We start from the raw sequence: 44,349 nt of genomic DNA on the forward strand, positions 1-44,349 counted from the left end.
TGCGAACGGCGGCGATCCGGCCGCCTCTCTGCAGGCGGTGGAGCCGTCGCTGCGACAAGCGGCGCAACAACTCGCGGGACTGGTGCACAACGTGCAGCAACATGGCGCCACGCATATCGTCGTACAAAACGTACCCGACATCAGCAAGGCGCCAATCGCAAACATTGTCGAGCAGCAATTGCCGGGCTCCGCGAAAGTGCTTCGGCGTCTTGCGCAGGTATTCAACACCGCTCTGGATGAAGCGCTACCTTCCTCGCCATCCGTGCTGCGAGTCGATGCGTTCACGTTCATCGATGAAACATCGGAGAACTATCGCCAGCTTGGTTTTCGCTTCAACGGCAGCAGCGGCACCAACGTAGCGTGCAATCCGGCGAACCTTCCTTCGGAATTCCAGGCCGACGACACCAGCGCACTGTTCTGCTCGCGCTCGACCTACGTCTCCCCGGATGCCGACCGCATCTACATGTTCGCCGACGCTTATCATCCGACCACTCACCTGCAAAAACTCATAGCGGACTATGTCGTTGTCCGGATCGATAAATGGTTGCGCGATTAGGTCATCGCCTTAGCCCTTCGTTGCCCCGAACGTCAGCCCGGCAACGAAGTGCCGCTGCATCGCGAAGAACATCATCACCGAAGGCAATGCCGCGAGTATCGAACCTGCGGAGACGAGGTTCCATGCCGTCACCCACTGTCCCTTGAGCGCGGCGACACCCACGGTGATCGGCGCCGCCTCATCGCCTGTGGTGAGACATAACGCCCAAAAATAGTCGTTCCAGACGAACGTAAATACGAGAATCGCCAGCGCGGCCAACGCCGGACGGATCAACGGCAAGACGATTCGAAAGAACACCGTCCACTCATTCGCGCCTTCGATCCGCGCCGCCTCGACCAACTCGAACGGCAACTGCTTGATGAAATTGCGCAAGAACAGCGCGCAAAAACCGGTCTGAAACGAGACATGAAACAAGATGAGCGCGCCGACGGTGTTGAAGATGCCCATCTGCAAGGACAGGTCCCGCACCGGGATCATCAGGATCTGAATGGGCACGAAATTCCCCGCGACAAACGTCGCGAATAACGCCGAGTTGCCGCGGAACGAATAGATCGCCAAGGCGAAACCGGCCATCGAAGCCAGCACGATTGACCCGACTACAGCCGGCACAGTGATAAGCACGCTGTTCCACAAATAGTGGAGCATCGGCGAAGTCGTGAGCGCATCGCTGTAATTGGCAATCAGCGAGAAGTGCCTCGGCCAACCCCAGTAATTGCCTTCGACGAGTTCATCGGAGGAACGAATGGAGGTGACCATCACCGCGATCAACGGCAACAACCAGATCACCAGCGCGACCGGCAACGACAACTTGTAAAGCGCCCGGTTGACGGGCTTCCACTTGGCGACGGGCATTGGGAACATGGAGCGCTCCTGGCTATTGCTCGGTGCGCAACATTCTGCGCAAGTGATAAACGATGTACACCATCATGATCGCGAACAGCACCACGGCAATGGCGGCCGAATAACCGATGCGGTAATACTTGATCGCCTGGTCGTACATGTAGTAAGCCAGCACCGTCGAGCTTTCGAACGGACCGCCACCGCTCATCACGGCAATCAGATCGAAGCTTCGCAATGCACCGATGATTGTGACCACGATCGCCATGAAGGTGGTCGGCCGGAGCTGCGGCAAGACGACGTGCCACAACATGGTCCAGCCCTTCGCGCCTTCCATCCGGGCCGCTTCTATCTGCTCGGAATTAAGCGACGTCAATCCGGTCAGGTACAGGATCATGCAGTAGGCGGTCTGCGGCCAGAGCGCAGCGAAGATGATGCCGAAGGTCACGTAACGCGCGTCCCCCAGCACCGGCACCCCGTGTCCGAGAATCAGCTTCAGCAAACCGAAGGTCGGGTCGTAGAACCAGCTGAACATCAAACCGACTACCACGCCGGACAACACGAACGGCGCGAAGAACAGCGACTTCACCATGCGGATACCGCGCACCGCCTGGTTCAGGTACAACGCAACGGCGAGACCCATCGGCGGTGCGAGCAGGAACAGGATCAACCACAGCACGTTGTTCTTTAGCGCGGTGTAGAACGTGGGCGCATGGAACAGCTCTATGTAGTTATCGAAACCGGCGAAGGTTTTCTCCGTCATCCCGTCCCAGTTGTAAAAGCTGAGCCTGAGGCTGGAGACGATCGGCCAGATCACATAGATTGCCACCATGATGCAAGCGGGCGCAAGGAACAGGAACGCGGCCAGCCGCTGCTGCCGCGCAGTGGCCGACATTCTTCTGCGGCGCTTCGTTTTCATCGCCGGAACGCTGAGGGTTTCGGACATGCCGTGCTCTCCTGATCGCCAGGGCGGCTCGCGGTCGTCGCGAGCCGCCGTCCCGCGCTACTTCTTGTAGATACGCTTGCGCGTGGCTTCGAGCTGCGTCAGGATCGCGTCCAGCTGGCTCGGATCGGACACGAACTGCTGCATGCCCTTCATTCCTTCGTCAGCCATCTCCTTGGTCATGTCGCGGTCGTAGAACTGGGCAATGCCACCCTTCGTCTGCGAGAGGATCTGGAAGCCGATCTTCGAGACAGGATCGTCCGGTTCCGGCGACTTGCTATTGGCCGGCAGCGAGCCCAAGCCCTTCGCGAGTAGCGCGCTGATCTCAGGCGTTTCCACGAATGCCAGGAACGTGTGCGCGTCCGCCTTGTTCTTCGCCTTCGACGGAATATGCAGCGACTCCACCGGGCCGTCTTCGGCAGTCGGCACGTTGTTGTCGATGATCGGGAACTGGAAAAAGCCCATCTGCGGCTTGATGTTCTCCGGGAACCCGCCGGTAATGAACGTGCCCATCAGCATCATGGCGGCCTTACCCTGGAACAGGAACGGCTGCACGGCGTCGAGGTCGTAGGAAAGCGAGTTGTCGATGAACACCTTGTCGTCGATCAATCCCTTCCACGCGGTGTAGACCTTCTTCACGCGCGGATCGGTGTAGGCCACGTCCCCTGCCATCAGCTTCTGATGGAACGCGTTGCCGTTGATGCGCAGGTCGAGGTAGTCGAACCAGCCGGCAAGTGTCCACGCATCCCGGCCTGCTACCGCAACCGGCGCAATGCCGGCGGCTTTCAGCTTCTTGCAGGCATCGAGGAATTCTGTCCACGTCTTCGGCTCGGCCGTAATGCCGACCTTCTGGAACAAGTCCTTGCGGTAGAACATACCCCACGCGTAATACACGGTCGGCGCCGAATATTGCTTGCCGTTGTACGTGGACGATTCTTTCGTCGACGCGTACATCGCGTTCCAGCCATTCTTGTTCCAGTCGGGCGTCAGGTCTTCGAACAGGCCACGCTTTGCGTAGTACGCCATGCGCTCGCCGTTGTGCCAGTTGACAATATCGGGCGCGACGGTCGTGAGCCAACCCGGCAGTTGCACTTTGTAGGCCTCTTCATCGACGAAAGTCGCCTTCACGTCAATATCCGGATGCGCCTTCTTGAAGGCGTCGAAGGTCTGCTGCCAGACCGCGCGCTGGCTTGCACCCTTGAACGCGATGTTCGCGGTCAGGGTGCCCGCCTGCGCAATGCTGGCCGTAGCTAATGCGACCGCCAGTGCAGCGCCGGTCAGTCCGTGGCGAATCAAGGTTTTCATGCGTGTCTCCTCATCGATGGGTGTTGTGTGCTTCCCTATGCTTTATAAATCGCTACGCCCTGCGGTTCTACTTCCTCCTGCCCGACTACGAAATGGCCTGCTTTCGAAATCCTGTGCGGCGTCGCGTTGTAGTTGAAGACATAGGTCAACGCACCGCGCCGGCTGATCCGGATACCTTCTGGCAGCGGCCCCGCATCGAGACCGGCTGCCTTCGCCACGCTGAGAAAGATATCCTGCGTGAGGGTTTCGTCGAAGAGACTGGCGAGATAAAGCACCGACCCGCGACGCACGATAGCAGGATGACCATCGGCGAAAGCCGCTTCAATCTGCACGCCATCGCTCGTTTCGATAAGATCGCGCCAGTGACGCGCCTCACCGCGCTGATCCACCTTTTCGGTCACGTTCGGCCGCATCGATTCGACACGCCACACGCGGATGGGAATCAGTTTGGCGATGCCTTCGCCGGGCGGGAGCGCGGCGGGAATCGTCAGATTGATCGTCTTCGATCCGGTACGCGGCCCGAGGACCACTTGCGCGCCGCTCGCCGCGAGCCTGCCGGCGAACTCCGCCGAAACCACCGGCAGCGGCGGCACCACGATCATCTTGTAGCCATCCAGCGGCGCATCCACCGAAATCACATCGACATCCAGCCCGAGGCTACGCAACGCGCTGTAATACTCGAACGCAAAGCGTGGATAGTGGAAATCGGCGCCTTGCGGATGAATTTCGAACAACCATTTTGCTTCGTAATCCCAAACAAGTGCCACTTTGGTGGAGACCGGCGAATCACCGTCCGCTTTCAAGACCTGTTCAATCTCCTTCGCCACCGCCGACGCTTCCTCGCCGCCCATATCAAGCCGGTTGTCTGGCGTATTCAAACCCGCGTGCATCTGTTCCTGCGCGAACGGCGCTTGCCGCCAGCGAAAATACGATACACACCCTGCCCCATGCGCGAATGCTTCCCAGCTCCATAGGCGCACCATGCCCGGCAGCGGCGCGGGATTCCAGTGCGCCCAGTTCACCGGCCCCGGCTGCTGCTCCATCACCCAAAACGGCAGCTTCGACATTCCACGATATACATCGTGATTGAACGATGCGAAGTCGGGATGACCCGTGCGCAACCACTTCGCCTTGACCGAAGGATCGAACCATTGTTCTTCCAGCGCCCCGAGCGGATAGCTATCCCATGTCGCGATATCCAGATCCGCGGCCACCTTGTAGTGATCGAACTCGGTGAAGAGCTGCATGAAGTTGTGCGCAACCGGCCGCTGCGGCGAATGCGCGCGAATAATCTCGGCCTGCATGCGGTTGAAACGCACGACTTCGTCCGAGGCGAAACGCCGGTAGTCCAGCCGATGTGTCGGATGCGCTTCCGTCACGGTGCCGACGGGCAGATCGATTTCGTCGAAACTGCGGAATTCCATGCTCCAGAAGACCGTGCCCCATGCGGTGTTGAGCGCGTCAATCGTGCCGTAGCGATGCTTCAGCCATCGCCGAAAACGCTGCAACGCCGCAGGCGAATAACTCACCACGGTGTTGTGGCAGCCGAACTCGTTGTCTGTTTGCCAGAACGCCACGGCGGGATGCTTGCCATAACGCTCGGCTACCGCCGTGCAAATTTTCTGCGACGCTTCGAAGTACGAAGGCGACGAAAAATCGTAGTGCCGGCGCGATCCGAACGCGCGCGGACGACCATCGGCGCCAATGGGCAGGATGTCCGGATGACGATCGATCAACCACTTGGGCGGGGTCGCGGTCGGCGTACACATCACGACCTTGAGATCCGCATCGGCGAGCACATCGATAGCCCGGTCCAGCCAGTCCCACTGATAGTCACCCGGCGAGGGCTCGATCCGGCTCCATGCAAATTCCGCGATCCGGACGCGGTCGATGCCGAGCGTTTTCATGCGCGCCGCATCGTCTTTCCACATCGATTCGGGCCAGTGCTCCGGGTAATAACAGACGCCAAGACGCATACGGTGCGCTCCTACGCAAAATGGGGAATGGCAGCCGATGTGACGGCAAAGCCGTCCTCGGTGAAGAGATGACACGAAGCAGGCGGCACGTTGAACGCAACGTTCTCGCCTTGCCGGGGAGTCCGGTCACCGGGTGCCTTGGCGATCAGCACCGCGCCGCCGGGTTGATCGAGATGCAGATAGCTGTGCTCGCCGAGTTGTTCGACCAGTGACACGCTGCGAGTAATTTGCTGGATCGAACCGTTGCTCGCGGCCGGTTCAAGATGCTCGGGACGAATGCCAAGCGTGACGGCTTGATCGGGCCGCAATGCCTCACCGTTGGCGTGGATCTGAAGTCGCTCGTTCGTTCCATCGAGGACAATCGACACGCTTTCGGCGCTGCCCAATACCACTCGTGCAGGCAGAAAGTTCATCCGCGGCGAGCCGATAAACCCCGCGACAAAACGGCTTCGCGGCCGGTGATACAACTCGAGCGGCGCACCCACTTGCGCGATGCTGCCGTATTTCGCCGTGTCCGCACCCGCGTGCATCAGCACGATCTTGTCGGCGAGCGTCATTGCTTCTATCTGGTCGTGGGTCACGTAGACAACGCTGGCCGTATCGAACTGCTTGTGCAGGCGCGCGATCTCGACTCGCGTTTGTCCACGCAACGTAGCGTCAAGATTGGAGAGCGGTTCGTCGAAGAGAAACACGCTCGGACTGCGCACGATAGCCCTGCCGATCGCCACCCGTTGCCGCTGTCCGCCCGACAACTCCTTCGGCCTGCGTTCGAGCAGCGCTTCGAGTTGCAGCACGCGCGCGGCTTCCTTTACTTTCCGGTCGATCACGTCCTTCGGTGTCTTCGCGAGCGTCAGGCCGAACGCCATGTTCTGATACACGGTCATGTGGGGAAACAACGCGTAACTCTGGAACACCATCGCGACGCCGCGTTGCGCAGCCGGTACCTCATTGACGAGTTTTCCGTCGATGTAAAGATCGCCGTCCGTGATGTCTTCGAGGCCCGCGATCATGCGCAGCAAGGTGGATTTGCCGCATCCAGAAGGGCCAAGGAACACGCAGAACTCGTGCTCGCCGATCTCGAGATCGACATCGCGAATCACGGGCGCGTGGTCGCCGTAGGCTTTCTGAACCGATCTTAAAGAGATGCTCGCCATGCCGACGTCTCCGTGTTTAACCGGGGAGACAACGGAAGGTTAAGCGCTTAACCTTCTGCCTGCGAAAAGACGATCCGCGTTCGGGATCGCTTCGACTGGCTGTCTCCGTCCTGTGTTTTTTTAACTGCCTTGAGTCGCAAATTTAGCGATGTCGGCTGATTTATACAAATGCCGGGAAGCCATCCCAAAATATGGACACAAACGCGGATATTTGCACGAAGCCGCCAAGCTAGCCACAGTTAGCCGATGTTGTACCCGCGTTAACCCTGCTTCGAGATTCGATGACTACTTTGGCCGAAGTCGCTTTGCGCGCCGGCGTCACGCCGGCAACCGTTTCCAATGTGCTGCGCAAGCGCGGCAAGGTCGGCGCTGCGACACGTCAGCGTGTGCTCGATGCAGTGGAGTTTTTGGGCTACCGGCCGCACCTGACGGCCCGGGCGCTGGCCGAAGGGAGCGCACCGACCCTGGCGTTGATGGTGACGAGTATTGCGAACCCGTTTTACCCGGAATTTGCGTTGGCGGCAGAACGCGCGGCGCGGAAAAATGGGCGTTTCCTGATCGTATGTAATACGAACGAAGATCCGGTTATCAGCCGCGCTTACCTGGACCAGATTGCGGGGACTTTGTCGGAAGGCGTGCTTGTCATGAACTCCCGGATCGGTTTCGACGATCTTCACACCACGCGGGCACGCGGCACGCCCGTCGTGCTGTGCATGTGGGAACGGCCGGATGTATCGCCGGGATTGCCGTGCGTGGCCGTGGATTTTTTCGCAGCCGGCGCGCTGGCCGCGCAACATCTGCTAGACCTTGGGCATACGCGGATTGGCGCGATCATCGGGAGTCAGCCGGAGGGAGTGCAGGCAGCGCGATATGCCGGGTTTTGTCACACGCTGAACGCTGCCGGCGTGGCGCATCCGGCACAGGAAGCGCGTTTTACCCGCGACGCCGTGCAGGGCGGCTACGAGGCCGCGTGCGAGTTGCTGACGGAGCACGCGGACCTGACCGCGATCTTCGCCACCAACGACTTGCCTGCGTTGGGCGCGATGCATGCCGCAGCAGATCGGGGCATGCGCATTCCCGACGATCTGTCAGTAATTGGGATTACTGACATTCAGCTGGCGCGGGAGTCGCGGCCGGGGTTATCGACGGTTGCGGTTCCTACCGAAGCCGCCGCTACCATGGCCGTCGAGTTGCTGGAGGCATTGATCGAAAGCGGCGGCCACTGCGAAACGCCGATGCGCGTTGCACCCGCGCCCGTGCTGGTGCAAAGGGCATCGACGGGACGGGTGCGTAGCTGAACCTCCATCACGCTCTTTCAGGAATCTTCGCGAACAACATGTTCAGCCCTTCCGCGATGGTCGGATGCGAAACGATCGCGTCCCGGATCGCGGTGTAGGGAAGATTGCCCAGCATGGCCATCTGCACTGACGCAACCACTTCGCCCGCGTTCGAGCCGAGCATTGTGAAGCCGAGAATGCGATCCGATTCCGCGTCCACTATTGCCTTCATGAAACCTTGCATCTCGCCGGTTGTGCGGGCGCGGGGAATAGATGCCATCGGCAACTTGGCAACGCGCACTGCAATGCCTTGACGTTGTGCATCGCTTTCGTTGATGCCAATGCGCGCAAGCTCCGGTTCGATGAACATTGCATACGGAATAACGCGATCCCGCGTGGTCAGATTGCCGCCGGCGAGTTGCGACTTGAGCACGCGATAGTCATCGAACGATGCATGCGTGAACATCGGCGTCCCCGCGACTTCACCGATCGCCCATGTGTTCAGCGCGGTCGTCGCGAGACGCTCGTCCACCCTGATAAACCCGCGTTCATTGAGCGCAACGCCTGCTGCATCGAGTCCGATGCCTGCTGTACGCGGCACCCTGCCCGTTGCCACCAGCAGATGCGAGCCCGTTAGGCGCGTACCATCGCTCAGTTCGACAGTGACGGATTGCCCTGACCGGCCGCTGACTTTCAATGGCTTGACCGACACCTTCACGTCGATGCCTTCGTTCGCGAAGATCGATTCGATTGCGTCCGTGACGTCAGCGTCCTCGCGCATGGCAATACGCGGCGCCTCTTGCACGACGGTTACGTTGCTACCAAGACGCCGGAACGCCTGCGCCATTTCCAGGCCGATATAACCGCCGCCGATCACAATCAGATGCTCCGGCAGCGAGTCGAGTTCGAGTGCTTCAACGTGCGTCATGGGTTCAGCTTCGCGCAGGCCGGGAATATCCGGAATGGCCGCGAAGGTCCCCGTGTTGATGAACACATAATCGCCCTCGACCGTGCGTTCCCGGCCGTCGTTCATCGCGACATGAATTCGGCGCGGCCCGACAAAACGTCCGGTGCCGAGGATCAGATCGAAGCCCGATGCTTCGAACGCTTTGGCGTTGATATCGACCATGCCATACACGACCGCGCGCACGCGGCGATGCACCTGCGTCATATCGACTTTGGCCTCAGGAGCGGCGCCCTTCAATATGTCAGCGGATTGCACGGCGTGCATGATGCGCGCGGTTTGAATCAGCGCCTTGCTCGGAATACATGCCACATTGATACACGAGCCGCCGATCATTCCCTCTTCGACTACTGCCACGCGCTTGCCTGATTTGGCGAGTTCCATCGCCAGCGTCTTGCCGCCTTTTCCGCCGCCCAGAAACACATATTCGAACTGCTCGACCGTCGACATTTTCAGCTCCCTTTGAGGTGTTTGCGCAAGGCGAAACCGTGTTGGTATTGGACGTTTCGCTCCGTGCCGCGAGAGCAGGTTCCCTTCGATGCAACGCCGCCGCGCGATGACCTAAATTTAGGCTGGCGCGCGTCGAATCTCCATGCCGGAGCGGCTCGAATCGATGCTTGTTCGTCTCATTGCCCGGGTTTTATTGCACGCGAACCGTGGCAGGATGACCGTGTTCGAGCGAGTTCAAGCCAGGAATCTATCGCTGCGATCTCCGGTAAGATCGCTACGCCGCCGCTAATCGCGAGCCTCTCGCGTCTCTCAGCTCAACCATGGATACACTCGACCGACTGATCCAGTTATCTCGCCTGCAAGGCGCGCTCGACCTGCGCTGCCTTCTCAGCGGTCAGTGGGAACTGGACCATCCGCCGGCTCCGCCGAGCGAAGCGGTATACCACGTGGTGCTCGCCGGAAGCTGTCTTCTCAAGTTCCGCGGGCAGGAGGACGTGCTTCTGGAAACTGGCGATATCGTCATGTTGCCGCGCGGCGACGCCCATGTGCTACGGGGTCTTGAACCGGCTGACGGAAGCGAACAGGCCGAGATGGAGAGCCGCCATAACGGTGTGGTGACAGTCCGCACGAATTGTGGGCCGAACGCTGCGAGTCTCGATCTGCTATGCGGTCGCTTTAATTATGCGGCTAACGCATTGCTCATCGACGTGCTGCCGGATCTCGTGAAAATGACCTTTGCTCGCGGCGATGTGCCCGACCTCACGAGCATGGTCGGCATGATGCGCAAAGAGGCGAGTCAGGCAGCGCCGGGCGCGTTTTCGATCGTGTCGGCGCTCTCTACCGCGCTGTTTACCCTGTTGCTAAGGGCGCATCTTGAACAGCAACCATCCACGACCGATGTGCTCGCGCTGCTCGCGCATCCGCGGCTTGGGGCATCGGTGATCGCCATGCTTGAACGGCCGGCTGAGCGATGGACCATCGAGATGCTGGCACAACAATCGGCAATGTCACGCGCGACCTACATGCGGACGTTCAGCGCGCTGACGGAAGACTCGCCGATGACCCTGCTCACCCGCATTCGCATGCAGCTTGCAGGAACCTTGCTGACGCGCACATCGAAGAGCATTGCCGAGATTGCCGACGATGTCGGATATCAGTCGGAATCGGCGTTCAGCAAGAAGTTTAAAGACACGTATGGTGTTGGACCGGGCGGGTTCAGGCAGGCCCGGGATTCGTGATTGGGGCGGACTGCTTTAATCAGGCCGTGAAGTTGTCGAGCACCAGATTGTGCGAGTGGCCGATCCACACTGCCGCGTCGCGATGGTCTCGTAATGGATCGCCCGTATTCGGGTGGAGGAAAATATCAAGCGCACCGTGGTTCAGCGTCAGCCATTCGACGATATCGGCAAATTGCGTACGCTCGAAAGCGAGTTGGTAAGACCATTGAGGGTGTGGGCCGACGGGTTTTTCGTGGAACCGGCCTAGTTGCAGGGCATCGCCGAAATAAGCGGCGATTTCCTCGCGGAATTTCCAGGCGGCGTCGCGGGTGGAGGCGTCGAAGTAGACGTGGGCATGCCAGGTTTGTATGGGCGAGGTGGTGGGGAGGGTCATGGAGGTTTCGCTTGTGCTGATGAACAGTTTTGAGGTTCTGCTGGCGGGACAGATGGACCACCTCGGTTAGATATTCTATTTAGTTTTATCGGTCTCTGTTCGGGTGATTGTCGCTGTTCGGGTCGTCCGTATCCACAAACCCTGATATCAGTCGATGTCTCCGTGGGTTGTAAGCCGTGCTTGTCCGTCAGCCGTGAAATACGTGCCATAACGCACGAGTCCTACTTGGTGCAACTCACAGGACATCGTAAAATTCAGCAGCAGGCTTTCCTCAGGATCGGTGCTGGCAATATCGATCGACTTCAGGCGCGGCTCGTACTTAAGCAACGTGTCTTCAATCTCGCGCCTCGGCGTATGTGCCGAGGCCGGCATGTGCCGATAAATCTTCGACAGATCGCCAAGACCATAATCAGGCAAATGCGCGAGGCTTTCGCGACGGCTATTCAAAATACGCTGGATATTGTCGCGCACAGAAAGGAACGTTTGCTGGTTCCGATCGTGCAAGCCGATAGGATCGCCATTCGCAAAATGGCCTGTCAGCGCTTCGAAAAGCCCAGGACCGCCGCGCGTCATACGCTGGCCCCGCTCGTGCTCGATGCAGTCTCATCGAAATCAACTCCTATTCCGCGCTCATCGGAATAGGAAAGCCTGATCGCTTCAATCGCGGTTGATTGCGACACACGTATCAGCAATTCACGCGAGAGCACCGGCAGGATCTGCTGGTCAAGCAGGCCATCGATATTGCGCGCCCCCGAGTCGGGCAACTGACAGGCACGCACCAGTTCACCGATCAGCGCGTCGTCGCAGATACACACAGCTGCAGACAAACGATATGGATGCACTGAAGGCTGACCTGCTTGGTTCGACGGAACTTGTACTCCGACCCAATGCGAACGCCAGCATAGGTGAGCCGATGAGCGACGACGCGGAGTACGTCGGCATCGTTGCATTCTTCCGCGACGATGGAAAGAATGCGAAGTGGAAGCTGGTGCTGCCGAAGAAGCAGTGGAAGAAGACCGATCCGCTGAAAATCGAGGTGCGGGACAGCTCGTTAAGTGTGGCTGGTATTGGCACCGAGGTCGTCAAGCGGCATAGCGCACCGCAGGCGGCTAACACCCCGCAACCCACGAATCCCGGTGCGGCGCAGCCTGTCAAACCGAATGCAACATCGTCGATAAAACCGGTAAGCAACGCTGCGCCCATAAAAGATGATTGGGCGCGGCCAGCCTGATTTACGCGTCGGTTAGATGAATGACCGCCCGTCTAACCGACTGATGCGAAACTGAAAAATACATTGGACCTAAGCCGACCGCTGCGGCCAGCAGCGGCGACCCAAAATCACCTCTCTTACTTCGCCGTTGGCATCGCAAACTCAGCACCCTTCTCCGTGCTCTCCGGCCACCGCTGCATGATCGATTTCTGGCGCGTATAAAACCGCACGCCTTCCTCGCCATACGCGTGCATATCGCCGAACAGGCTGCGTTTCCAGCCGCCGAACCCGTGCCATGCCATCGGCACGGGAATGGGCACATTGATCCCGACCATGCCCACTTCAATCCGCCGTCCAAACTCGCGCGCCACATGCCCGTCGCGCGTGTAGCAAGCGACCCCATTGCCAAACTCATGCGCATTGATCAGATCTACCGCTTCGGTAAAGTCCTTGACCCGCACACAAGCCAGCACCGGCCCGAAAATCTCTTCCTTATAAATCCGCATCTCAGGCGTCACGTGATCGAACAACGTACCGCCCGTGAAGAAGCCCGCTTCATGTCCCGGCACCTTCAACCCACGCCCATCCACCACCAGCGAAGCACCCTCTTCCACACCCAGCGCGATGTAACCTTCAATGCGTTCCAGCGCCTGGCGGGTAACGATCGGACCCATTTCCGCATCGGCTTCCATACCGTTCTTCACGATCAGCGTGCGTGCCCGCTCGGCAAGCCGCGGAATCAGCTTGTCGGCGACATCGCCAACCAGCACCGCCACCGAAATCGCCATGCAGCGCTCTCCCGCGGATCCATAACCCGCGCCAACCAGCGCATCGATAGCCTGATCGAGATCCGCATCCGGCATCACGACCATATGATTCTTCGCGCCGCCAAGCGCCTGCACGCGCTTACCGTGCTGCGCGCCGGTCTGATAGATGTAATTCGCGATCGGCGTCGATCCGACAAAGCTGATGGCCTTCACATCGGGATGCACGAGCAGCGCATCGACCACAACCTTGTCACCTTGCACCACGCTGAACACGCCATCGGGCAGCCCAGCTTCCTGCAACAACCCTGCCATGAACAGCGCCGCCGACGGATCGCGCTCGCTCGGCTTCAGCACGAACGCATTACCCGCCGCGATAGCGACCGGGAACATCCAGCACGGCACCATGCACGGGAAGTTGAACGGCGTAATGCCGGCCACCACGCCAAGCGCCTGACGCGTCGTCCAGTTATCGATACCCGTCGATACCTGCTCCGTATAGTCGCCCTTCAAAAGCTGCGGAATGCCGCACGCGAATTCGATCACGTCGATACCCCGCGACACTTCGCCCTGCGCATCGCTGAACACCTTGCCGTGCTCGGCGGTGATGATCGCGGCGAGTTCGTCGCGGTGTTTATTCATCAACTCCAGAAAACGCAGCATGACCCGCGCGCGGCGGATAGGCGGCGTCTCGCTCCAGGCCACGAACGCCTTCTTTGCGCTGGCGACGGCGGCGTCGACATCGGCGACATCGCCCAGACGCAGCGTGCGTGCTTGCTCGCCGGTCGCGGGATTGAAGATCGGCTGGGTGCGGCTGCCCGTGCCGGGAACACGGCGACCCTGAATAAAGTGGCCGACGTCCGCGCGATCGCTGAACCTTTGCATGATGAGGCACCTGAATGAGTTGGGAATGTCCAGAGTGTAAGAACGCCGGGCGCGTCTGCAAAGACGTTATGATTGAAATGATTGTTTTCTATGGTGAACAATGAAGATATGGAAACGCAACGCGTCGAGTCGCTCTGGACCCATCTCTACTGGCTGACCATTCTCGCGCAGCAAGGCAGCTATACCCGCGCCGCCACGCGGCTGGGCGTGAGCAAGGCCGCCATGAGCCAGCGGATCGCCGAACTCGAGCGCGCGGCAGGCGTGTCGCTGGTGCAGCGCACAACGCGCAGCGTCCGGCTGACCGAGGCGGGGCAACGTCTGGTCGATCAAACCCGCGGTCAATATGCGGATATTGCGCAAAGTTTCGCGGGCGTACGCGATTCGGCCGGTATCGCGCGCGGCGTGCTGCGCGTCACCGCCCCGGTGGCGTTCGCGCGGCAGCAGCTCGTGCCGCATCTGTCGGCCTTTCTTCGGGCGAATCCGGAAGTGCGCGTGCAGCTCGAAGTGTCGGACCGGATCAGTTCGCTCGCCAGCGAGGGTTTCGATCTCGCAATCCGCCATAGCGCAGCCGCGCCTGAGACGCACGTGGCCTGGACCCTGTGCGCCACCCGCTCGGTAATCGTGGCGACGCGAGCCTATTTGCGGCGGCGCGGCACGCCCGCCGCCCCACAAGAGCTAGCTGCACATGACTGCCTGTTCTATCCGCGTGCGCAAGAGGCTCCCGCCTGGACGTTCGAGCGCACGACGGGACGCAAGACAGCGGCCAGCCGCGTAACCGTGCCGATCACCGGCCCGTTTTCTGCGAACAATAGCGAGACCTTACGCGACGCTGCACTCGATGATCTCGGCATTGCGCTGCTGCCCGATTTCAGCGCGCAGGCCGCGCTGCGCGCCGGGCAGTTGATCAGGTTGTTGCCGGAGTGGCAACCCAGGGGCGTGTTCGCGGAACAGCTATACGTCGTCCGGCCTTATGCGTCGCATGTACCGCGTGCAGTGACGGCGTTTGTGTCCTATCTGCGCAAGACCTTTGAGAACGGTTTCTCCGATTAGAGCCCTTTTCGCTGCCCGAGCCAGCGTCGCTGTGCCTCCAGCACGTCATCGGCGCGCAACCCCGTCAGTTGCCGATACAACTCCGGCGCAGTGGCGCCCTCGGTGTTCAACAGCAGCACGTTGGATTCCATCCCAAGCCCGAGCGCGGCTCGGTCTTGCGCGCTGCCGGCAACCTGAATAAGTCCGGCCAAACCCGCCGCACCCGATTCCCCCGCCACAACAGGAACATCGCGCGCTGAACCTGCCGCGAAAATCCGCATGGCTTCGATGGCGGCATCGTCGGGAATGGTCATGAAGACATCGGCGAGAACGTGCAGGAAACGCCATGCCAGCGGCGACGCTTCTCCGCAAGCAAGGCCGGCCATGATCGAATCAACGGAGCCGGTTGCGTGCGCCGCCTGTCCTTGTACCGCGCTCTGAAACAGACAATCCGCCAGTCCCGGCTCGACGATCACGAATTGCGGCCGTCGCTCGCCGAAGCGCTCGGCGAAATAACTGACAACGCCGGCCGCCAGTCCGCCAACACCGCCCTGAATAAAGACGTGCGTGTAAGAACCCCCATCGCGTTGCTCGATTGCCTCGGCTGCGATCGTCCCGTATCCCTGCATCACATCACGCGGGATGGTTTCGTAACCATCGTACGAGGTATCAGAGACAACGTGCCAGCCGTGCTCGCCGGCGAGGCGCGCGGCCTCTTTCACCGACTCGTCGTAGTTGCCGTCGATCTGCACGATCTGCGCGCCCAACTGTTCAATGGCGACGCGCCGCTCGTCGTTCACATAGCGATGCAGCACGATCACACACCTGCAACCGATGCTACGCGCAGCCGCGGCCAATGCCCGGCCGTGGTTGCCATCGGTCGCGCTGATGACGGTGAAATTCTGCAGCGGGTCCTTGTAATGCCCGGCGGTCAACTTCGCCGCAACCAAGTCGTGCTCCGGCCAAAGGCGTCGGATCAGGCGGATCAGCGCAATCGGTGCACCCAGCGCCTTGAAGCTGCCAAGCGCAGAACGATGACCTTCATCCTTGACACTGATCGAGCCAACACGCAGCCGTGCAGCAAGCTCGGGCAAGTCCCACAGCGGTGTCGGACCGGCGTTCAGCCCCTCCCACGTCGATAACCACGCGCGGCTTTCATCGGCGGCTTGAATGTTCAGGATCTCGCGAAGCGAATCGTCGTAACAACCCCGGCGTGCGTTGACGTTATCGTGCAGCATTAAACCTTCCTCTGGTGATGGATGATCGGCAGTTTCGTACGCACGATCTCCGCTAGAAAACGTGCTCCGATGGGCAAGACCGCGTCGTTGAAATCGTATCGGGCGTTGTGGAGGGGCGTTGCACCCGGTTCGCCTTCAGCACCGTTGCCAATGAACGCAAAGTTGCCAGGTACGACCTGAAGGAATGCGCCGAAGTCTTCCGAAATCATCATGGGAGCCACGTTGCCGTCCACGTTCGCTGCGCCAACTACTGCCGTCGCTGCAGCGATCGCCGTCGGAACGCATTCCGGCGTATTCACCGTGGGAACGAACTCATGCGTGTATTCGAACGTGCATTCGGCGCCGTGAGCCGCGCAAATGCCTTCGCTAATGCTGCGCATCCGTGTCTCAAGCAACTGCTGCACAGCAGGCGTATAGCTGCGTGTATCGCCTTTGATAATCACCTGTCCGGGAATCGCGTTGCGGATGCCGTCGGTGAACAACTCAGTGCAGGAAATCACGGCCGACACACCGGGATCTACACTCCTCGATACCACCGTCTGTAAAGCCAGCACAATCTCTGCCGCAATCACAATCGGATCGATGGTCATATGAGGCCGTGCCGCGTGACCACCACGACCATTTATACGGATAACGAAATTATCCTCACTTGCCATGATTCCGCCCGCCCGCGTTGCGATGTATCCCGCACGCAGACCTGGAATGTTATGAACGCCGTAGATTTCATCGACAGGGAAACGTTCGAACAGCCTGTCGGCGATCATCGCCTTCGCGCCTTTGCCGTGTTCCTCGGCCGGCTGGAAGATGAAACGCACGGTGCCGTTGAAATCGCGCCGCTCGCACAAAAGCTTCGCGGCGCCCAGCACCATGCTCATGTGACCATCGTGTCCGCAAGCGTGGGACTTGCCTGCACGAATGGACGCGTGGCCGCGTTCCGGGGCTTGCTCGTGGATGTTGAGCGCGTCCATCTCCGCACGCAGGCCGACCACGCCGCGACCGTCGCCGCAAGACAGACTCGCGACAAAACCCGTCCCACCAATTCCCCGGGTCACCTCAAGTCCGAATCCTTCAAGCACCTCGGCCGCGAAGGCGCTCGTTTCATGCTCCTCGAAACCCGTCTCAGGCGCGCGATGAAGCCGGTGTCGCCACTGCGTCAATTGCCGATTGAAGTCCAACGCCGCGCTGCTCGTGTCCATCGTGTTTCTCCCAGTGTCCGCTCGATTCCTGCTGCGCTCCAGTATAGGAATCGCCGGCTGAGAGAAAATCTCACTAAGGTGGCAATTTTCGATAATTCCGTTCTATTTATAGGCCTGAACTGGCGATGCCAATTTGCGGGATGGAGCCGGCAATGACGGCATGCCTCAAAGCCCTTGCCCAATAACCGTTTTGAGCGCAGATCGAATAGCGCCGACGATGAACTCCTGTCTTGGGCGAGGCATCCTGTCGATAGGTGCCGCCACGCTTACGGCTGCAACCGGATTTCCCCGACGGTCGCTGACCGCCATCCCCACGCCGATCGCGCCCTTGGCCGCGTGATTGCCGATCACCGACCACCCGCGTTCCCTGCATGTCTTGACAAGAATCCGAAGCCGGTCCTGCGTCATGCCGCCATAGCTCGACAACATATTGCCGTGTTGCACGATGACGGCCTCCGCATCTTCATCCGGCAGAGCCGCAAGGAGCGCAAGACCCGCAGCGCCCACACCCAATGGTTGTCGCGTCCCCACCTGCACCGCAAGAATCTGAATGGGGTAGGTTCCCACTTGCCGGGCGATGCAAGAGGACATGCCGCCCTCCCGGACAATAGCGAATGCGGCGTCACCGCTGACGGCGCTGACATGCTGAAGAACAGGTTCAAGGCGTGCCGCGATGCCAGACTGGGTCAGCATGCTTTCGACTCGCCACTGGTTCACTTTTTTTCCCGGCACATATCGATATCGACCGCTCGGTTCGACATAAGCTTCGTTAATGAGCGTCTGCAACAGGCGGTACACGGTCGCGCGCTCCAGCGCACAGCGGCGGCAGATGTCAATGACACGAACGCCTTCGCTGCCTGCACTCAGCACCACTTCCAGCACATCCAAACCCCGGCGCAGGGTTCTTGAGCCCGCGTTATCCGGGTCGCTCATAGTGTCCGTTTGCTGAACGATCGGGCTGGTGAATCCAGATGACATGGCAGGAATGAGCGCGTGGAGGATGCGAGTCAGTATGCCAGAGGAAATACTATATTCCATCGTGTTTTAAGCCGCGCTGACACGACTATGGAATGAAAAATCTATCCGTAAGCAGGGAAAACACCGACTTCCTACAGGCTGATTAGCTTCATCAAACGTCCGTCTACTGAACGATATCGTTTTCCCATCGCCCAGTAGATGTGGAGAATGACTATCACTCGGAGGGGACATCGGCGGTACTGGAACATAAGCCATCGATCGCTCCGGAACGTCCAGCCCGCACAACAGGAGACAGCCACACGGCGTCTTGAAGGATTCCTTAGCATGTATCCGATTGATTTTTTCTGGCGTGCCACCCGCCGGTGGCCTACACGCATTGCAATCGACGCGCCCGATGGAGCTCTACGTTACGACGAACTCGGGCAGCAGGTTGCGGCGCTGGCCGCAGTCTTTCAGGCAATCGATCCGAACCTGCAGAGCCGTGTCGGCATCTGTGCCGGTAACAGCACGGAACATCTGATCGCGCTACTCGCAGTGCTTGCCAGCGGAAAGGTCTGGGTACCGCTCAATCCGCGCAGCACTCAGCCGGAGATCCAGCGGATTGTCGATACGACGCAACCCACCATCCTGGTAGTGGATACGGCGTACATCGACCTGGTCGCGGGTGCACCGGCAAGCCGGATCTTCTGCCAAGGCTACGGTGATCATGCGAATCCATCCGAGTGGCGGGACGGGAACCAGGAAGCCCTCGAACCGCGCTTACGCGATCTCGTCGCTGCATACGCGGGTTTGTCGCCACGTCCGTTCGATCTATCCGACAACGCCACGCAAGCTATCAAGTTTACCGGCGGTACGACAGGCACGCCCAAAGGCGTGATGCAACCCTATCGTGCATGGATGGCAAATGTGACAAACCAAATCCAGGTATGGCGGTTCGATGAACATGACCGTTATATCGTGGGCGCACCGATCACCCACGGCACATCTACGTACATCCTGCCCGTTCTTGCCCAGGGCGGATGCCACGTCATTCTCCCGGAAGCCGGCGCACAAGCTGTGCGCAACGCTTTTCGGGATCGCGCCGGAACGGTCAGCTTCATGCCGCCGACCTTGATCTACATGCTGATGGCCCTACCCGGTATCTCGCAAGAGGACTTTCCGAACCTTCGGCGCCTGATCTATGGCGGTGCGCCAATGCCTTACGAAAAGATTCGCGAAGTGCGCGCATTCTTCGGACCGGTATTGGGAACAACCTACGGCCAGACCGAGGCGCCACAGATCCTGACGGTCATGCGCCCCGAAGATTTCGAAGATCCGCAGCGATGGTCCTCCGTTGGCGCAACGGCATGGTTCAGCGACGTCGCGATCATGTCTCCGGAAGGCCGGCTACTGCCTCCGGGCGAAGTGGGTGAGGTCGTAGCCCGCGGTGATTTGCTGATGACAGGGTATTGGAATCTGCCTGAGAAAACCGCGGAAACGCTTATCGACGGTTGGCTGCATACCGGCGATCGCGGGTTTATCGACGAGTCCGGTTTCCTCTACTTGAAAGATCGAATCCGCGACCTGGTGATCACCGGCGGCTTCAATGTCTATCCGGTCGATGTCGAAAATGCGCTGGGCCAGCATCCGGCCGTGCACGAGTGCACTGTATTGGGCATTCCTGATGACAAATGGGGGGAGGCAGTTCAGGCGGCGGTACAACTGCGCGCCGGAATGGTTGTCACCGAGGCTGAACTGAGCGCATTCGTGCGGGAAAAGCTAGGCCCGGTACATACGCCGAAACACGTTCGTTTCTACGATGACCTGCCACGCTCCTCTATCGGAAAAGTGCTGAAGAACGCCGTGCGTGAAGACGTTTTATCGAACATCGCGTCGCACGGCGACGCCTAAGGAAATGTCATGACATCCGCTACAGAATCAGCTACCAAATCTGCTAAACCATCCGACCGTGAGCCACCCGTCACGCGACTTTGCACGCATACGCTGACGACGCTCCATTACGGCAACGCCAATCTTGTCGACGACCTGATCGGTAAAAAGACCTTCACCGAGGTCCTGCTGATGCAGATTCTTGGCGGCCCCGTGCGCGCCGTCGATGTCAGGATCGTCGACATGGTGCTGGTTGTTCTGATGGAGCATGGCCTCACACCGAGTTCCATCGCGACGCGTCTGGTTTACATGAGTGCACCCGAAAACCTTCAGGGTGCGGTCGCATCCGGCTTGCTGGCAGTCGGCAGCCAGTTTGTCGGCACGATGGAAAACTGCTCTCGCCTGCTCGATCATTTGCTGGCTGCTAACGACGCCTATGTGGAAGCATTGGTTATCGCACGCCAGCATAAGGAAGCGCGTAAAGCCATCCCCGGATTCGGCCACCATCTCCATAAGCCCATCGATCCGCGTGCTTACAAGCTGCTGGAACTGGCCAAGGCCGAGCCTGAACTCTCGGGTAAGAAGGTAGCCATGCTCGAGCAGTTTTCCGCCGCTATTAATGAAGTATTCGGCCGCCCCATCACGATCAACGCGACAGGTGCTGTAGCCGCGTTGCTGGGCGAAGTAGGTGTCCGAACCGAAGCCATGCGAGGCTTCGCTGTCATTTCTCGGGCTGCCGGCCTGGTCTCGCACATTGTCGAGGAACAAGAGTGTCCATCGGGACGTTTCATTTGGGACACCGTGGAGGAAGCAATTCCGTTCGTCCCGCCACAAGCCGGCCGGACCAATAGCCAATAGCCAATAACCGGTTGTCGGTCACGCAATCAAAGATAATCCAGACAATGAGGAGACATGTCGTGAATTCTGTTTCAGCGGATGCTTGCGAAGATGGGGTGAGCCGGGAGCGAACAATGGGAAAGGTCGCCCGTCGCATCCTGCCGTTCGTGTGTTTTTGCTTTCTTGTCAATTACATCGACCGGACGAATATCAGCTTCGCCGCGCTCACGATGAACCAGGATCTGGGCATTACGCCCACCGGCTTCGGATGGATGGTCGGCGTCTTCTTCATCGGTTATTGCATTTCCGAGATCCCCAGCAATCTGGCGCTGCAAAAGTTCGGCGCCCGGATCTGGATTGCCCGGATCATGGTTACTTGGGGCATCATGACCGTCGTATGCGCGTTCGCTCGTACACCTACGCAATTGATGATCGCGCGTTTTCTGCTCGGCGTGGCCGAAGGCGGGTTTGCGCCGGGCATATTCATCTACCTCGGCTACTGGTTTCCCGAGCGGTGGCGAGCCAAGGCGATCGCGACATTCCTTCTTGGCGTTCCGCTGGCGGCCGTGATTGGCGGTCCGCTGTCCAGCGCGATCCTTAGCTTGCACGGCCTCGGCGGCCTGAAGCAGTGGTAGTGGTTGTTTCTGCTTGAGGGCATCCCTGCGGTGGCGCTCGGGATTGTTTGCCTTTTCACCTTGAAGGACTCTCCGTCGAAAGCACAATGGCTGAGCCCCGGGGAGAAGGCCTGGATCGAATCGGAGCTTCAACTCGAACGCGCGAGGATCGAGACGACGGGTCACATGACCCTGCGACAATCCCTCACGGACTTGCGTGTCGTCATCCTGTCATGCACGTATCTGACAGGCTTGATCGGGCTCAACGGGGTGTATTACTGGATGCCCCAGATCGTGAAATCGCTGGGTCTCAGCAATGTCGAGGTGGGCCTCGTCAGCGCCATACCAAACTTCCTGGGCGCGATCGCCATGATCCTCTGGGCCCGGAGTTCCGACCGCACCGGCAAGCGTGTCTGGCACGTCACCGCAACATGCCTGCTCGGCGCGCTCGCCATGGCCGCCAGCAGCTTGGCGCATGACGGCATCTTCATCATGATCGGACTCAGCGTCGCGTTGATCGGCGCGTTCGGCTTTCTTGCGACGTTCTGGGCGCTGCCGTCGACATTTCTCACCGGCCGCGCGGCAGCGGGCGGCTTTGGCCTAATTTTATCGATTGGCAATTCGGCGGGCTTCTTTGGCCCTTACCTTGTCGGATGGCTCAAGCAGACCACGCCCGGTTATAGCGGTTCGTTGTTGGCCCTCTCCGGCTTCCTGCTTCTCGCAGCCATGCTCACGACGATCTTCGGGCGCAGCGTCAGGTCTCCGCGCGCGTCCGTTCCCGTCTCGCCGTCGCCAGGCCTGACGGGAAAATGACGAGGCCGGTGCGTATGTCGTCAACGCGCGACCTGACCATCGCCCGTCTTTCGTCAGGTCGCGGTTGATGAACGCGAAGGTCGCGTAAAATCGCACGACCTTACCCGCAGCGCGACACCTCCTCGATTCGCCGGATGCTGCGTTCATCCCAGGACACCGCATGGCACTCGACCGGCTGGACGTTCGAATTCTCAACCTGCTGCAGGACAACGCGGCTACGCCGCTACGCGTTATCGCCACCGAGGCCAATGCATCGGTCGCGACCTGCCAGCGCCGGATCGCGCAGTTGCGGGCGGAGGGTGTGTTGCTGAAGGAGGTCGCAATTGTCGATCGCATGCGGGTCGGCCGGCCGCTGACCGTTTTTGTATCGGTGGAACTGGACAAGCAGAACGACGCGCTATTGCGCGCGTTCGAGCGGCGCATGATGGCCGAAGGCGATGTCATGGCGTGCTACGAAGTGTCGGGGGAATTCGACTTTCTGCTGATCGTGAATTCGGCGTCCATGGAGCGTTATCACGCGTTCACTCGCCGGCTGTTTTCCTCGAACAACAATGTGCGCAACTTCAAAAGCAACTTCGCGATGAACTGCTCGAAGTTCGAGACGAAGATTTCGATCGACGACCCGGAGGAATCTGGCGGCGGGTTGGCTTAGTGCACTCCACCAACGCCGCGCGTTTATCTGTTCAACCCTCCGCGTGCAAACCCGCCACGAACGCGGCAATACGATCGCAAGCCTGCGCGAGCCGCGCTTCATCGACGACAAAACCCAGCCGCACGTACCCGTTCGCCGTCTCGCCGAATGCGCTTGCATCGAGTACCGAGACACCTTGCGAGCGAAATAGCTGCCAGCTGAAATCATAAGCATCCAGGCCCGTGCCGGTCACATCGACCATCATGAACATGCCTGCTTCGGGCAACAAACAATGCAAGCCTGGAACATCGCGCAGACGATTGAACACGATGTTGCGCCGCCGCCGGTAAATCTCGCGCATGTCCGCCACGATCTGCGCCCGGTTCTCAAGCGCCGTCAACGCGGCTTGCTGGATGAAGCCCGGCAAACCGTAAAGCATGCAGAGCGCAAGCCGCCCGAGATGTTCGATCAACGTCTTTGGCCCGATCACCCAGCCCACGCGCCAACCGGGCATTGCATGCGATTTCGACAAGCTGCCGAGCGTCACGGTACGCTCCGCCATGCCCTCCAGCGAAGCAATACTCACATGCTCCCGGTCGAAGGTCAGATCCGCATAGACCTCGTCTGAGACGATCCAGAGGTCATGCTTTCGAGCCAGTTCCGCGATGCGTTCGAGATCTTCGCGCGGCATCACCACGCCAGTCGGATTGCAGGGCGTGGCAAAGAAAATTGCCTTGGTACGCGGCGTGATGGCTGCTTCGAGCGCCGCGCAGTCGAGATGAAATGCTCTTGCAGGATCCACAGCCACAGGCACCAGCGTTGCGCCCGATGCGCGCACGCTGGCCTCGTAGGTCAGGTACATCGGCTCGGGCACGATGACTTCATCGCCCGCTTCGCACAGGCACAACGAAGTTGCGAAGAGCCCGTTCTGCGCGCCCGCGACCACGATGACATTGCTCGCGTCAACGCTAGTGCCGGTCTGGCGCGAATGATCCTGCGCGATAGCCGCACGCAACGGCGCGCGCCCTATCACTTCCGCGTAATGCGTGTCGCCGTCCCGGAGCGCTGCCACCGCGCGGTCGACGATCACTTCGGGTGTAGCGAAGTCCGGATCGCCGACACTCAGGACGATGACGTCCTCGCCGTTATGGAGAGCCTGCTGCGCGGCGTGGTGAATTTCCCATGCGGCGGTGCGCTTGCCTTGCAGGCGCTCGACGAGGTTCGAATACTTCATGCGGCCACTCCCTGAAGCGTGACGAACGACCCGACACGCGATGATTGAACTCGATCCCTTCGATTATAAATGCCGCCAGAACGAAGACGTCAAGCCGCCAGATCAGCGCCAAGATTCGCCGCGAGATAACTCAACAACGCCTGGATGCGCAGCGAACGCCCCTTGCGCGTAGGCACCAGCGCGATCACCGGCGCGCTACCGAAATCCCAATCGCTCAGAAGCCTCACCAGCTTGCCCGCCGCGACCGCATCCGCCACGTCCCATTGCGAGCGCAGGACGAGCCCCAGGCCTTCCTCCGCCCAACGGCGCGCGACGCTGCCATCGTTCGTGGTGAAAGCCGGCGTGACGCGCAGCGTAGTCGGCGCCGAAGGCTTCCTGCCCGCTTCTCTGCTCGCCTCCGAGCGCCGTCGACGCACCCGCCAGAGCGTCACGTCTTCATCGTTTTCACGGATGCAAATGCAATCGTGTTCCAGTATCTCGCGCGGTTCGCGCGGATAACCGCGGGCCGCGATATACCCCGGACTCGCACACAACCAGCGCTCGTTCGCAAGCAAGGGCCGCGCGCTCCATGACGAGTCCCGTACCGTGCCGATCTGAATCACGACATCGGCGGCATGGCTATGCGGCCAGGGCGTTTCGAGTAGATCGAGTTGCAGGCGAATACCCGGATTCGCCCGTGCGAAGCGGGCGAGCAATGGCGCAATATGCACGCGTCCGAAACCGAACGGCGCGGCAATACGAATGTGTCCGACGAGTTGCGCGGTCTGTTCACGGAAGGTGTCGGGGAGTGCCTCGATAGCGCTCAACAGCCCTTGCGCTTCGCGCGCCAGCCTTGCGCCGTCCGCGGTCAGGGACATATGCCGGGCATCGCGCGTGGCGAGCGTCACGCCCAGCGTCTTCTCCAGCTTCTTGAGCCGCATGGAGAGCGCCGACGGCGTCACGTTGAGAACCCGTGCCGCCGCGCTCAATGATTCGGAGCGCGCCAGCATGGTTACAAGCCTGAGATCAGCGAGTTCCATCGTTCAATTTTGCTTAAGGATTGATGTGGCTGGATTTAAACACAGCTTAGGCTTTCGTCAGTAAAGTCGCTTCCATCATGCCCAATCAATCTACCCCGACTTATCCGAAAGCGGTGCTGTTCGACCTGCTTACCGCGCTGCTCGATTCATGGAGCCTGTGGAATCGCGCCGCCGGCAGCGAAACCACCGGCCGCGCCTGGCGCGCGGAATACTTGCGCCTGACCTACGGCTGCGGTGCCTATGTTCCCTACGAAGAACTCGTGCGCCAGGCCGCGTTGCAAGTCGGCTTGCGTGAATCGGCCGCACGCGTGCTCGAAGCGCAATGGCTGCAACTTGCACCCTGGAGCGGCGCGCAAGAAGCGTTGCGAAAGCTCGCGCCGCGCTGCCGGCTGGCGATCGTGACCAACTGCTCCGCGCGTCTTGGCGAGCAGGCCGCTGGTTTGTTCGATGTCGACTGGGACGTGATCGTGACCGCTGAAAGCGCGGGCTTCTACAAACCCGATCCGCGGCCGTATCAAATGGCACTAGACCGTCTGAAGGTACGCGCGGAAGAGGCGGCGTTCGTCGCCGGTTCGAGCTACGACATGTTCGGCACGGCCGTTACCGGCTTGCGCACGTACTGGCATAACCGCGTGGGGCTCGAACTCGTGCACGGCGCACAGGCGCCCGAGCTCGAAGCGCCCACGCTCGATGGGCTGCTGCCTTGGCTGCGCGGTTTCAATTCATTGAAGGGAACATCCACGTCATGACTCTGGATCAGATCGAGACCCCCGCCGCATTGATCGACCGGGTGCGCATGAAACGCAACATCGCACGCATGCAGAGCCGCATGGACACGCTCGGCGTTGCGTTCCGGCCGCATGTGAAGACGGCGAAGTGCGTCGAGGTTGCGCAAGCGCAGCGCGATGCGGGCGCTCGCGGCATCACGGTGTCCACGCTCAAGGAAGCCGAGCAGTTTTTCGCGGCAGGCTTCAGCGACATCCTGTACGCCGTTGGTATCGTTGCATCGAAACTGCGCAGGGCGCTGGCGTTGCGGCGCGCGGGTTGCAATCTCAAACTGATCGTCGATAACCTCGAGTCCGCGCAAGCCGTTGCCGAATTCGGCCGCACTCACGGCGAGACCTTCGAGGTGTGGATCGAAATAGATACCGACGGTCATCGTTCCGGCGTCCAGCCCGATGAACCCCGCTTGCTCGATATCGGCCGAATGCTTCATGAAGATGGCAACGACGGCAGTCACCACGGCGCACGTCTCGGTGGCGTGATGACTCATGCCGGTTCGAGCTACGACCTCAACACGCCCGACGCACTCGCCGCGCTGGCGGAACAGGAACGCGCGGGTTGCGTGCGTGCCGCCGTGCGCTTGCGCAATGAAGGTTTGCCGTGCGACGTCGTGAGCATCGGGTCCACGCCCACTGCGCTAGCCGCGCAACATCTCGAAGGCGTCACGGAAGTGCGCGCCGGCGTGTACGTCTTCTTCGATCTCGTCATGTGCAACGTGGGCGTCTGCACAACCAGCGATCTCGCGTTGAGTGTGTTGACGACGGTCATCGGTCATCAGGTGGACAAGGGCTGGGCCATCCTCGACGCAGGGTGGATGGCGATGAGCCGCGATCGCGGCACCGCGAAGCAAACGCACGACTACGGTTACGGACAGCCATGCACGCTCGATGGCGCGCCGCTCGATGGCTATGTACTCGCGGGCGCGAATCAGGAGCATGGGATTCTTGCGAGCGTCGATCATCCCGACAGAGATATCGCCGGGCATCTGCCGGTAGGTACACGCCTCTTGATCTTGCCGAATCATGCATGTGCAACGGGTGCGCAATTCCCCGCTTATCACGCGCTATCGGATGATGGAGAGGTCGCCGTGTGGGACCGCTTTTGCGGCTGGTAGATCACCGAACACCTCGCTCAAGATGAACCCGCCTCCGGCGCGCTCGCAACAAACTCCGCCTGAATAGCCACATGCACATCGTCACCCACAGCCGGATACCACGTCGATAAACCGAACTGCGCACGGCTGAAATGACCGTCGGCGGCGAAGCCGAGTGTCTGCTGTTTGGTGAGCGGATTCGGCGCGTGCCCGTTGAACGTGACCGCTAGCGTGACGGGGTGCGTCGTGCCATGAATAGTCAGGTCGCCGGTCAGGTCGCCTTTGTTGTCGGCGGTGCGTTTGAATGCCGTGCTCACGAAGTGAATAGTCGGAAAACGTTCGACATCCAGTACATCCGTGCCCTTGACCATCTTGTCGAGGAGCGGGACGTTGGTATCGAGACTGGTTGCATCGATATCCACCGTCGCCGTGCTGTGATCCATGCCGGCTGCGTCCCAGTTCAGTTGAGCCGTCGTCTTGTCGAAGCGCATGACGAAGCGCGAATACTTCAGGTGAGCGACATCGAAACTGACACTCCAGTGATGCGGGTCAAGCTGATAACGACCGGCAGGAACGCTCGCTTCATCAGGCGACACCGAATGTGTCACCACGCTCAACGCGGTGCAGGCCGACATCGATACGGCTACTGCAATGAGCAAGCCCGGGCGAAGCTTGCGAATGCCCGACAGGAATCTGGGGTCATGCATGGTTATCCTTTCAGCAAGTCGGCGCCCGAGGTGCACGCCATCATGAGCGCCTATGCTACTTGTAGAAAATGTAGTTAGCGAGATACGGCGACGCGCCCACTTGGTGTTCGGTCGAACAGGGTGCAGCCGGCATCACGCCGCCTACGGTGTTCACACGCTGCACGTAGCGAATAGTCGACAGCATGCCGCTCGCCGCGGTGCTGCGGGTTTCAAGCAATAACTGCGGCACGCTGGCAGCGGTGTCGCTCGGCGTTTGCGCGATCACATGTCCCACGATCCGGCTGCCGTCCTCCGCCTCCCACGACGGCCCCGCCGAGTGCATGATCAACGTGTGGCCGCTGGTGTCGTAGAGCGTTGCCTGCGGGCTCTTGAACACCCAGGCGAGATGATGCTGCGCATCGTACTCGCATGAATACACCTGCACGCCGGAAGCGGTCGTCGTCACGACACGTTCCGCCTGAGGCGGGTCGATAGAAGTCGTAGCGGACGCCGCAGCACTCGCAACACAAGCAACTACCGCAGCAGCCACCCGCTTCGCACGGTTGAAATTAATTAACATGAAATCCCCACTGGAATGGATAACGACGGATAGTACGCGCCCGGCAACGCTACGCGCAGCAACGTTGCTCGCGCGGCGCTGGCAGTCCGCTCACACCCGATCCAGATTAGCCGACGCGAACGCCCAGTTCAAATGACGCGTCACGGTCGCGACCAGATAGTCGGGACGACGATTCTGATAGTCCAGGTAATACGCGTGCTCCCACACATCCACTGTCAACAAGGGTACGAGGCCGCGCGTGAACGGTGTTTCCGCATTGCTCGTCTTGACGACGGCAAGCTCGCTCTGGTCGACCACCAGCCAGCCCCAGCCACTGCCGAACTGCGATGCCGACGTCGTGACTAATGCCTTCGTCAACGCCTCGGTGGAGCCGAACTTGCGCATGATTGCTGCCTGGAGTTTTTCACTCGGCTGAGTTGCGGCCGGGCTCAGCGAGTTCCAGTAGAAGTTGTGATTCCAGGCTTGCGCGGCGTTGTTGAAAACATCGGCGAGAGCGGGTTGATCGTGGGATTGCATGATCACTTGTTCAAGCGAGGCCTGCGCCAGCGGCGTGCCGGCCAGCAGCTTATGCAAGTTGTCGAAATACGCCCGATGGTGCTTGCCGTAATGGAACCCGATCGTGCGCGCCGAGATCACCGGTTCGAGCGCGTTGTCCGCGTACGGCAAGGGCGGGAGCGTTTGCGGCGATGACCCCAGGAAAGCGGGAACGACGCTGAGCGTGGCTTTGGAATCGGCCGGCGATGCGGCCGATGTGTCTTGCATACTGGCGCCGAACGCGAACTTCGACAACGCGATGCCAGCCGACGCCAGCGATCCGGTTGCAATCAGGCGACGACGCGAAATAAGCGAGTTGAGCATGGTGAACCCGTAAGTGTGGAGTGGTTGCAGCCATCACCGGTCCGCCGGTTTGTCCTGGCCGCACTTTCACAACACCTCACGTTCGGCGTCTATTCCATCGCCCGCGGCAATTCTTAGCCCGCCGCCCTGAGCACCTTGGCGAGTTCAGCGAGGCGATACGGCTTGGTGATGAAGGAGAAATCGTCGATACGGCCGTACTGCTCGCGCAAAGCCGGAAGCGGATATCCCGACGCCAGGATCACCTTGAGATCGGGCCGAAGCTCGCGCGTCGAGCGCGCCAGTTGAATACCGTCCATGCCCTTCGGCATGACTACGTCGGTAAATAGAATGTCGATGTCAGTCCGGCGCGCAAGAATGGCCATCGCGTCGACGCCATTGGTTGCTGTCACAACCTCGTAACCTATGCTGCGAAAAAGCTGCCCCGCCGCGTCCAGCACGTCCGGCTCGTCTTCCACGATGAGCACCGTATCCACGCTCATATCCGCGATAGTCGCATCGCCCGGCGCCCCTTCAACCACGGGCAGATACATGCCGATGGTCGTGCCTTTGCCTTCTTCGCTGTCAATCACCACATCGCCACCCGACTGCGCGATGAACCCATAGACCTGGCTCAAGCCCAGCCCCGTGCCCTTGCCAACCTCCTTGGTCGTAAAGAACGGCTCGAACGCGCGTGCTGCGACCTCCGGCGGCATGCCGGAGCCCGTATCGGCCACGGATACCCGGACGTAGGCGCCCGGGGCCAGGTTCCCGACCTGGCCTGCATCGAGCTCAACGTTCTCGACGGCGACCACCAGCTTTCCGCCATCGGGCATGGCGTCGCGCGCATTGACGACCAGGTTCAGCAGCGCCGCCTCGAACCGGGCGGCATCGAGCAACACGGTACTCGCGTCACGGGCCGGACGTATGTCCATCTCGATGGCGGAATTGCCTGCACGGCGCAACACGGCTTCGAAACTGCTGATCACCGTGTTCAGGTCGTATCTTTCGACCATGAGGGGTTGCCGGCGCGCAAACGAAAGCAGCTGCTGGGTCAGGAGCGCACCGCGCTCCACGGCGCGCCGCATGGTGTCCAGCACTTTGATGTCCGCATAGTTCTGCGCTCGCGTGGCGAGCACATCCACGCTGCTCAACACGACCGCAAGCAGGTTATTGAAGTCGTGGGCAATACCTCCTGTGAGCTGGCCGATCGCTTCCATCTTCTGCGACTGGAAAAGCGCGGCATTGGCTCGCTCCAGGGCTTCCGCTGTTTGCTTGCGCTCTGAAATATCCCGTGTGACCTTGGCGAAACCCAGCAGTTTTCCCGACTCGTCGCGGATCGCGTCGACAACAACATGCGCCCAGAACCGCGTTCCATCCTTGCGCACGCGCCAGCTTTCTTGTTCGAAGCGGCCTTCCGCTGACGCGATTTTCAGCGTCTGGGCAGGCAGGCCTTTCGCGCGATCTTCTTCGGTATAAAAGACCGCAAAATTCGAGCCGACAATTTCATCACGCTTGTACCCTTTGATGCGTTCGGCGCCGGCGTTCCAGTTCGTGATCTCGCCAGTCGGGGAGATCATGTAGATCGCGTAGTCGGTCACGCCCTGGACGAGCAGGCGGAAGCGTTCCTCGCTCTCGCGCAATGCCTCCTCAGCCGCTTTACGCTCGGTGATGTCGCGAGTGATCTTGGCAAAGCCGATCAGCTCGCCTGAGTGGTCCCGGATCGGATCGACGACGACACTCGCCCAGAATCGCGTGCCGTCTTTTCGCACCCGCCAGCCTTCGTCTTCGAACTTGCCTTGTTCCCGCGCAGTTTGTAGCGCCCGGGCCGGCCGGCCGTTGCGCCGGTCCTCCTCTGTATAAAACACGGAGAAATGCTGACCGATGATTTCATCGGCGACATACCCTTTGAACCTTTCCGCCCCGGCGTTCCAGCTGCTGATAAACCCTTCGGGGTTCAGCATGTAGATTGCGTAATCGCTGACGCCCGTGACGAGGAGCTGGAAACGTTGCTCGTCGTTCAGATTGCGAGACCTCCCGCTGTCTTCGGCTTTCATTGTTCCTGGCCCCGCGTATCGTAATTTAATTGTAATGAAGGGCAATGCACTGCGTAAAGCGCCGCATGCGGTCACCTTGAATTGAGAGACAAGGCGACCGGTATCTGATGATAACGCTAAGGAGTAGAGATTTTGACGTCGCCGTGCGGCGCGGGCGGAGAGCCGTGGAGACGACAGGAATCAGCCGCAAACTTCCGGTATTCCGCAGAGGAAATGGGTCAGGAACAGCGACGACCAGCGGGACCTTATGATTGTCCGCCAGGAATGCGGGCGTCGCGGAGTACGACGCGCCCGCGAAGAAGAGATTCGAACGCACCTCGGGCATGGCCGCCGAGTCGTTCGTCACCCGGCACGAAGCGCTCCTCCATCACAAGAGCGCTTCGCCCCAAACAATCACCCGATCAACCCTCGCGAAACAGGAAGCTATAAGCGTTCAACGCGGGCACGCCGCCGAGATGCGCATAGAGCACCTTCGAGCCTTCCGGGAACTCACCGCGCTTCACTTTATCGATCATTCCGTGCATCGACTTGCCTTCGTACACGGGGTCGGTCAACACGCCTTCCAGCTTTGCGCACAAGCGGATTGCATCGAGCGTGCCCTCGTTCGGCAAACCGTATTCGGGACCGCCATAACGTTCATCGAGCACGATGTCGTTCAACGTGATGTCGCGTCCAAGCTCGACTTGCTCAGCCGTATGCCGCGCGATCCGGAAGATCTGGTCACGCGTCTTTTCAGGCTTGGCCGATGCATCGATACCAATCACGCGATCCGCGCGCCCGTCTGCCGCAAAACCCACGACCATGCCGGCCTGGGTGCTGCCCGTCACCGAGCAAACCACGATGTAATCGAACTTGAAGCCAAGTTCCGCTTCCTGCTGACGCACTTCTTCGGCAAAACCCACGAACCCCAAGCCACCTAGCGGGTGGTCCGAACAACCAGCGGGAATGGCATAAGGCTTGCCACCTGCTTGCCGGACACTTTCCAGCGCATCTTCCCAGCTCTTGCGAAAGCCGATGTCGAAACCGTCCGCGACCAGACGCACATCTGCGCCCATGATCCGCGACATCTGGATGTTGCCGACACGGTCATACACCGCATCCGAATAGTTGACCCAGTTTTCCTGCACCAGTACGCATTTCATTCCGAGGTGCGCTGCAACGGCCGCAACCTGACGGGTCTGGTTCGACTGAATCCCGCCGATGGACACCAGCGTGTCGCAGCCTTGAGCGATGGCTTCGGGGATCAGGTATTCGAGCTTGCGCGTCTTGTTGCCGCCGAATGCGAGGCCGCTGTTGCAGTCCTCACGCTTGGCGTAGAGCTGGACCTTGCCGCCAAGATGATCTGACAGCCGTGCGAGCGGCTGGATCGGCGTCGGCCCGAAGGTGAGCGCGTGACGGGGAAATTTCTTGAGGTTCATGTGTCGCTCCGATAGACAGCAAAGTCGTCGCATTAATTTGCGTCGATGAGAAGTATGGTAAAAAACTTTGCCTGAAGCAGGGTTGCGAAGAAAATGCCGTTTGTTTAATTCTCACTGAATGAATGCTTGATTGACGTAATTAACATGTGGAGAAATTCTGATGAACGCAACAAAAGTTCGTTCCAATCCGCGTGCGAGCGATGCGTCGGGCACCGAGCTGGACCGCGTCGACCGCGCGATCCTGAGGCTGCTTCAGCGCGACGCCTCCATTTCCAACGTCGCGCTGGCGGCTAAGGTGAACCTTAGCGCGCCGGCTTGCTTACGCCGCGTCGAGCGGCTTAAGCAAGCGGGTCTGATCCGGGGAATCGTCGCGTTGCTAGAGCCCAAGAAGCTCAACGCGGGCATGCTGATGATTATTGGTGTTGTGCTTGACCGCTCGACGCCCGAGTCCTTCGCGGCCTTTGAGAAAGCTGCACAGAAGGTCTCGGGATGCATGGAGTGCCACATCGTGACGGGTGAGTTCGACTGCTTCATGCTGGTACGCACACGGGATAGCGAGAGCTTTAACCGCCTGCACGCCGAGCAGTTGCTTTACTTGCCGGGCGTGCGGCAAGTCAGGACCTTCATGGTCCTGAAAGAAATTTTGTCGACGACCAGTTTCCCTATCTGAGGTTTCCAGGATTTCTGTTTAAATCACCCTCTCGAAGGCATCATCCACGCGCCGTCGACAAACAAACCGGACTACAGGAACTCTCACGCATGACAACGACCGCACAATTCGACAACGTCTCGATCATCAAGCGCGCGAACATTTACTTCGATGGCAAATGTGTCTCGCATACCATCTTGCTGGGCGATGACACGCGCAAGACGCTGGGCGTCATTTTCCCCGCCTTGCTGACGTTCTCGACGCAAGCGCCCGAACAGCTCGACATCAACGCCGGCCGATGCCGCGTGCGCAATCCGGGGGAAGAAGCGTGGCGTGAGTACGTTGCGGGCGAATCCATTGCGGTGCCGGGCAACACCAGCTTCGATATTGAAGTGCTTGAAACGGTCGACTACGTCTGCCACTACCTTTGAGCGCGGGCCAGACTCTCGCAGTGAGTAAATGAGCGATAGACGGCAACCGTCTATTGCTCATGGTCAGGGGGCGTGTTATCTGGACATGATCTGCCGACGCGCCGCCGCCGGACAAAGCTCGGCATACATCTGAACGAGCCAGGCGCACGGGCATTCGTCCGCAATAGAAACACCATTCGCATTGACGTCGCTTAAGCTGATCTGGCGATCCTGCAAGGCCGCCTTGAATGCATGGCTTGCCTTATGGCGCACGTAAAGCATGCCGAGCACCGCCATGCCGAATACCGCTGCCCTGAGTTCGAACGTCCCCGAATCGCTCAGCGGCACACGCAGCAACGGGACGATGCACAGGCACGCCGCTGCCAACACCGCCACCGATGCCGACAACAGCACGACATGAGCGCGCAATGCGACCGGCAAAGTGGGTTCCATAAAAATCTCTTCGGGCTGGCGCCAAGCGGAATTCGCTTTCAATATCGAACGAAGCCCCGCGTCCGTTCGATGCTGTGCCCATTTCGACCGGTAAGGAAATGAAAAGGCCCACGCTCGCCGTAGAGTGCGTGGGCCATGCTTAAGCGACGCTTATCCGCGCGCGGAGCGTTAAGTTATCAAAAATTGTTTTGAAAGCTTCGGCGCCGGGACTGGGCGTCGGATCGCCGTCCGGGCTTTACTTGCTGATGGACGCCATCTGCCTGAGGCGTCTGGCAAGGGCCTTCGACACCACCGGCTTCGCGCCGCCCTCGGCGTTGCTGGCGGCTTCGCTCTCCTTGAGAAATACGGCCGTCTCGCGCGCGACGATCTCCCGCTCGTTGTCGGAGGTGATCATGTGGTACGAGTCGTCGAGATAGATGGTGCGCAAAACCGGCGAGCCGATGTTCGACGCAACGAATTGCGCGTTGCGCGGGCTGGATGTCTCGTCGTCGATTGCATGGATCAGCAGGCAATCGTTCTTGAGCGCCGACAGCGTCTTGCCAACGCTTGCGGCCAGCCGGCTGGCTTCGTGAAGCGCGGGAAGCGAGATGCTCGACGGACCGACTTCGCTCAGGTCGTTGCGCTGCAGCGCCCGGCCGATCTTCGCTCGCAGTGCCTCGTTACGCAGCCCGAACGGCGACTCCTCCTTATAACGCCAGCGCCTGCGCAACGGTGTGTAGTAAGCCCAGCCAAGCAGGAATCGATACCACGGCATCGCCCAGCCGTCATAATTGAGCGTGACGGACAGGAGCACGACGGCTTGCGCGCTGGGGCGCTCATGCACGAGCGCCAGCGCCAGCGTTGCACCCATGGAGAGACCGCACACGGACACACGCGGGTAACGCGCGCTCAGTGCGTCGAATTCCCTGACCGCGGCCTCGAGCCACGCTTCCATGCGCAGTTCCGGCGTGCCTGCGCTGTAACCGTGGAGGTTGGGTGCGCACGCGGTGAGCCCTTCGCTATTCAGGTAACGCGCGAGGTGGCGCATTTCGAGCGGAGAACTGGACAGGCCGTGCAGCATCAGGACTGCGTGATCGCTGCCGGGATAAAAGATGGAACCGTTCAACGCGGACTTTTCTTTAGTCAAGCTATTCAACCGTACGCAGGATCAGGAACTCACCGGCATGCGTGGTAAAGCGCTCACAGATGCAATCCACGAGTTTATGCGCGCCGTCCCCGGAACCAATCCGCACGCGATGACGCCCCGGCTGCAAGCCACGCTGGAGCCGTTGGATATCGTCGGGATGCGCGTCGGCAAAAAGCCGTCCTGGCGCCATTTCCTTGGCGCCCTGCGCCGCGTTGCGATCGACTGCCTGCAGCAAGATGATGGCGTCGTGGTAATGCGGAAGATGCCGGATCAACCGATGCGTTTCGTCCACGGCCCGGCGCGACAGCGCACGTTCATTGTCCGCGCGCAGCAGCATTTCATAGCGAGACATAGCCACTGCCGCGATCAGTTCCGCACTGAACTGCGCGCGCCGCAGGCGCTCAATAAGGGTAATCGTGAACAGTGTTACCAGCGGGTAAGAAATCGCCAGCATGATGTCGGCGCGATTGATGACGTCGATCTGGCCGTAAGGGGGCACGAACAGGAAATCCGCGATGCCCAAGCCCAGCAGCATCACCGTCAGCGCGGGGATAAGGCCAAAGAAGTATTCGACCATAGCCGCCGCGATGGCGAATGCGACGCCCGGCATGACCGGGCCCAGGAATGGGTGCAGGGCAAGCCTGACCGCGCTTGCAACGCAAAGCGCCAGCGCGCTAAACAACCACACTCGCTTTCCGCGCGGCGCCCAGCGGCGGACGTTTTGAATATTCATTAAAGCTGCTTTCAGACGAACCATCGGGACGGACATGGATTATTACACACAGTTACAGTCAGTGTCCCATGCACTTGCTTAAGCGACGCTTAAGCTTTTGGGGTCGCTTGATCGATCGATAAAACAAGTCTTCCGCAGATAAGGAGATGCTAAGGATAACTGTGTAATCTGGAGGCACGCATCGCCGGTGATGGAGTGCGAATTCCGACCCCTTCGCGATGTAAGACCGGTCATCCCGCTCGTTCGCGACGAAAGTCCTGCTTCACACGTTTGCGTAGTTTTGACAAGGGGCGCTTTTTAGCGCCCCTTGTTCATTCCGTCAGCGCCGCGGTTTCATCAACAACTGCAGCAACACTGGCAACAGCAGCAACACCAGCGGCAACTGCACAATCAAGCCCGAGATGATCGCCACCGCCAGCGGCTGCTGCATGGCCGATCCCTGGCCCAGCGCAAACGCCAGCGGCAGCAACGCAAGAATAGCCGCGATGGTCGTCATGGCGATCGGCCGCAAGCGGTTCTTGCCCGCTTCGATCAACGCCCGGCTGAGCGGCATCTCTTCGTCGCGCATCAGGCCTTGCAACTCCGATACATAGAAGATCGCCACCTCCGTGACAATGCCGATGATCATCGTCATGCCCATCATCGCGGAAATGTTGAGCTCGATGTTGGTGACCCACAAGCCGATGAACACCGCGCCGGTGGCAAGCAATGGCATCGCGAGCACGGCGAGCGCAATACGAAAACGCTCGTAGAGAAACAGCAACAGGCCGAACACCAGCGCAACAGCCGCGCCGAATACGATCATCAAACCCTTGAAGGCGATCTGTTGCTGCTGATACAAACCGCCGAGCTCGTAATACACGCCGGCAGGCAGCAGCTTGGCCGTAGTGAGCACCTTTTGCACATCAGCAATAGTCGAGCCCAGATCGCGTCCATCAATACGCGCCGTCACCGCGACCATGCGCTTCAGATTGTCACGGCTCACTTCCGGCTGTCCAGTCACGGCCACGCGCGTGGCCACGCGATTCAGCGCGAACAGATGGCCGTCGGGCGCGCGGATCTGCAACTGGCCGAGCTGGGTATCGGTGAGCGCGAGCGCACCGGCCACCCGGACCCGGATTGCCACGGTCTTGGGGCCAACCTGAAATTGCGTGGCGACATTGCCTTCCACCATGTCGGACACGGCCTGCGCGATGCTCTGCGCGTCCATGCCTTCAGCCGCTGCGGCGTCCGGGCGGATATGCAGTTCGAGCGCGTCGCCGGCAGGATTGATGCCGTCGTTCACATCGACCACGCCCTGGACCTTGCCGATCGCGGCCGCTACGTTCCGCGCGGTCGAGTTGAGGGTGTTCTGGTCGTCGGAGTAAATCTTGATCTGCACAGGTTGCGGCACCGCCGTCAGATCGCCGATCAGGTCCTCCATCAGCTGCGCCAGTTCGATGCTGACCCCCGGCACATCTGTTTCCACTTTGGTGCGAATCTCCTCCATCACGGTTTCGATAGGCTCGCGATTCTTCGACTTCAGGCGCACGAAAAAGTCGCCCCGGTTCGGTTCGTTCAGATCCCCGCCCAGGCCCGCGCCGGTTCGCCGCGAGTAGGTCGAAACATTGGGATTCGCGCTGACAATGGCCTCGACCTGCTTCATCAACCGGTCGGTTTCGCTGATCGATGTGCCCGGCTCGGTGTGATAGTCGAGCACAAAACCGCCTTCGTCCATCGTCGGCATGAAGCCGCTGCCAACCCGTGTGAAAGCGAACACGGCGACAATAACCAGCGGTACAAGACCGATCAACACAAGCGCCGGCCGTGCGCTGACGCCTCCGATCAACTTTGCGTAGCGCCTGTTCATCCAGGTCGCGAAACGGGTCTCGCTATGCTCTTCCGCGTCTTTGGGCTTGAGCCAACGGTCACAGAGTATGGGCACGGCAAGCCAGGTGACCATGAACGAAATGAAGAGCGCGCTTGCCATGGTGACGGACAGCGCCTTGAAAAACGCGCCGGTGACGCCGGAGAGGAACGCCAGCGGCACGAAGATGATCAGCGTTGCCGCGGACGACCCCGCGAGCGGCCGGGTGAACTCGAGCGCAGCCGCCATCACGCGGCCGTGAAACGCCTTCGCGCCGCCCTCGCGCATGCGCCGCACAATATGCTCGATCATCACGATGGCGTCGTCGATCACGAGACCCACCGCCGCCGCCATGCCGCCGAGCGTCATGATGTTGAAGCCCATGCCGAACACATCGAGCAGCAGGATGGTTGCGGCCATCACGACCGGTACGAGCGCGACAGCGATCGCGGTGATCTTCCAGTTGCGCAGGAACGCGAACAGCGTCAGCGCGGCGAGCACCACGCCGATCATGATGGCGTCGCGCACGCTCGTGGCCGCGGCGGTCACCAGTTCGCTCTGGTCGTACCAGTTGGCGAAGCGCACGCCCGGCGGCATCTGCGGCTGGAACGCGCTCAGCTTCGCGCGGATCGCCTTCGCCATGGCGACGCTGTTCGCGCCGGGCTGTTGGTAGATGTTGATGAGCACCGCGTCCTGCCCGTCGGCGGTCACGCGCATCCATTGCGGCGTGACGCCCGCGCGCACCGTGGCAACATCGCCGAGCCGGACTTGCGCCGGACCGCTCGAGGTGACCACCACGTTTTTCAGATCGTCGAGCTGGGTGATGGTCGCGTCGGCGATGACCAGGTAGAGCTTGTAGTGGTCCTCGATTCGCCCGATCGCCATCAGCACGTTGCTTGCACCAATAGCCTTCGATACATCGGCGAGCGAGAGCTTGTACGCCGCGAGGCGGGCCGGGTCCACGGCCACTTCGAACTCGTCGGTTGCGCCGCCCGTCACGTCCACGCGCGCCACCCCTTCGACCCCCGACAACAGCGGCCGCATCTGGAACTGCGCCAGATCGTGCAGCGCGGAGAGCGATTGCTGCTTCGACGTCAGGCTATACGCGAGCACCGGAAACACCGTCGGGTCCATGCGCCGGACCTGCATCGACGTCCCCTGCGGCAAGGTGCCGAGGATCTCGGCAATGGACGATTGCGCCTGCAGCGTGGCCTGCGCCATGTCCGTGCCCCAGTTGAAGTTCACCGATATCTCGGCGGACCCGCGGCTGGTCTTCGATTGCACATCGAGTACGTTCGGCACGCGCCGCAGCGCCTCCTCCACCGGCATGGTGACGAGCGTCGCCATCTGCTCGGCGGGACGGTCGCCGGCGTCGAGCGAGACAACGGCACGCGGGAACGCAACGTTCGGAAACAGCGAGATCGGCAGCCGGAACGCGGTGAGCGCGCCTGCGACAGCGAGCAATCCGATCACGAACAACAACGAGCGTCGATGAGCCTGCATCCATTGGCCGAAGTTCATCGCGGCGCGCCTCCGGCGCCCTGCACCGTCATGCCATCCTTCAGTTCATAGTTGCCGCTGACCACCACCGGTTGCGCCGCGTTCAGCGGACCGTCGACGCCATAACGATCGCGGTCCTCTATCTGCGTGACCACGTTCACCCGATGCGCCTTGTTGCCGGACACAACCTGAAACACGAAATCGCCGTGCTCGTCCTTGAGCACGGCCGAGCGCGGGACGATCCAGTGCATGCCGCGGTTCGTATCGATATCGGCGGCCACGTGCGTGCCTGGAATGAACGCGCTATTGCCGAGCGGCACGTTCGCGCCCACATCGACGAGCTGGCTTTGCGTGTCGATGGACGCACCCACCAGGACCACGCGGCCTGTCATCGAAACCTTCGCTAGCGAGCTTGAAAGGCCGCGCAAGCGGACCTCATCGCCGGCATGGATGTTGACGGCGTCCGAGGGCTCCACCGCCAGCATCACGTTGCCGCGCGTCTCCCGGCCGTTGTCCGTACCGGCAAGCTGCACGATCGGCGCGCCGGCCTGCACCTGATCGCCCTGTCCTGCCGACACCTGCAGCACCACGCCGTCGATGGGAGAAGTCACGATCTTGCTGCCGCTCGTGATCCCGGTTGTTTCCTGCGACGCCAGCGCCTCGCGGGCATCCTGCGCCGCCTTGCGTGCGGCGGCCAGTTGCGATGCGGTGGCGAGGCCCTTGTCGAACAGCGACCGGGTCCGCGCAACCTCGCCGTCGGCCAGCGTCGCGGCGCTTCTTGCCTGCGCGGCGGCAAGCGCGGCGGCGGGGTCAGCCTGCACGACAAACAGCGGGTCGCCTCGCTTGACCGGCTGGCCGGTCTGCACGCGCAGCTGCGTAACCCGTGCGATGTACGGCAGGTTGATCGACGTGAGATTAGCCGCCGATGCCGCGACGATCCCGTATGCGCGCACCGGCTGTGCGATCGGCGCCCGCTGGATCGGTGCCGTACTGACAGCGACCACGGCGTCGTCGGCGAGAGCGCTGCCCGCTTCGAACAAGGCGCTGAGGCAAAAACACATGGCGATGCAGGTCTGCATCGAAAGCCGCTTATTTTGCATGGGTGTCGGCATGGGTTTCGGTCACGTTCAGGTCAGAAGAAAATGCGTCGGGAATCGCACTGCCCAGCAATGCCTGCAAGCCGACGCGCTGTTCGGCCCGCGACTCCCGAAGCGTGGCGATATCCAAGCGTTTGGTCAGCGCGGCCGACATGGCGTCCGTGTACGCGCCGAGCGTCAGGTTGTGCTCCGCAAAAGCCGCGCTCGCGTCGCGTGCCGCACGCTCCGTGCCGGGCAATGCGGATTCGGTCTGCTCGAGCTGGCGCGAAAGGATGGCGTCGTCGGCACGCAGATGCGCGACATCGGTGAACGCCTGGTTCAGGCGGTTCTGGTACTCGTCGCGCAGGCGCTGGCGCGTGCTTTGCTCGATCGCGACATTTCCGCGGTTGCGATTGAAGATGGGCAGGCTCATGTTGATCACAAAGCCCGTGGTGTAGACATTCGAGTTGTCGCGTTGACGATCGAATCCCACGGTCAGCGACGGAAACTGGCTCATGATCGCCGCGCGGTATTTTTGTTCCTGCGCCTCGTAACCCGCTTGCAGGGCCAGCAGGTCGGGACGCCGGCGCGGCAACGCGGCGACCGCGTCATTCACCGTGGCTGCGTCGAGCGGCGTGTCTTCGGGCTCCCCAACAAGTTGCAGATGCACGTCGGGTGACAGGCCCAGCAACTGGTTCAGGTCGTGATGCGTTTGCTCAGCCGCGCGTTCGGCATCGGTATAAAGCTTGCGTGCATCGTTATAGGAAGTCAGGGCGGCGGTGAGCGTGTCTTCGGTCAGATTGCCCTCGCGGCGGGCCTCGGCCATGCGTTCATAGCGCGTGCGCGAGAAGTCGCGTTGCTGCTGCAGCAAAGGCAACGTGTCCTCCTGAAAGCGCGCCTTGATAAACAGCTGTTTCGCTTGTGCAACGACCTGCCACTCCTGCCAGAGCAAGCCGAGATCAGTCTTCGCCACGGTTGCATCGGCCGACTGCTTGTTCGCGCCGCGCGTGAAAATGGCCAGCACGTCCATGGTCAAGCCATAATTGAACGCGCGCGTGGCCCCTTCCATGCCCGGATAATCGCTGGAAACCCCCAGTTGCGGATCGGGCAGGAGCCCCGCTGAAAACGCTTGTGCCCGTGCAATACCCAGGTCGTCGCGGGCCAGCTTCAGATCGGGATTGTTCGCGACGGCCAGCATGGCGACCTCTTCCATGTCGAGGCCGTCGGACGGGTCGAAACGATGCGCGGCAAGCTCGGGCAAGGGCATGGTCGCCGGGTCGATCTGCACGCGCGACAGGGTGGAGAGGGACGTGGAGGTGTCCTGCGGGGCGAGCGGCTCGCGGTGATACACGGTGCAGCCGGCGAGCAGCGCGAGGCACGTACTGGCGCAAACTAGCTTGCAGAAGTGCAAACTTGGGGTGGCGGTCGATGCGGGCAAGCCTGGCTCCTGGGGCGAGGAAGGGGACGGATAATGTCCATCAGCGGAGCGATTGATTCTAGGAAGCGGGTGCTTAAGGAACGCTTAAGCACCTTCTGCGGACAATGCACGCTCGACAATTGTTGGTAAGAATGGGAGAACGTTCGCGATGCGGCTGTTATTGGTGGAAGACGACGAGATGATTGCCGAGACCGTGCTCGAGTCCATGCGCCGCCTGGGTTATGCGATCGACTGGGCTGCGGACGGGCGTGCTGCGGAACTGTCGCTCGCCAACGGCGTGTATGACCTCGTATTGCTCGACCTTGGCTTGCCAAAGCGTGACGGCATCCAGGTGTTGAATACTTACCGCAAGGCGGGTGGTGCGGCTTCCGTGATCATCCTGACCGCGCGCGACGCCGTGGACGACCGCGTTCGCGGGCTGGATGCGGGCGCCGACGACTACCTCATGAAGCCCTTCGATCTCGACGAGCTCGCCGCACGCGTGCGCGCCGCGCTCAGGCGGCGCACCGGACAGAAGCAACCTGTCTATACGCATGGCGAACTGACGCTCGATCCCGCCTCGCACGAAGCGCGCAAGGACGGTGTGACGTTGCCGCTGGTGCCACGCGAGTTCGCGTTGCTGCAGGTGCTGATAGAGGAGCCTGCGCGTGTGTTCAGACGGGCAGAGCTCGAGGAAAAGATGTACGGATGGGGTGAGGAAGTGGGCAGCAATACCATTGAAGTGCACGTCCACAGTCTTAGACGCAAGATTGGCGCAGAGCAGATATTGACGATCCGGGGTGTTGGCTACCGGCTCAAGGGACTCGAATGACATCCATACGCCGCTGGCTGCTTGGCTGGCTGATTTTCGGGCTGGCTGCGACGTCGCTGGTGGCGGGTTATGGAATCTTCCACACGGCGCGCAAGGAAGCGAGCGAGTTGTTCGATTACGAGTTGCGCACCGTGGCGTTGTCGTTGCCGGCGAATATTGCTACCGCCGATGCTGCCGAGCGCAGCCGTCACAACTTCAACGGCATTGCCGACGATCGTATTGCCATCGACATCTGGGACCAGCAAGGCCAGCTTGTCTACCACTCGGTTAAAGAGCCCACGCTGCCGCGGCTTGCCGAAGGATTTCGTTCGATTGAGCGTGACGAATATCGATGGCGCGTGTTCGGGCTGCAGCAGGCCGACCGTTTCATTCAGGTCGCGCAACCATTTTCCGTGCGCGAGGATCTTGCGCTGCGGCTGGCGTTGCGCACGTTGTGGCCGCTGGCTCTGCTCGTGCCGGTGACGATTGCGCTGGTGTTATTTGTGGTGGCTCGGGGACTTGCACCGATCGGCGGATTGTCGCGCGCGTTATCGCGTCGGTCGATCGACTCGCTTGAGCCATTGCAGGCCGACGCGCAGATGCCGGTGGAAATCCGGCCGTTGGTGGATGCGTTGAACGATTTGCTGCGGCGTTTGAGCGACGCTTCGCAAGCGCAGCGAATCTTCGTTGCCGATGCCGCGCACGAGTTGCGCACACCGCTTACCGCGTTGAAATTGCAGCTTCAGGCCGCCCGGCGCGACGGTACATTGCAGGGCGAGAGCCACACGCTGGAGCGCCTGGAGGGGCGGCTCAACCGGATCATTCATCTTGCGCATCAACTGCTGACCATGGCGCGTGAGGATGCAAACCGGGCGGCGTCGATTGCGCCGATGAGTCTGCGGCGGTTGGCGGAGAGATCGGTGGGCGACCTGTCGTTGCTGGCGGAGGCCAAGGGCATTGACCTGGGGCTTGAAGAGCGGATCGGCAATGCGTCCGATGACTATGTGGTGCTGGGCGATGAACAGGCGCTGGGGATCCTGCTGAATAATCTTATCGATAACGCTATCCGCCATACGCCGGAAGGCGGCAAGGTGGACGTAATCCTTACGCGCGATGCGCAGGGCGTGGGCGTTGAAGTGGCGGATACCGGCACGGGGATTGCGCCCGATGAACTGGACCGCGTGTTCGACCGGTTTTATCGCGGCGCGGGCGCGCAGGGGTCGGGGAGTGGCTTGGGGCTGGCGATTGCATCGAGTATCGCGGGGCGGCATGGGGCTACGCTCGATGTACGTAATCGGAGGGAAGGGAGCGGGCTAATCGTGAGGGTGGGGGGGCTGGCGCCAGTCGGGTGAGGTGCCTGCTCGGCGGTTTGGGGTTTGGGGTTAGTGGGCGGGGGTAGTCTGGGTTGGTGCTTTCGGTGTTAGTGGTCGGGGTCAAACGGATTGCATCTTATTCAGCTTGGCCCTGGCACGCGTGACTTTCGCGAG

40 protein-coding genes and 1 pseudogene (1 of these 41 only partly in view) are annotated in these 44,349 nt (G+C 60.6%); 15 read left to right on the top strand and 26 right to left on the bottom strand.

Going from position 1 to position 44,349, the window contains the following annotated elements; genetic code table 11:
- Window positions 1–556 carry the 3' portion of an SGNH/GDSL hydrolase family protein gene (locus tag M0D69_RS10905; RefSeq protein WP_301782036.1) on the top strand. It extends 512 nt beyond the left edge of the window, so only the last 556 of its 1,068 coding nucleotides appear in the window; its start codon lies beyond the left edge, outside the window; the stop codon is at window positions 554–556.
- A gap of 9 nt (window positions 557–565) precedes the next feature.
- Here M0D69_RS10905 and M0D69_RS10910 read toward each other — a convergent pair whose 3' ends face one another.
- From M0D69_RS10910 to M0D69_RS10930, 5 genes are read right to left on the bottom strand one after another with little or no spacing between them, the layout of a single operon-like run.
- Entirely contained in the window at window positions 566–1,417 is an 852-nt protein-coding gene (locus M0D69_RS10910; protein ID WP_301782037.1) for a carbohydrate ABC transporter permease, read from the bottom strand.
- Between the two features lie 13 nt (window positions 1,418–1,430).
- Window positions 1,431–2,339 carry a carbohydrate ABC transporter permease gene (locus M0D69_RS10915; protein ID WP_301782038.1) on the bottom strand — a complete coding sequence of 303 codons (909 nt, stop codon included), beginning with the start codon at window positions 2,337–2,339 and terminating at the stop codon, window positions 1,431–1,433.
- Window positions 2,340–2,396: 57 nt separating this feature from the next.
- A complete protein-coding gene (locus M0D69_RS10920; protein WP_301782039.1) occupies window positions 2,397–3,641 on the bottom strand; it encodes an ABC transporter substrate-binding protein in 1,245 nt (414 codons plus the stop codon).
- 35 nt (window positions 3,642–3,676) lie between these two features.
- Window positions 3,677–5,617, bottom strand: coding sequence for a beta-galactosidase (locus M0D69_RS10925; RefSeq protein WP_301782040.1), 1,941 nt, complete (start codon window positions 5,615–5,617; stop codon window positions 3,677–3,679).
- 11 nt (window positions 5,618–5,628) lie between these two features.
- Window positions 5,629–6,771 (bottom strand): ABC transporter ATP-binding protein, encoded by a 1,143-nt coding sequence (locus M0D69_RS10930; protein WP_301782041.1) that lies wholly within the window; start codon window positions 6,769–6,771, stop codon window positions 5,629–5,631.
- A gap of 281 nt (window positions 6,772–7,052) precedes the next feature.
- Between M0D69_RS10930 and M0D69_RS10935 the strand changes: the two genes are divergently transcribed.
- Window positions 7,053–8,069 (top strand): LacI family DNA-binding transcriptional regulator, encoded by a 1,017-nt coding sequence (locus M0D69_RS10935; RefSeq protein ID WP_301782042.1) that lies wholly within the window; start codon window positions 7,053–7,055, stop codon window positions 8,067–8,069.
- Window positions 8,070–8,076: 7 nt separating this feature from the next.
- On the opposite strand, the gene M0D69_RS10940 is transcribed toward M0D69_RS10935, so the two are convergent.
- Window positions 8,077–9,462, bottom strand: a complete 1,386-nt coding sequence (locus M0D69_RS10940; protein WP_301782043.1) for an NAD(P)/FAD-dependent oxidoreductase — start codon at window positions 9,460–9,462, stop codon at window positions 8,077–8,079.
- Window positions 9,463–9,782: 320 nt separating this feature from the next.
- Between M0D69_RS10940 and M0D69_RS10945 the strand changes: the two genes are divergently transcribed.
- On the top strand, window positions 9,783–10,700 hold the full coding sequence (locus tag M0D69_RS10945; protein WP_301782045.1) for an AraC family transcriptional regulator: 918 nt from the start codon (window positions 9,783–9,785) through the stop codon (window positions 10,698–10,700).
- 19 nt (window positions 10,701–10,719) lie between these two features.
- Here the strand turns inward: M0D69_RS10945 and M0D69_RS10950 are convergent, their stop codons facing one another.
- The 3 genes from M0D69_RS10950 to M0D69_RS10960 form a co-directional block, all read right to left on the bottom strand.
- Window positions 10,720–11,073 carry a DOPA 4,5-dioxygenase family protein gene (locus M0D69_RS10950; protein ID WP_301782046.1) on the bottom strand — a complete coding sequence of 118 codons (354 nt, stop codon included), beginning with the start codon at window positions 11,071–11,073 and terminating at the stop codon, window positions 10,720–10,722.
- Window positions 11,074–11,220: 147 nt separating this feature from the next.
- Window positions 11,221–11,646 carry a type VI secretion system baseplate subunit TssE gene (gene tssE, locus M0D69_RS10955; protein WP_301782047.1) on the bottom strand — a complete coding sequence of 142 codons (426 nt, stop codon included), beginning with the start codon at window positions 11,644–11,646 and terminating at the stop codon, window positions 11,221–11,223.
- Window positions 11,643–11,915 (bottom strand): hypothetical protein, encoded by a 273-nt coding sequence (locus M0D69_RS10960; RefSeq protein WP_367619700.1) that lies wholly within the window; start codon window positions 11,913–11,915, stop codon window positions 11,643–11,645. Before M0D69_RS10960 ends, tssE begins: the two co-directional genes overlap by 4 nt.
- Here M0D69_RS10960 and tssJ point away from each other — a divergent pair.
- Complete coding sequence (tssJ, locus tag M0D69_RS10965) at window positions 11,906–12,304, top strand: type VI secretion system lipoprotein TssJ (RefSeq protein WP_301782048.1); 399 nt, start codon at window positions 11,906–11,908, stop codon at window positions 12,302–12,304. The genes M0D69_RS10960 and tssJ overlap by 10 nt on opposite strands.
- A gap of 116 nt (window positions 12,305–12,420) precedes the next feature.
- Here tssJ and M0D69_RS10970 read toward each other — a convergent pair whose 3' ends face one another.
- Complete coding sequence (locus M0D69_RS10970) at window positions 12,421–13,932, bottom strand: CoA-acylating methylmalonate-semialdehyde dehydrogenase (RefSeq protein WP_301782049.1); 1,512 nt, start codon at window positions 13,930–13,932, stop codon at window positions 12,421–12,423.
- 108 nt (window positions 13,933–14,040) lie between these two features.
- Here M0D69_RS10970 and M0D69_RS10975 point away from each other — a divergent pair, with 108 nt between their 5' ends.
- The gene (locus tag M0D69_RS10975; RefSeq protein ID WP_047849033.1) at window positions 14,041–14,982 is read left to right on the top strand and encodes a LysR family transcriptional regulator; all 942 of its coding nucleotides are present in this window, start codon (window positions 14,041–14,043) and stop codon (window positions 14,980–14,982) included.
- Here M0D69_RS10975 and M0D69_RS10980 read toward each other — a convergent pair.
- The 3 genes from M0D69_RS10980 to M0D69_RS10990 form a co-directional block, all read right to left on the bottom strand.
- On the bottom strand, window positions 14,979–16,199 hold the full coding sequence (locus tag M0D69_RS10980) for a diaminopropionate ammonia-lyase (protein ID WP_301782050.1): 1,221 nt from the start codon (window positions 16,197–16,199) through the stop codon (window positions 14,979–14,981). The genes M0D69_RS10975 and M0D69_RS10980 overlap by 4 nt on opposite strands.
- The gene (locus tag M0D69_RS10985) at window positions 16,199–17,395 is read right to left on the bottom strand and encodes a M20 aminoacylase family protein (RefSeq protein WP_301782051.1); all 1,197 of its coding nucleotides are present in this window, start codon (window positions 17,393–17,395) and stop codon (window positions 16,199–16,201) included. Before M0D69_RS10985 ends, M0D69_RS10980 begins: the two co-directional genes overlap by 1 nt.
- Window positions 17,396–17,560: 165 nt before the next feature.
- Window positions 17,561–18,328, bottom strand: a complete 768-nt coding sequence (locus M0D69_RS10990) for an IclR family transcriptional regulator (protein WP_301782052.1) — start codon at window positions 18,326–18,328, stop codon at window positions 17,561–17,563.
- Between the two features lie 369 nt (window positions 18,329–18,697).
- Here M0D69_RS10990 and M0D69_RS10995 point away from each other — a divergent pair, with 369 nt between their 5' ends.
- From M0D69_RS10995 to M0D69_RS11010, 4 genes and pseudogenes are all read left to right on the top strand, one after another.
- Entirely contained in the window at window positions 18,698–20,263 is a 1,566-nt protein-coding gene (locus M0D69_RS10995) for a class I adenylate-forming enzyme family protein (protein WP_301782053.1), read from the top strand.
- Between the two features lie 9 nt (window positions 20,264–20,272).
- Window positions 20,273–21,100 carry a citryl-CoA lyase gene (locus M0D69_RS11000; RefSeq protein ID WP_301782054.1) on the top strand — a complete coding sequence of 276 codons (828 nt, stop codon included), beginning with the start codon at window positions 20,273–20,275 and terminating at the stop codon, window positions 21,098–21,100.
- 113 nt (window positions 21,101–21,213) lie between these two features.
- Window positions 21,214–22,506: pseudogene (locus tag M0D69_RS11005) on the top strand (MFS transporter).
- 160 nt (window positions 22,507–22,666) lie between these two features.
- A complete protein-coding gene (locus tag M0D69_RS11010) occupies window positions 22,667–23,158 on the top strand; it encodes an Lrp/AsnC family transcriptional regulator (RefSeq protein WP_301782055.1) in 492 nt (163 codons plus the stop codon).
- A gap of 31 nt (window positions 23,159–23,189) precedes the next feature.
- On the opposite strand, the gene M0D69_RS11015 is transcribed toward M0D69_RS11010, so the two are convergent.
- Together M0D69_RS11015 and M0D69_RS11020 are read right to left on the bottom strand one after the other, a co-directional pair.
- Window positions 23,190–24,371, bottom strand: a complete 1,182-nt coding sequence (locus M0D69_RS11015; protein WP_301782056.1) for a pyridoxal phosphate-dependent aminotransferase — start codon at window positions 24,369–24,371, stop codon at window positions 23,190–23,192.
- 89 nt (window positions 24,372–24,460) lie between these two features.
- Complete coding sequence (locus tag M0D69_RS11020; RefSeq protein ID WP_301782057.1) at window positions 24,461–25,390, bottom strand: LysR family transcriptional regulator; 930 nt, start codon at window positions 25,388–25,390, stop codon at window positions 24,461–24,463.
- A gap of 77 nt (window positions 25,391–25,467) precedes the next feature.
- Here M0D69_RS11020 and M0D69_RS11025 point away from each other — a divergent pair, with 77 nt between their 5' ends.
- Window positions 25,468–26,139, top strand: a complete 672-nt coding sequence (locus tag M0D69_RS11025) for an HAD-IA family hydrolase (RefSeq protein WP_301782058.1) — start codon at window positions 25,468–25,470, stop codon at window positions 26,137–26,139.
- Window positions 26,136–27,287, top strand: a complete 1,152-nt coding sequence (locus M0D69_RS11030; protein ID WP_301782059.1) for a DSD1 family PLP-dependent enzyme — start codon at window positions 26,136–26,138, stop codon at window positions 27,285–27,287. The genes M0D69_RS11025 and M0D69_RS11030 overlap by 4 nt, the downstream gene beginning before the upstream one ends.
- Before the next feature lie 17 nt (window positions 27,288–27,304).
- On the opposite strand, the gene M0D69_RS11035 is transcribed toward M0D69_RS11030, so the two are convergent.
- The 5 genes from M0D69_RS11035 to M0D69_RS11055 all read right to left on the bottom strand — a co-directional run bounded on the left by M0D69_RS11035 (window position 27,305) and on the right by M0D69_RS11055 (window position 32,841).
- Window positions 27,305–27,973, bottom strand: coding sequence for a YceI family protein (locus M0D69_RS11035; RefSeq protein ID WP_301782060.1), 669 nt, complete (start codon window positions 27,971–27,973; stop codon window positions 27,305–27,307).
- Between the two features lie 55 nt (window positions 27,974–28,028).
- Entirely contained in the window at window positions 28,029–28,532 is a 504-nt protein-coding gene (locus M0D69_RS11040; protein WP_301782061.1) for a DUF3455 domain-containing protein, read from the bottom strand.
- Between the two features lie 90 nt (window positions 28,533–28,622).
- Window positions 28,623–29,390 (bottom strand): superoxide dismutase, encoded by a 768-nt coding sequence (locus M0D69_RS11045; RefSeq protein WP_301782062.1) that lies wholly within the window; start codon window positions 29,388–29,390, stop codon window positions 28,623–28,625.
- Between the two features lie 113 nt (window positions 29,391–29,503).
- Complete coding sequence (locus M0D69_RS11050; protein ID WP_301782063.1) at window positions 29,504–31,423, bottom strand: PAS domain-containing sensor histidine kinase; 1,920 nt, start codon at window positions 31,421–31,423, stop codon at window positions 29,504–29,506.
- Window positions 31,424–31,824: 401 nt separating this feature from the next.
- Window positions 31,825–32,841 carry a 1-aminocyclopropane-1-carboxylate deaminase gene (locus M0D69_RS11055; RefSeq protein WP_301782064.1) on the bottom strand — a complete coding sequence of 339 codons (1,017 nt, stop codon included), beginning with the start codon at window positions 32,839–32,841 and terminating at the stop codon, window positions 31,825–31,827.
- A gap of 160 nt (window positions 32,842–33,001) precedes the next feature.
- Between M0D69_RS11055 and M0D69_RS11060 the strand changes: the two genes are divergently transcribed.
- Window positions 33,002–33,511 (top strand): Lrp/AsnC family transcriptional regulator, encoded by a 510-nt coding sequence (locus tag M0D69_RS11060; protein ID WP_301782065.1) that lies wholly within the window; start codon window positions 33,002–33,004, stop codon window positions 33,509–33,511.
- Window positions 33,512–33,600: 89 nt separating this feature from the next.
- Window positions 33,601–33,921: a pyrimidine/purine nucleoside phosphorylase gene (locus tag M0D69_RS11065; RefSeq protein WP_301782066.1), complete on the top strand. Its 321-nt coding sequence runs from the start codon at window positions 33,601–33,603 to the stop codon at window positions 33,919–33,921.
- A gap of 75 nt (window positions 33,922–33,996) precedes the next feature.
- Here M0D69_RS11065 and M0D69_RS11070 read toward each other — a convergent pair whose 3' ends face one another.
- From M0D69_RS11070 to M0D69_RS11095, 6 genes are all read right to left on the bottom strand, one after another.
- Complete coding sequence (locus tag M0D69_RS11070; RefSeq protein WP_301782067.1) at window positions 33,997–34,353, bottom strand: hypothetical protein; 357 nt, start codon at window positions 34,351–34,353, stop codon at window positions 33,997–33,999.
- A 235-nt stretch (window positions 34,354–34,588) separates the two neighbouring features.
- Window positions 34,589–35,458, bottom strand: coding sequence for a carboxylesterase (locus M0D69_RS11075; protein ID WP_301782068.1), 870 nt, complete (start codon window positions 35,456–35,458; stop codon window positions 34,589–34,591).
- 22 nt (window positions 35,459–35,480) lie between these two features.
- Window positions 35,481–36,212 (bottom strand): DUF4118 domain-containing protein, encoded by a 732-nt coding sequence (locus M0D69_RS11080; RefSeq protein WP_301782069.1) that lies wholly within the window; start codon window positions 36,210–36,212, stop codon window positions 35,481–35,483.
- Window positions 36,213–36,531: 319 nt separating this feature from the next.
- Window positions 36,532–39,579: an efflux RND transporter permease subunit gene (locus M0D69_RS11085; protein WP_301782070.1), complete on the bottom strand. Its 3,048-nt coding sequence runs from the start codon at window positions 39,577–39,579 to the stop codon at window positions 36,532–36,534.
- Window positions 39,576–40,658, bottom strand: coding sequence for an efflux RND transporter periplasmic adaptor subunit (locus tag M0D69_RS11090; protein ID WP_301782071.1), 1,083 nt, complete (start codon window positions 40,656–40,658; stop codon window positions 39,576–39,578). The genes M0D69_RS11085 and M0D69_RS11090 overlap by 4 nt, the downstream gene beginning before the upstream one ends.
- On the bottom strand, window positions 40,648–42,072 hold the full coding sequence (locus tag M0D69_RS11095) for a TolC family protein (RefSeq protein ID WP_301782072.1): 1,425 nt from the start codon (window positions 42,070–42,072) through the stop codon (window positions 40,648–40,650). Before M0D69_RS11095 ends, M0D69_RS11090 begins: the two co-directional genes overlap by 11 nt.
- A gap of 148 nt (window positions 42,073–42,220) precedes the next feature.
- Here M0D69_RS11095 and M0D69_RS11100 point away from each other — a divergent pair, with 148 nt between their 5' ends.
- Together M0D69_RS11100 and M0D69_RS11105 are read left to right on the top strand one after the other, a co-directional pair.
- Window positions 42,221–42,883, top strand: a complete 663-nt coding sequence (locus M0D69_RS11100; protein ID WP_301782073.1) for a response regulator — start codon at window positions 42,221–42,223, stop codon at window positions 42,881–42,883.
- Window positions 42,880–44,214, top strand: a complete 1,335-nt coding sequence (locus M0D69_RS11105) for an ATP-binding protein (protein WP_301782074.1) — start codon at window positions 42,880–42,882, stop codon at window positions 44,212–44,214. Before M0D69_RS11100 ends, M0D69_RS11105 begins: the two co-directional genes overlap by 4 nt.
- Window positions 44,215–44,349 lie beyond the last annotated feature (135 nt).

Source organism: Caballeronia sp. SEWSISQ10-4 2 (assembly GCF_030464885.1).
Classification (GTDB): Bacteria; Pseudomonadota; Gammaproteobacteria; order Burkholderiales; family Burkholderiaceae; genus Caballeronia.

Bases quoted from the DNA above. Each gene is read 5' to 3' on its own strand.
- M0D69_RS11065 (WP_301782066.1), top strand. From the start codon at position 33,601: ATGACAACGACCGCACAATTCGACAACGTCTCGATCATCAAGCGCGCG.
- M0D69_RS11060 (WP_301782065.1), top strand. From the start codon at position 33,002: ATGAACGCAACAAAAGTTCGTTCCAATCCGCGTGCGAGCGATGCGTCG.
- M0D69_RS10975 (WP_047849033.1), top strand. From the start codon at position 14,041: ATGGAAACGCAACGCGTCGAGTCGCTCTGGACCCATCTCTACTGGCTG.
- M0D69_RS10930 (WP_301782041.1), bottom strand. From the start codon at position 6,771: ATGGCGAGCATCTCTTTAAGATCGGTTCAGAAAGCCTACGGCGACCAC.
- M0D69_RS11025 (WP_301782058.1), top strand. From the start codon at position 25,468: ATGCCCAATCAATCTACCCCGACTTATCCGAAAGCGGTGCTGTTCGAC.
- M0D69_RS11080 (WP_301782069.1), bottom strand. From the start codon at position 36,212: ATGAATATTCAAAACGTCCGCCGCTGGGCGCCGCGCGGAAAGCGAGTG.
- M0D69_RS11100 (WP_301782073.1), top strand. From the start codon at position 42,221: ATGCGGCTGTTATTGGTGGAAGACGACGAGATGATTGCCGAGACCGTG.
- M0D69_RS11035 (WP_301782060.1), bottom strand. From the start codon at position 27,973: ATGCATGACCCCAGATTCCTGTCGGGCATTCGCAAGCTTCGCCCGGGC.
- M0D69_RS11020 (WP_301782057.1), bottom strand. From the start codon at position 25,390: ATGGAACTCGCTGATCTCAGGCTTGTAACCATGCTGGCGCGCTCCGAA.
- M0D69_RS10935 (WP_301782042.1), top strand. From the start codon at position 7,053: ATGACTACTTTGGCCGAAGTCGCTTTGCGCGCCGGCGTCACGCCGGCA.
- M0D69_RS11085 (WP_301782070.1), bottom strand. From the start codon at position 39,579: ATGAACTTCGGCCAATGGATGCAGGCTCATCGACGCTCGTTGTTGTTC.
- M0D69_RS10925 (WP_301782040.1), bottom strand. From the start codon at position 5,617: ATGCGTCTTGGCGTCTGTTATTACCCGGAGCACTGGCCCGAATCGATG.
- M0D69_RS11040 (WP_301782061.1), bottom strand. From the start codon at position 28,532: ATGTTAATTAATTTCAACCGTGCGAAGCGGGTGGCTGCTGCGGTAGTT.
- M0D69_RS11010 (WP_301782055.1), top strand. From the start codon at position 22,667: ATGGCACTCGACCGGCTGGACGTTCGAATTCTCAACCTGCTGCAGGAC.
- M0D69_RS10995 (WP_301782053.1), top strand. From the start codon at position 18,698: ATGTATCCGATTGATTTTTTCTGGCGTGCCACCCGCCGGTGGCCTACA.
- M0D69_RS11000 (WP_301782054.1), top strand. From the start codon at position 20,273: ATGACATCCGCTACAGAATCAGCTACCAAATCTGCTAAACCATCCGAC.
- M0D69_RS10915 (WP_301782038.1), bottom strand. From the start codon at position 2,339: ATGTCCGAAACCCTCAGCGTTCCGGCGATGAAAACGAAGCGCCGCAGA.
- M0D69_RS11055 (WP_301782064.1), bottom strand. From the start codon at position 32,841: ATGAACCTCAAGAAATTTCCCCGTCACGCGCTCACCTTCGGGCCGACG.
- M0D69_RS11030 (WP_301782059.1), top strand. From the start codon at position 26,136: ATGACTCTGGATCAGATCGAGACCCCCGCCGCATTGATCGACCGGGTG.
- M0D69_RS10980 (WP_301782050.1), bottom strand. From the start codon at position 16,199: ATGCTGCACGATAACGTCAACGCACGCCGGGGTTGTTACGACGATTCG.
- tssE (WP_301782047.1), bottom strand. From the start codon at position 11,646: ATGACGCGCGGCGGTCCTGGGCTTTTCGAAGCGCTGACAGGCCATTTT.
- M0D69_RS10910 (WP_301782037.1), bottom strand. From the start codon at position 1,417: ATGTTCCCAATGCCCGTCGCCAAGTGGAAGCCCGTCAACCGGGCGCTT.
- M0D69_RS10950 (WP_301782046.1), bottom strand. From the start codon at position 11,073: ATGACCCTCCCCACCACCTCGCCCATACAAACCTGGCATGCCCACGTC.
- M0D69_RS10920 (WP_301782039.1), bottom strand. From the start codon at position 3,641: ATGAAAACCTTGATTCGCCACGGACTGACCGGCGCTGCACTGGCGGTC.
- M0D69_RS11015 (WP_301782056.1), bottom strand. From the start codon at position 24,371: ATGAAGTATTCGAACCTCGTCGAGCGCCTGCAAGGCAAGCGCACCGCC.
- M0D69_RS11070 (WP_301782067.1), bottom strand. From the start codon at position 34,353: ATGGAACCCACTTTGCCGGTCGCATTGCGCGCTCATGTCGTGCTGTTG.
- M0D69_RS11090 (WP_301782071.1), bottom strand. From the start codon at position 40,658: ATGCAAAATAAGCGGCTTTCGATGCAGACCTGCATCGCCATGTGTTTT.
- M0D69_RS10990 (WP_301782052.1), bottom strand. From the start codon at position 18,328: ATGAGCGACCCGGATAACGCGGGCTCAAGAACCCTGCGCCGGGGTTTG.
- M0D69_RS11050 (WP_301782063.1), bottom strand. From the start codon at position 31,423: ATGAAAGCCGAAGACAGCGGGAGGTCTCGCAATCTGAACGACGAGCAA.
- tssJ (WP_301782048.1), top strand. From the start codon at position 11,906: ATGGATGCACTGAAGGCTGACCTGCTTGGTTCGACGGAACTTGTACTC.
- M0D69_RS10970 (WP_301782049.1), bottom strand. From the start codon at position 13,932: ATGCAAAGGTTCAGCGATCGCGCGGACGTCGGCCACTTTATTCAGGGT.
- M0D69_RS10940 (WP_301782043.1), bottom strand. From the start codon at position 9,462: ATGTCGACGGTCGAGCAGTTCGAATATGTGTTTCTGGGCGGCGGAAAA.
- M0D69_RS10985 (WP_301782051.1), bottom strand. From the start codon at position 17,395: ATGGACACGAGCAGCGCGGCGTTGGACTTCAATCGGCAATTGACGCAG.
- M0D69_RS11045 (WP_301782062.1), bottom strand. From the start codon at position 29,390: ATGCTCAACTCGCTTATTTCGCGTCGTCGCCTGATTGCAACCGGATCG.
- M0D69_RS11105 (WP_301782074.1), top strand. From the start codon at position 42,880: ATGACATCCATACGCCGCTGGCTGCTTGGCTGGCTGATTTTCGGGCTG.
- M0D69_RS10945 (WP_301782045.1), top strand. From the start codon at position 9,783: ATGGATACACTCGACCGACTGATCCAGTTATCTCGCCTGCAAGGCGCG.